This is a genomic window from Shewanella marina JCM 15074 (genome assembly GCF_000614975.1).
Classification (GTDB): Bacteria; Pseudomonadota; Gammaproteobacteria; order Enterobacterales; family Shewanellaceae; genus Shewanella; species Shewanella marina.
The window spans coordinates 1-57,671 of sequence record NZ_BALM01000009.1; the positions used below are offsets into that span (position 1 = coordinate 1).

Consider the following 57,671-nt stretch of genomic DNA (forward strand, 5'->3'; position numbering starts at 1 on the left):
CTAATATCCTCTTGTCCAAATAATTCCAACTTATACCTTCATAAATTAGTCTGCTTTACTATCGCTATCTGATTAGTCACTAAACGATAAATTACGGCTTGTTGCTGTTGTTTATGTATTACAACTGTATTCGATTTCACCATAACCTCTTATACCAATCTGTAAAATAAACTGATCATTCTAAAAATTTATAATGACGAGGTCCTTAAATGATATGCCTAGAGTCATCTAATCTAGACGTATAGATCTATATCGACATTCTGATCATATATTTAGATTGGTATTATTATCAAAGATAGCGGCTAGTACTAAAGTTGACTATTGGTTTTTTGCCGTTTTTTTATGCAAATATTTGATGTGTGACAAATAATGATAATGGGTTTATTAGCATACTTAATATCAGCATGGATCAAGGATGGAGTTTTTATGCGGATACAACAGCTAAGAGAATTATTGCAATATGTCATTGAATGCAGATATGCAATGTCAACGTTATACGCACGGCTAGATAGTTATGCTGAGTCACCACGCGTAAAACTATTATTAGAGTATTATCAGTTCCATGAAAAAGAGGTAGCTACACAGCTTGCTGATTATATTGATAGTGCCCCGCCTAAATTACTCGATACTTGGTATAAAGATATTATTTTTGAAGATTTTATCAAACGGTGTGAGACTTTTAATTTAGCCTCTGACATGACTTGTGATCAGGTACTTGATTTACACATGAGTCTTGAAAATAGTTTGATTGAGTTAATTGAAACTACGGCTTCAAGTTCTCATTGTGAGAACACACGTAATATGTTGCTTAATCTTGCTCAAGTTGAAAGAAATCATTTACACCGTTTGGTACATAGTAGCTTGCGAATGGATGACCTTTAAGATTCTTAATTTGTAACAAAAAAGGGAATGAACATTCCCTTTTTTGTTGTTAAATTTTTGAGATTGTATTTGATTGTCATTTCAGATAGGAAGCAGCTGATTTAATTGTAGTAAGGCTTAAGCGATAATGATAAATTGTCGAACTACTATGGCATATCAAAATATGAGAGCAAAAATGACAAGTGTTACCGTTATGCTTGAAGACGAGCTGCAAACTATTGCTATGGGACAGAAAATCGCAGCAATTATTCATGCGCCATTTACTTTGTATTTAACTGGTGATCTAGGTGCAGGAAAAACGACATTTAGCCGGGGCCTAATTCAAAGTTTAGGTCATACTGGTGCTGTTAAAAGTCCTACATATACCATTGTTGAGCCATATGAATTAAATGGTATGGATGTTTTTCATTTCGATTTGTATCGTCTTGCTGATCCTGAAGAGCTTGAGTTTATGGGGATCCGTGATTATTTCACCCAGCAAAGCTTATGTATTGTAGAATGGCCAGATCAGGGTTTTGGTTTATTGCCAGAAGCTGACGTGCATATCCATTTGAAATATGTTGATCAAGGAAGAGAGATGACGCTTGTCGCCAACTCATTACAGGGTGAACAGTTAATAAAGCAACTATAACAATAATGATAAAAACTATATCTTTAATTCGATTTTTTTTCTTAATATGCTGTTTAACAACCAGCGTACAAGCATTTGCTGCCAATAAGTTAAACAGTGTTAGGGTTTGGGCTGCACCTGATTCTACCCGTGTAGTATTAGATTTAGGTCAGTCACCCAAATATAGTCACTTCTTTTTGACCAAACCAGATCGGTTAGTGGTTGATTTACAGCACACTCAACTTAAATATAATCTATCGCATTTAAAAAATAACAGTAAATTAATTAAGAAGATACGGCAAAGTAAGCCAGTGAAGAAGGGGTCGTTAAGAATTGTTATTGATCTCGCTAAACCAGTATCTGCTAAATTGTTTTCGTTATCACCAACTGCGCCATATGGTGACCGTTTAGTTGTCGATATTGAACCTAAATCTAAAACCGGTTCCGCTAATTCAAGCAAACAAACATCAACGAGTAAGCCTACTGTAAAACCTAAACAGGGCTTACGAGATATTGTGGTTGCAATTGATGCGGGGCATGGCGGTGATGATCCTGGTTCTATAGGTCCAACAGGGACTTATGAGAAGCGAGTTGTACTTGAAATTGCCAAGCGAGTCGCTAAAAAGATTAATAATACACCCGGTATGAGAGCCGTTATGACTCGAAAAGGGGATTATTTTGTTAATTTAAATAAGCGTTCAGAACTTGCCAGACAGAGTAAAGCTGACCTTTTAGTCTCTATTCATGCTGATGCATTTACTTCACCAGGGCCTCGCGGAGCATCTGTATGGGTGTTATCTATGCGTCGTGCTAATAGTGAGATTGGTCGTTGGTTAGAAAAGAAAGAGAAGCATTCGGATCTCCTAGGTGGTGCAGGTGAAATTATCCAAAGTGCTGATAATGAACAGTATTTGGCTATGACATTATTAGATATGTCAATGGACCGTTCGATGGCAATTAGCCATACTGTCGCTGGCGATATTCTAAGTGATTTAGGTCATGTAACACGTTTACATAAACGTAAACCTGAATCGGCTAGTTTTGCAGTACTAAAATCACCAGATATTCCATCGTTATTGGTTGAAACAGGCTTTATTTCTAATCCTCAAGAAGAGCGACTATTACGCAGTAGCCGTCATCAAGAGCAATTAGCCAATGCGATTCATAATGGTATTGTTAAATACTTTAAGACGCATGCTCCAGTTGATACCTATATGGCCCAACAAAAGGCAAAGTTAAAACATAAAGTTAAATCTGGTGAGTCGCTTTCTGTGATTGCTGCACGTTACAAGGTATCAATCGCGAGTCTTAAAAAGTCGAACCAATTAAAGTCAAACGTACTGCATATTGGGCAAACATTAGTGATACCGAGTGCCTAATCGAGGTTGAGTATGGCGATTAAAATTCTACCCGCACAATTAGCCAATCAGATTGCTGCGGGTGAGGTGGTAGAAAGACCCGCTTCAGTAGTTAAAGAACTCGTTGAAAACAGTTTAGATGCTGGCGCAACACGAGTTGATATTGAGATTGATAAGGGCGGTAGTAAACTTATCAAAATCAGAGACAATGGTGTTGGCATTGAAAAACAAGATTTAGCATTAGCATTATCTCGTCATGCAACGTCTAAAGTCGCTTGTTTGGATGATCTCGATGCGATTATGAGTTTTGGTTTTCGCGGTGAAGCACTTGCCAGTATCAGTTCAGTTGCTCGACTCACATTAACATCTAAGACTGCTCAACAAGATGAAGCATGGCAGGCATATGCTGAAGGCAATGATATGGCTGTTAAAGTTGTACCTGCAGCGCATCCTGTTGGCAGTACAATTGAAGTTGTCGATCTATTTTTTAATACGCCCGCTCGCCGACGCTTTCTGAAAAGTGATAAAACCGAATTTACTCATATTGACGAGTGGTTAAAGCGCATTGCGTTAGTACGCAGTGATATCCATTTTACGCTGACACATAATGGTAAATTAGTTCGTAATCTTCGGCCTACAACTACTGAAGCTCAGTATATGCAGCGGTTAGCACAAATTGGTGGTAAAGCTTTTGCAGAATCAGCTTTAAAAGTGGATTGTCAGCATGATGAATTGGCATTATCTGGTTATTTACAATCTCCCACCGCCGCAGTAGTTGGGCAAGATACGCACTACTTTTATGTGAATGGCCGCTTGATTCGTGACCGACTGGTTAACCATGCTGTTAAACAAGCTTTTGCCGATGTAGGTATGACGGAACAACCTGCATTTGTGTTGATGCTGACGATTGAGCCGCATCAAGTTGATGTCAACGTACACCCTGCAAAACATGAGGTGCGTTTTCATCAAAGCCGTTACGTCCATGACTTTATCTTACAGGCACTGCAGTCAGCATTAAGTCAGTTACTTGAGAATGAACCGATTGAGCTAAATCAGCAACATAGTGTTGCGGTATCACCGCAGGTATCTGAATCAACTAGTTCATATTCAAGTGTGATGCCTAAGTCATACGCGAGTACTGATGAGTATCAAGTGAGTTCCAGATATAGTGATCAACCATTTGGGGGCCACAAAGTTTACTGGTAATAGTTATCCACGCGAGCCAAAGCAGCATCAAAATGTACCCGTAGCGGCGCAAAATTATGGCGAATTGTTACAAACACCTTTTAATCAAAGCTTACCCTCGAAAAACAGCTCAAGTGAAGTCACTACGCCACCGATATTGGATGGTGATTATTTTGTTTTTATTGAAGATAGTCATTTAAAATTATTATCGATAAAAACTGCTGCATTTTATGTGCGAAAACATGAAATCTGTACTAAATTGGGTCAAGGTTTAATCAGTCAACCATTGTTAATGCCTGTATCAGTTTCAGCAGAACAAGATTGGCAAGAAACCATTGACCAACAACAGCGATTATTGACACGCCTTGGTATAGAGTTACAGATACGTGCAAAGCAGTTGATAATTAAAAAAGTGCCCCCATATCTAAGGGACACACCGTTAGCACTTGTGATTCCAGAGTTATTGCAGTGGCTTAGATTTGAAACACCAGCAGAAGAAGCGCTATCTACATGGATAGCTAAGCAGAGTTTGCAAGGATTCACATCTGCCAAAATAGTTTGGCAGGGCTATATGGGGCTGAGCGAAGAAATACAGCAAGAAGTACTTAAATTAGCTAAGGCGTTACCTTGGCAAAGTTGGATAAAAGAACAACCAAATGAGTAATCAACAATTGCCTAATATTATCTGTCTTATGGGGCCAACCGCATCAGGAAAGACAGCATTAGCGCTTGATTTAGCAGAAAAGCATAATTGTGAAATTATTTCTGTTGATTCTGCATTAATTTATCGTGGTATGGATATTGGAACAGCCAAGCCTACTGCAGCTGAGCTTGCAAGAGGGCCGCATCGATTAATCAATATTCTAGACCCGCGAGAAAGTTACTCTGCGGCTGATTTTAGACGTGATGCTATCACGCATATTGATGATATTATTGCGAACGGAAAAACCCCACTATTAGTGGGTGGTACTATGATGTATTTTAAAGCACTATTAGAGGGCTTATCGCCACTTCCTAGTGCGGATGAAGCGATTAGACTGCAAATACTTGCTGAAGCGAACGAACATGGTTGGGAATATATCCATCAACTACTCGCTGAAGTTGATAGTGTTGCAGCAGCAAGAATACACCCTAATGATCCGCAACGATTATCGCGGGCATTAGAAGTATATAGAATAAGCGGAAAATCGATGACTGAGTTAAGTCAAACGAAAAGTGCCGCTTTACCTTATCGAGTCAGTCAGTTTGCAATTGCACCTACTGAGCGTAAGATGTTACATCAATTAATCGAGAAGCGTTTTAACATTATGTTAGAACAAGGATTTATTGATGAAGTTGCCCAGTTAAAAGCTCGGGGTGACTTGCATTTAGATTTGCCATCAATGCGCTGTGTTGGCTATCGCCAAGCATGGCAGCACTTAGATGGTGAATTTGATTATTCGACCTTAGTCGAAAAAGGGGTAGCTGCAACTAGGCAATTGGCTAAGCGTCAATTAACATGGTTACGTAGTTGGCCTGAGCTAACATGGCTTGAAACTGGAGCCGAGAATAATTTAGTTACACTATGCGATAATGCAACTATTGATTAGTTGCGCTATCATACTAATACTAAAAAGAAAGTTTCACTTTTTTGATTTATTTATTTTTATAATTAAAAGGAAATAAGATATGGCTAAGGGGCAATCACTACAAGACCCGTTTTTGAATGCGCTACGTCGCGAGCGTGTTCCAGTATCTATTTATTTGGTAAATGGCATTAAGCTGCAGGGCCAAGTAGAGTCATTTGACCAATTTGTTATTTTATTAAAGAACACTGTCAGCCAAATGGTGTATAAGCACGCGATTTCTACTGTTGTTCCTGCACGTCCATTTAACGTGGGTGGTCACCAAGCTGGTCAAGGTTACCAAGCTAATCCGGATGACAACGCTGGCAACGAATAATTATTGGAGAGTGACTTTTTGTTTGAACGCTATGAAGCTGGTGAATCCGCAGTACTAGTTCATATTGACTTTGCTGATGAAGATAGTCGTGAAGATCTAGTTGAATTACAGCTGTTAGTTGAGTCCGCAGGGGCTCGTTCTGTAGGTGTTATAACGGGAAGTCGCAAATCCCCTGACCGCAAATTTTTTGTAGGTTCAGGCAAGGCTGAAGAGTTAGCAGCCTTAGTGGCTGCCACTGATGCTAATGTAGTTATTTTTAATCATGCATTAACACCTGCACAAGAACGTAATCTTGAGCAAGTTTGTCAATGCCGAGTGTTAGATCGAACTACGCTGATTTTAGATATTTTTGCTCAGCGAGCTAGAACACACGAAGGTAAACTTCAAGTTGAGTTAGCACAATTAAGGCATATGTCTACCCGCCTTATTCGTGGTTGGACTCACCTTGAAAGACAAAAAGGTGGTATTGGATTACGTGGTCCAGGTGAAACCCAGCTGGAAACAGATCGTCGTTTACTACGTGGGCGTATTAAAAATATTAATCGCCGTCTTGAAAAAGTAGATAAGCAACGAGAACAGAGCCGTCGCGCACGTAAGCGCAGTGATTTAGCGACGGTTTCATTAGTGGGTTATACCAATGCAGGAAAGTCTACTTTATTTAATGCATTAACCACTTCTGATGTGTATGCCGCCGATCAACTGTTTGCCACACTTGATCCTACGCTACGGAAATTAGATTTAGAAGATGGTGCTGTAATTCTAGCGGATACTGTTGGTTTTATTCGTCACTTACCTCATGACCTTGTTGCGGCTTTTAAAGCAACGTTACAAGAGACTCGTCAAGCTGATTTACTACTGCATGTGGTTGATTGTGCTGATGAGAATATGGGAGATAACTTTGATCAAGTTCAATCTGTATTGAAAGAGATTGAAGCAGACGAAATAACTCAGCTAGTAATTTGTAATAAAATTGATTTATTAGAAGAGCTTGAGCCTAAAATAGATTATGATGCAGAGAATAAACCTATACGGGTTTGGGTATCTGCTCAGCAAGGCTTAGGCTTAGAGTTAGTTTCAAAAGCGATTACTGAGTTGATCGGTGAGAGCGTTACTGAACTCACTTTGAGTATTCCAGCAGCCGCTGGGCATTATCTTGGCCAGTTTTATCGATTGGATGCAATACAGCAGAAATCGTATGACGATTTGGGGAACTGTATAATATCTGTTCGGTTGTCTGACGCCAACTGGCGTCGATTAACAAAACAGAGTCAAGGTGAACTTGAAACCTTTGTTGTTGAAACTTCAGATGAAACAGCTTAGGTTATTGGTTAAATCTCGTTTATTTCATCCTATTATGGAGTACTAAATGGCTTGGAACGAGCCCGGTAACAAGGGTCAAGATCCTTGGGGGAATAAAGGTGGTAACGATAAAGGACCACCGGATCTAGATGATGTATTTCGCAATATTTCAAAGCGTTTTGGCGGCAAGGGCAAAGGCCCTTCTGGTAAAGGCTTCGGAACTATATTAATCATTGTTGCTGTGATTGCCGCGATAGTTTGGTTCTTATCTGGTTTTTACACCGTGAAAGAAGCACAACGTGGTGTCGAATTGCGTTTCGGTCAATATATTGGTGAAGTTTCACCAGGCTTACAATGGAAGGCAACTTTCATTGATAAAGTTTATCCAGTTGATATTGAAACCGTACGTTCAATTCCTGCATCTGGTAGCATGCTTACAGCCGACGAAAACCTTGTTCAAGTTGAGCTTGATGTGCAATACCGCGTAAGTAATCCAAAAGATTATTTATTTAACGTGGTTGATGCTAACTCAAGTTTAAGTGAAGCGACTGATAGTGCTCTTCGTTATGTTATTGGCCATAATAAAATGGACGATATCTTAACTACGGGTCGTGAAAAAATTCGTCGTGATACATGGGATGAACTAGAGCGAATCATTAAACCTTACCATTTAGGTCTAACAATTGTTGACGTTAACTTCTTGCCAGCGCGTCCGCCTGAAGAAGTGAAAGCAGCATTTGATGACGCTATTTCAGCACAAGAAGATGAACAGCGTTTCATTCGTGAAGCTGAAGCTTATGCTCGTGAAGTTGAACCAAAAGCACGTGGTACAGTGCAACGTATGGAACAGCAAGCGAATGCATACAAGCAGCGTGAAATATTAGAAGCTGAAGGTAAAGTTGCACGATTTGAAAAGATGTTGCCAGAGTACAAGATGGCTCCTCAAGTCACTCGTCAACGTATGTATATCGATACGATGCAGAAAGTAATGAGTGATACTAACAAGGTGTTAATTGACTCTAAGACTAGTGGTAATGTGATGTACTTACCGTTAGACAAGCTTATGCAACAGCAGCAGCAACCTGCTCATTTAAAGCAAGCTCCTGCACAACAGATCCATATTAATTCACCGAGTGCGGATGTTCATAATATGCCTGCTAATAGTCGCCCATTGCGTAGCGATGTTCGCCAAGGGAGACAGTAATTATGAGTAGATTAGTTGCAATTATTGTCGCTATATTAATCGCATTGACGTTATCGTCTGTACTTGTGGTTAATGAAGGTGAACGCGCGATTGTTTCACGCTTTGGTAAAGTTTTAAAAGAAGACGGTCAGACAATTGTTTATGCTCCAGGTCTTCATTTTAAAATACCTGTTATCGATAAAATTAAATTTATGGATGCGCGTATTCAAACTTTAGATGGCGCAGCGGATCGTTTTGTTACTTCAGAGAAGAAAGACTTAATTGTTGATTCTTATGTGAAGTGGAAGATTGATAATTTTGAAAAATATTACTTATCAACAAATGGTGGTAATACCGCAATAGCTGAAAGCTTATTGCAACGCAAAATCAGTAACGATTTACGTACTGAGTTCGGTCACCGTACCATTAAAGAAATTGTTTCTGGTAGCCGTGATGAACTGCAAATTTCAGCCCTTAAAAATGCTGAAGAAAGTGCAGTTGACTTAGGTATTAAAGTTGTTGATGTGCGTATCAAACAGATCAATCTACCTGCAAACGTGAGTAACAGTATTTACCAACGTATGCGTGCCGAGCGTTTAGCGGTAGCTAAAGAACATCGCGCACAAGGCCGTGAGCAAGCTGAAATTATTCGTGCGAAAATTGATGCTGATGTCACAATTAAAGTGGCAGACGCAGAACGTAAAGCCTTAATTGTTCGTGGTGAAGGTGATGCGATCGCAGCTAAGATATACGCAGATGCTTATAAGAAAGATCCTGAATTCTTTGCATTTATGCGTAGCTTAGAAGCTTACAAAGCAAGCTTTAAGTCTAGCCAGTCTAATGTGATGGTGCTAGAGCCTGATAGCGAGTTCTTTAAGTATATGAATAGTTCTGCTATAAAATAGTGTGACACTTTGTATAAAAACCCAGCCAATGGCTGGGTTTTTTTTGCTCTAAAACTTTTGAATGATTTTAAAGTGAAGCAAGAGTGCGGCATAAGTCAATGCTGGTTGTTTTAATATGCCCCAAGTTATACAAATTTATAAAAGTTAGATAATTATCTAATTTAGAAAGAATTTATTTATGTAGAATGGTTAGTTTGACTGTGTTCTTGATGGTATGAGAATAATTAACATTCCTGCCGAGAATGATAAAAATAAAATGATATTAAAGCTGGTAATGTTAATTATAAGTGTGTTTTTTGATGAGTATTTAAAAATATGTAAATTAAAGTGTCTTAAGTGTGTCATTTCACTATGATCTGTATCTAGTTTTTCGTTATAATGAGTCGCGATTCAAACTTGCTACAGCTAACTAGTGGAAAGTGCTGAAGTTTGAGTAACTAACAATAAAAATTCCAAACCTTTTGGGAGAATAAGTGGATGAGCAATGCGCCAGTCGATACCGGACGTCGCAGATTCCTGACCGCAGCTACTGCCGTTATTGGTGGTGCGGGTGCCGTTGCAGTTGCGGTACCTTTTGTAAAGTCATGGAATCCGAGCGCCAAAGCCAAAGCTGCAGGTGCCCCGGTGGAAGTAAATATTAGTAAATTAGAGCCAGGTCAATTAATTCGTGTTGAGTGGCGTGGTAAACCTGTTTGGATTGTGCGTCGAACAGATGCTGTATTAGCAGAGTTACCCAAAATCGATGCTGATTTAAGGGACCCTAATTCATTAGAGCCACAACAACCAAGTTATGCCCAAAACCCTGAGCGTTCAATTAAGCCTGAATACTTCATTGCTGTGGGTATATGTACTCATTTAGGCTGCTCACCAACCTATTTGCCCGATTCATTTGGCGAGCAGGTAGAAGGTGTTAATTCAGGTTTCTTCTGTCCATGTCATGGTTCAAAATTTGATATGGCCGGTCGAGTATTCCAGGGCGTACCCGCACCGTTAAACCTCGTTATTCCTCCGCATCATTACGTTGATGATAACAATGTCATGATTGGTCTTGAACAAGGAGAGGCATAATGAAAAGTTTAATTGATTGGATTGATGCTCGGATCCCTATGACGGCGACCTACAACCGTCATGTGGGTCAATATGCCACCCCTAAAAACTTTAATTTTTGGTACTTTTTTGGTTCATTAGCATTACTGGTTCTGGTTAATCAATTATTAACCGGAATTTGGTTAACTATGAATTATGTACCCACCGCTGAAGGTGCTTTTGCTTCAATCGAATACATCATGCGTGATGTAGAATATGGTTGGTTGCTCAGATATATGCATTCTACGGGGGCCTCCGCTTTCTTTGTGGTTATCTATTTGCATATGTTCCGCGGCGTGATCTATGGCTCCTACCAAAAACCACGAGAGCTATTGTGGTTATTTGGTATGTTAATTTTCTTAGTGCTAATGGCTGAAGCCTTTATGGGTTATCTATTACCTTGGGGGCAGATGTCATATTGGGGAGCACAGGTAATTATCTCATTATTTGGTGCTATTCCTGTTATTGGTGATGATTTAACACTATGGATCCGTGGTGACTATGTTGTTTCAGGCGCAACCTTAAATCGTTTCTTCGCCTTACATGTTATAGCGTTACCATTGGTGCTTGTTGTGTTGGTCTTCTTGCACCTTATCGCATTGCATGAAGTGGGTTCTAATAACCCAGATGGTGTAGAAATTAAGCAGAATAAAGATGAGAATGGTTGGCCTGTTGATGGTATTCCTTTCCACCCTTATTACACGGTTAAAGATATCGTTGGTGTAGCAGGCTTCTTAATCGTGTTTTGTTATGTTCTGTTCTTTATGCCTGAAGGTGGTGGTTATTTCTTAGAAAAACCAAACTTTGAAGCGGCTAATCCAATGAAGACTCCAGAGCATATTGCACCGGTCTGGTATTTTACTCCGTTTTATGCCATTTTGCGTGCGATTCCTGACAAGCTTGGTGGCGTGATTATGATGGGGTTAGCGATCATCGTACTATTCGTTCTGCCTTGGCTTGACCGTTGTAATGTTAAGTCTGTTCGTTACCGCAGTTTAACGCACAAGCTGAATATTGCTCAGTTTGCTGTGTCGTTCATTGTGCTTGGTTACTTAGGTGCTGTACCAGCTACGCCAGAGTTAACTATCGCTGCGCGTATCTTTACTGTGACCTATTTTGGCTTCTTCCTGTTCTTATGGATATACAGTAAGAATGAGAAGACTAAACCAGTACCAGAGAGGGTGACGAACTAATGAAAAAATTATTGATTGCATTAGTGACCTTGATACCAACGTTGGTCTTTGCTGCTGGCGGCAGTAATGTCGTGCTTGAGCAAGCCAATATTGATTTCAATGATAAAGAGTCATTACAACGTGGTTTTCTGTTATTTCAGCAAAATTGTTCAGGTTGTCATAGTACCCAATACCAGCGCTATGATCGTGTCGCTACCGATTTAGGTATTCCGATTGATGAACTGAAAGCCAACTATATTCTGACGGATGCTAAAGTGGGTGAGCTGATGGAAAATGCCATTCCTGATGCCGATGCAGCACGTTGGTTTGGTGCTGCGCCACCTGATTTAACATTAGTTTCACGGGTACGAGGCGAAGATTGGGTATATTCATATCTGAAAGGCTTTTATGCCGATCCTAGCCGCCCATTTGGAGTTAATAATCGTGTTTTCCCATTAGTAGGTATGCCACATGTACTGCAAGAGATGCAGGGCTATGTTGAGCCTATTTATGAGGAGCAAGATGTGAATGGTCAAATTGTACCGCATTTAGTCGGATTTAAAGAGGCTATTGGTGGCAGCATGACTCCTGAAGAGTATGATCAGGCAATGCGTGATTTAACCGGATTTTTAGCCTATTCAGCTGATCCTGTCAAACTTGAACGTGAAAGTTTGGGTTATTGGGTGCTTGGCTTCTTATTTATCTTCTTTATTGTGGCCTACCTCTTAAAGAAAGAGTATTGGAGGGATGTACACTAGGCTATAATAAAGGGTAAACTATAGTATCCGCATAATGTAAGCGAGGGGTTTTACCCCTCGCTTCTGTTTGTTTTTTAGAATTTCTGGAGGGTATCAATGGCTGTTGCTGCCAATAAACGCTCTATCATGACCCTGTTCTCAGGTGCTGATGATCTGTATAGCCATCAAGTGCGCATCGTTCTTGCTGAAAAAGGGGTAACTGTTGATGTGTTACAGGTAGATCCCAATGATATGCCTGAAGATTTACTTGAAGTAAATCCATACAACACAGTGCCAACATTAGTTGACCGTGAGTTAGTGTTATATGAATCTCGCATTATTATGGAATACTTAGATGAGCGTTTTCCTCATCCACCATTAATGCCTGTATATCCTGTTGCACGTGGTCAAAGCCGCTTAATGATGCATCGTATTGACTCTGATTGGTATTCATTAGTTGATCGTATTAAGAAAGGTGATCGTGCTGATGAAGCTCGTCGTGAGCTACAAGAAAGCCTAGCTGCTATTGCACCTGTTTTCGCTGAAATGCCTTATTTCATGAGTGAAGAGTTTGGTTTAGCTGATTGTTATCTTGGCCCATTACTATGGCGTTTGCCTGTGTTAGGTGTGCAATTAGATAGCCGTACTAGCAAAGATATTAAAGCTTATATGACTCGCGTATTTGAGCGTGAATCATTTAAAGCATCACTAACTGAGGCCGAGCGCGAAATGCGCATGGGTATCTAATGAGTGATTTAACCCCAAGCCGTCCTTATTTGTTGCGCGCTTACTATGAGTGGCTAATGGACAATCAGCTAACACCACATGTGGTAGTTGATGCGTTTGTTAAAAACACGCAAGTGCCAATGCAGTACGTTAAAGATGGCCAAATTGTATTAAATATCAGTTCTTCAGCAGTGGGCGAATTAACCATTGATAATGAAGCTGTGCAATTTAATGCACGTTTTGGTGGTGTACCTCAATTAGTTTATCTGCCTATGGCTGCCATTATTGCTATCTATGCAAGAGAAAATGGCGCTGGTACGGTATTTGAGTTAGAACCTGCATATGAAGTATTAGAAGAAGAGTTTGAAGAGTCTGTATTAGAATCTTTAGAGTCTAAAGCTGAGGCTCAACAGGTAGAACAACCCAAAAAACGTGCACATTTAACGTTAGTTAAGTAGACCGTTAGTGTCTTAATAAAACCAGCTCTCGAGCTGGTTTTTTTATATCTATCAATGTTTGTTTTATGGCTTCAAGGTGAATCTTTAAAGTAGCTGTGTTAGCATCGCCGCCAAGACAGTTTGTGGATGCTATATATGTTGTTGATGATTGATAATTATGATTCTTTTACTTTTAACCTAGTGCAATATTTTCAGCAACTTGGTGTTGAAGTTGTGGTTAAACGTAATGATGAAATCAGTCTGACGGAGGTTGCCTCTTTAGCACCGACTCATATTGTTATCTCACCCGGTCCCTGTACCCCAAATGAAGCGGGTATCTCTCTTAAGCTTATCGAACATTTTTCGGGAAAATTGCCTATATTGGGAGTTTGTTTAGGGCATCAAGCTATTGCTCAAGTTTTTGGCGCTAAGGTGATTCGTGCTAAACGAGTTATGCATGGCAAGGTCAGTCATATAGAGCATGGTGGTCAGGGGCTGTTTATGCAGTTGAATAACCCTTTACAGGTGACCCGTTATCATTCCTTGTTGGTTGAATCTATTCCAGAAAACTTTCAATTAGATGCATGGTATGACGATGCTGAATATGGTCGTGAAATTATGGCGATGAGCTGTCCTGAAATGGCGCTTTTTGGGGTGCAATTTCATCCAGAGTCAATTTTGACTGAGCAAGGGCACGAGTTGCTAGCTAACTTCTTAAATTGCTCACAACCATTGTAAGTTACAACTTTTATCATCCTTGTTGGTTATTTGAGTCCTTTTTGTGTTGCAAATTGTGATATAAACGTTTGCAAATAAAGCTTTAAGAATGGTTTCTTCTTGAAGCTACACAATAATGAAGGAAGGATGATGAAACCAATGTACCGTAATTTTAGCTTAAGCATGATTGCTTTAGCCCTATTATCAGGTTGTGCGACAACCACATCGATTAAACCGTCTATTGAAACTAAACCTACTCATATGACTTTGGCTGCGCCACCTCAAGCAGAGCAGCCTTTGACTTTAAAACAGATTATGGCTGACCCTGATTGGATGGGCGTGTTAGCGCAAAGGGCTTATTGGGCCGATGATGGCCAATCAATTTATTATTATCGGCAAGCGAGCGCTTCACCTATAAAACAATTCTATCAGCAACAGCTTGCAAGTGGTGAAGCACAGCAGTTGTCATTACAACAACTACATCTTGCAGATCAGCGTCATGGCGTATTGAATCAACAACGCAATTTAAAGGCATATATCTATCAGGGCAATTTGTTTGTTAAGTCGTTAACTAATCATAAAATTACCCAATTGACTCAGTCTGATAATAAAGTGTCTGATGTGAGCTTTATTGGTAATGATAAGGTGAGTTATTGGCAAGGTGATACCTTATATGCGATTAATTTAAAGACTAATTTAAGTAAACAACTTGCCAGTTTAAAAACAGAAACTCCACCTAAATCGATTGCAGAACCAGACAGTTATTTAGCTAAACAGCAACATAGACTCATTAACTATGTTGCTAATGAACACGATAAAGCATTACAAAAACAGGCTTATCAACAACATTTGCATACTGTAGATCCCACATTAGTGAGCAAGCCATTTTATTTGGGCAGTGATGAACGTATTGTCGCAAAAAGTCTTTCACCAGATGGCCGTTACATTATTGTGGCGCTAGCTAGCAAAAATGATAAATGGCGAAGTGAACATGACATTATGCCTAACTACCTTGCTAAAGAGGGATATGTCGATCCCGTTCCAGCTAGAGCCAGAGTTGCTGAAGCCTCGAGCGAAGGGCAACGTTTAATTATACTTGATATCAAGCTGCATAAGCAGATACCCGTCACCATAGAGGGGTTAACGGATTACGATCAAGATGTATTGGCTCAGGTCAAATTGGAAAACGCTAAAGCACAAGGGGTGACATACCAATCGCAAAAACAGCCGCGTAAACTGCAATTAATGCAAGATTGGGGCTGGTCTCAATCTGCTATTGTCTGGGGTGACAATTCATCAACAGTGGCAATCATGCTAGAAGCGCAGGATAACAAAGACCGCTGGATAGCGTCAGTTAATTTAAGTAATGGTAAGTTAACCACTGAACATCGATTACATGATCAAGCTTGGATTAACTACACCCATAACCAATTCGGTTTGTTACCTAATAGCGATACGCTTTATTATCTTTCAGAAGAGTCTGGATACTCTCAGCTATACCTTAAAACGCAAGATAACAACGCGAAGGCCTTAACCCAAGGCGAGTATGTTGTCAGTGATGTCACGCTCTCGCCTGATGGTCAATATATATACTATAAAGCTAATAAATCACATCCTGGGATTTATAATGTTTATCGTGTGAACCTGAGTACGACTCAAACTGAGCAGTTAACAGATTGGCAAGGTGTGTTGGATTATCAATTAAGTCCAAATGGCCAAGCATTATTATTAACGGCATCAACGCGGATTGAGCCAGAAGAACTGTATTGGCAACCCATTGGTGGCAAGTTACAAAAGCTGACAGATTATACTAGTCCTGCATTTAAGGCATATCCTTGGCAATCGCCGGAGGTTGTGGCAGTGCCATCAACTCATGGCAGTGATGATATATATGCTCGTGTTTATCTGCCACAAGGCTACGATGCTAATAATGTAAAACAATATCCAGCGGTGATTTTCAATCATGGTGCAGGTTATTTGCAAAATGCCCATTATGGATTTTCTGGTTACTTCCGGGAGTTTATGTTCCATAACTTATTAGCCCAGCAAGGTTATGTGGTGATGGATATGGATTATCGAGGTTCTAAAGGGTATGGCCGTGATTGGCGTACTGCGATTTATCGGCAGATGGGGCATCCAGAAGTTGAAGATTTAGCTGATGGTGTTAATTGGATGGCGGCTCATACGAATGTAGATGCGAAGCGAGTCGGTACTTATGGCGGTTCATATGGTGGCTTTTTAACTTTTATGGCGCTGTTTACAGAGCCTGAGTTATTTCAAGCAGGAGCTGCCTTACGGCCTGTGACAGACTGGCTCATTATAATGCGCCATATACTAGTAATATTCTAAATACGCCTGATATTGATGCTATCGCTTATGAGCGTAGTTCTCCAATAGAGTTTGCTGAAGGACTGCAGCAACCCTTACTAATAATGACGGGTGTGTTGGATGATAATGTGTTTTTTCAGGATAGTGTACGGTTAGTGCAACGCTTAATTGAGCTTGAGAAACCTATGTTTGACATAGCAATTTACCCTGTTGAACCGCATGGGTTTAAACAGCCCTCAAGTTGGTTAGACGAATATCGACGTATCTATAAATTATTCGAACAAGAGTTAAAACCTGCTCAGTAACCATTGTTAAGACCTACTTTTGTAGGTCTTTTTATTGGAACATTGCTCATGTATTATCAAATTTGACCGATAAAATAGTAAATGTCATTACTTAGGGATAGCCAATGACCGATATACCAGTGATTACCGAGAAACCGTTTGAAGTTATTGATTTTGAAGAACGTTTCTTTAAACAAGTACTTGTTGGCCGTAAACAGCTTGATATGGAAGAAGAGGAGGATATAGATGAAGAGTCCTTCAAACTTGATATTGAGCGTGAAGCCGTAATGGCTAGAATGGCAAAACAGCGTAAGGCAAAAGAAGTATTTGAAGCCATTACTGGTAGTTTTTATAAAACATTCAACCATGAAGTTGGTATCCAGTTTTCACGACCTAGTTTAGTGTTTGAGCACATTGATGTGAAACAAATCCAATTAGAGTTGTTATTTTTAGTGAGCAAAGAGAATCTTGAATTTAAAAAGATTAGGCCTTTAGTTGAGCAAGTTGATTGGTTGGTTGAAGATTTTACTAAATTGGTCAATAGCCCTTCTTATCGTAGCCGTCGTGATGATGCTAATGATGTTAAAATAACTGGTACTCAACTAGTGTTAAGCTTTATTGGTATTGAAAGCTTGGCATCGATTTTACCCTTCTATGTGTTTCAACATTGGTTTCCCCACAATCAAAATAGTTTAGCCAGAAGTAGTCGTAAATTATGGCGTTATTGCTTAGTTGCCGCTATTGCTGCTGGTGCCTTGGCTAAATTGCATAATTTAAATGAACGTTATTTTTATATTTGCGGTTTAGTTAATCAGCTGGGGATGCTCGCAGTATTGCGTAACTGTGCATCAGTTTATGATCATTTATGGGGAAACTGGTTAAGAGAATCAATCGGTTATAAAGATAAAGAAATTTATGATTCAGTACTTGCGACTAGTTTTCCTACCGCCGATATTTATCATAATGTGGATGAAAAAGCGGGTGATCTCACTTGGAAACTATTGGAACAAGTTGGTTTTGGCACCAATCCAATAACGCAAACATTAAAAGAATTTAGTAGCGCTAATTGTGTTGAAGAATATTCTGATGAAGGCAAGATTATTGCTAAAGCCTTGTGTTATGCCAAAGTCTATATTTTAGAAGAAACGAAACAGATTGATTTGAAAGAAAAACGCATGTTATTTGAATATTACGGTATTTCTGAGCAGGAAGATTTACGTCTACAAGGCCAAAATTTTCATCAATTCGATTTACTTTAGTGGGCGACTCAATAACAAGCTGATTAGCTTCTTCTTACAGTGATTTAATTCTGTATATTTTACATTCTTCCTCGTCAAAGATATTTTACAAACTATTGTAAAATATCTTTTTTGACTGCTTATGTGTGATCATCATTATATTCCGATTGTTTATTCTGGTTAGTCGATTTATTATGCAAAATTAAGATGTTAATTGATAGCGTTAAAATGTGAATAGCTGGATATTTGGTTGCATTTTTGTTAATAATAGTGCGAATTAAGGAAGTTAAGCGAGCAAAGCAAATAAGCACAAGACGACTCAATTAAGTCGCCAACAAAATAAGGAATTAGAAAAGCATGAGTATTGATAACAAGTTAACTCGAGCGCAATTCGATCACGTGATGGTTCCTAATTATGCCCCATCAGCAGTGATTCCAGTTCGAGGTGAAGGGAGTCGAGTTTGGGATCAATCGGGTAAAGAGTATATTGATTTTGCCGGTGGTATTGCTGTTAGTTGTTTAGGTCATTGTCATCCGGCATTAGTTAATGCATTAACGGAACAAGGTAATAAGTTATGGCACCTTTCAAATGTGATGACCAATGAGCAAGCATTAGGGTTAGCAACACGTCTTGTTGAACATACTTTTGCTGATAAAGTTTATTTTGCTAATTCTGGCGCTGAAGCAAACGAGGCCGCATTAAAGTTGGCTCGTCGTTATGCTCGTGATAAATATGGCGAGCAAAAAGATCAAATTATTGCATTTGATAAAGCATTTCATGGCCGTACTTTCTTTACGGTTAGCGTTGGTGGTCAAGCAGCATATTCTGATGGTTTTGGGCCTAAGCCACAAAGTATTACCCATATTCCATACAATGATATTGCTGCACTCGAGGCGACTATTTCAGATAAAACCTGTGCCATTATGCTTGAGCCTTTACAAGGTGAGGGCGGTATTATTGATGCAGAACCGGAGTTTCTAAAAGCCGTTCGAGCTCTCGCAGATAAACATAATGCTTTAGTTGTATTTGACGAAGTACAAACTGGAATGGGGCGTACCGGGCACCTTTATGCTTATATGGATTGTCCAATTGTACCGGATATTTTAACGACGGCTAAAGCATTAGGTGGTGGTTTCCCTATTGCAGCCATGATTACCACAACTGAAATTGCAAGTTATTTAAAAATAGGGACCCATGGTTCAACTTATGGCGGTAATCCTTTGGCTTGTGCCGTTGCCAATGCGGTATTTGATCAAGTTAATCAAGCGGAAGTCTTAGCGGGTGTTAAATATCGCGAACAGCTACTACGCGATGGACTTGCAAAAATTAATGACAAATACCATGTGTTCAGTGAGGTACGTGGTAAGGGATTATTGATTGGAGCAGTTGTTAATGAAGCATACCAAGGCCGAGCGAAAGAGTTTTTAGTAGCTGCCACTGAATTTGGGTTGATGTCGTTAGTTGCAGGTGCAAATGTCGTACGGTTTACTCCATCATTAGTGATTCCGGAGCAAGATATCATTGAGGGCTTAGCAAGATTTGAGCAAGCCGTCGCTAAAGTCGCGCAAGCTTAATGGCCTTCTATCTAAGGGAGGTTAATCCTTCCTTGATATATCTTATGGTCAATAATCCCGTTCTGGAGATCGAAATATGCTAATCATTCGCCCAATTAGGGACTCAGACTTTGATTCATTATTACTTATTGCTAAGGAATCTGGGCATGGTTTTACGTCATTACCTGTAAATGACGCTTTGCTACGAGCCAAGATTAAGCGTGCTCAAGAATCGATAAATAAACAAGTAGAAAAACCTTTTGATGAAGGTTATTTGATGGTGCTAGAAGATACCGATACTGGAGAAGTTGTGGGTACTTGCGGCATTGAGGCCGCTGTCGGAATGGTCGATGCTTTTTATCATTATCGCATTGGTACCGAGGTTTATCATTCTGAGCAGATTGATGTGCGTAATGAGGTAGAAACACTCACCTTATGCCATGACTATACGGGGGCGGCTGAACTATGTACGCTGTTTCTAAGAGATACTTATCGTAAGAATAATAATGGCCGTATGCTATCTCGTAGCCGTTTTCTTTTTTTAGCGCAACATGCAGCACGCTTTGGTAAAACCGTAATTGCCGAGATGCGGGGGATGAGTGACGAAGATGGCCATTCACCATTCTATGACTGGTTAAAAGAGCATTTTGTCGGTATTGATTTTATTGAAGCGGATTATCTATCAGGGTTAGGTCAAAAATCATTTATGGCTGAAATGATGCCGAGAAACCCAATATATATTAGTTTACTACCTGAGATTGCACAGCATGCGGTGGGGGAAGTTCATCCTAATACTCGACCTGCATTAAAATTGCTGGAAGGTGAAGGTTTTAGGTGGCGCAACTATGTGGATATCTTCGATGGTGGTCCAACCGTTGAATGCCATTTAGAAGATATTCGTTCAGTTAAAGAGAGTTGTTTACTGACCGTCGTGATTGCACCTCATAATCCGACACAAACCTATATATTGGCAAATACCAAATTAGCTGATTATCGTGCTACTGCAGCCGAAGTCGCAGTTGATGAACAACAACAATTAATTTATATGACACCAGAGTTAGCTGATGGGCTATTAGTAGGCGAAGGTGAGCAAGTTCGTGCGCTTTTGATGTAGGGAGATATCATGACTCAATTGATTAATGGACAATGGCAAGCTGGTTTGGGTGAGCAAATGCAATCGCTGAATCCTGCCAACCAAGAGATTATTTGGCAAGGTAAATCTGCCACTATCGAGCAAGTTGAACAAGCGGTAATGGCTGCTAGAACTGCTCAGTTTGATTGGTTTATGTTAGGTTTTGATGCGCGTTTAGCCATTATTGAGCGTTATCGCGAGCAGCTTGATCTACATAAGTCAGAGATGGCTGCTGTGATTGCTGAAGAAACGGGTAAGCCGTTATGGGAAACCGCGACTGAAGTTGCGGCAATGATAGGCAAAATAGGCTTATCTGCAGCTGCTTAACAAAAACGCACCGGTGAAAGCGAAAATGATATTCCTGCCGGCCGGGCTGTATTGCGTCATAAACCACATGGCGTGGTAGCGGTATTTGGTCCTTATAACTTCCCCGGTCATCTGCCAAATGGCCATATTGTGCCAGCATTACTTGCGGGTAATACCGTGATATTTAAACCTTCAGAACAAACACCAAAAGTAGCAGAAGAGATGCTGAAGTTATGGCAACTTGCTGGATTGCCTGATGGTGTGATCAATCTTGTTCAAGGCGAGCTAGAAACAGGTAAAGCCTTAGCTGCTCATCCGCAGCTTGATGGTCTATTTTTTACGGGCAGTTCGCAGACAGGGCACGTACTGCATCAACAGTATGCGGGCCATCCAGATAAGATCCTTGCGCTTGAGATGGGGGGAAATAACCCGCTTATTGTAAAAGGGGTGACAGACACTAAAGCGGCTGTCCATGAAATCATTCAATCTGCTTTTATCTCTAGTGGACAACGTTGTACCTGCGCCCGCAGACTTTATGTTGAGCAAGGTCGTGCTGGTGATGAATTAGTTGCCGCGCTAGTTGCAAGTGTGAAACAGATTAGAGTCGGCCCTTGGAATAGCGAACCACAGCCATTTATGGGCTCAATGATCTCTGCTCAAGCTGCGCAAGGAATGTTAGCAGCTCAAGCTAAATTGCAGTTATTAGGTGGTGAAAGTTTATTAGAGCTAAGTCAATTGGTTACAAATACCGGCCTTGTGTCCCCAGGTGTGATTGACGTTACTGCAATCGCCGAACTACCAGATGAAGAGTATTTTGGTCCATTATTACAAATTGTTCGCTATAGCGATTTTAATCAGGCAATTAACTTAGCTAATCGAACCCGTTATGGATTATCTGCAGGTTTGTTAGCTGATGACCGTAAAGATTTCGATTATTTCCTAGCACGTATTCGGGCTGGGATTGTGAATTGGAATAAACAGATTACTGGTGCGTCAGGAGCTGCGCCTTTTGGTGGTGTAGGTGCTTCTGGCAATCATCGTGCAAGTGCTTATTATGCTGCTGATTATTGTGCTTACCCCGTAGCATCTGTTGAAGCGGATAAGGTTGAGTTACCCGCCAACCTCAGCCCTGGGCTAACATTATAATGATCAATAGAAGCGCATGAAGCGCTTCTTTTTTTGGACATTTTCAAGGAGAAGTCATGCATACACAGGTTAATGAATTATTTAATCAACTTTGGCTCGATTATATTCAAATGACGCCATCAGCTGATAAGGTTCATGAGCTATTATCGCAAGGTCAGCCAATCATTAATGATCATATTGCCCTGCGTACTTTTAATCTTGCTAAGGTTAATCTTAGTGTGCTTGCAAAGCATTTTGAAGCATTGGGCTATGTCGCTTGTGGTGATTATCAGTTTGAAGCTAAAAAGCTAGTCGCTAAACACTTTGAGCATCCTGATGCTAGCCTACCAAAGGTCTTTATATCTGAGTTGTTAGTTGAAGAATTTAGTGAGCAGTTACAAAAAACAGTGCAGCAATTAATTGAGCAGATTGATCCGCTGGCGGCTATTGCAGATAACTTTATCTACTCTGGACGGCACTGGCCATTAGATTATACAACATATCAACAATTATTAGCCGAAAGTGAGTATGCGGCTTGGGTCGCTGCGTTTGGTTATCGAGCGAATCACTTCACTGTTTCGGTGAATGAGTTAGCCAATTTTAATACCCTTGAAGCTGTCAATGAAACGCTAAAGCAAGCTGGCTTTGTATTGAATACCGTGGGAGGCGAGATTAAAGGATCTGCAGATGTATTGTTAGAACAATCATCTACCATGGCCGATCAAGTTGTCGTTGAATTTAATGATAAAACGGTTGCTATTCCGAGCTGTTTTTATGAGTTTGCATTGCGCTACCCTAAGGCTGATGGTCAACTCTATACAGGCTTTGTGGCGGCATCTGCAGATAAAATATTTGAAAGCACCAATGTTAATTGAGAGCAATAACATTGGTGCTTTATCAATATCTTATACCAATTCCACTAAATAAGTGTTCAATTCAGAGCCTCTCAGACTTTTCAATTCAAGGCGCATTGATGAAGAAATGGTTATTCCCTTTTAAGTCAATGCAAAGCAGAAGTGGAAAGTCTGAGAGACTCACGTAGTGCGGGCTTCAAAGCCCTTTATGCTACGTTAGAGGCTCTCGGTATAGAATAACTATTAACTTCAAGCCTCCGCAAGGCACATAGATGTGCCGAATGTCTGTATTGCAGGAGCAAATACTGACCTTGCCTACAGGGCTTTGAATTCCCGCTGAAAGATCACATGATTAATGGAGTTGGTATTAAATACTAGAGTGGCTAAAGGTTAATTGGATCTTTAGCCCACCTAAACTGACGCTTTGGCTAAACTGAATATCAATATGGTATTGCTCGGCAATATCTTTAACAATCGATAAGCCTAAACCATGTCCCATTACCGCTTCATCTAAACGCTTGCCTCGTTGGGTGAGCTTAGCTAAATCTTGCTTAGCGACACCGGTGCCATCATCTTCTATGGTTAACTCGATACGTTTATCAGTGGTTAGCTTAATGCTCACTAGTACCATTGAATTTGCCCATTTATAAGCGTTATCAAGTAAGTTACCGAGCATTTCCATGCCATCTTCTCGGTGAATAGGTAGACGTTGTAGCTGATTATAAACCATCAATTTACAATCAATTTGTTTATGGCGGTGTACTTTGGCTAAGGTTTGGGTTAAGTCATCGATATCCCGTTCAATGACTAGTTGAGCTGCGGGTAACATATCGCCAGTAATTCGCGCTGCCGCCAATTTACGCTCTACCATTTGCTGAATACTATCAAGCTGCTTTTGCAGTGCCAATGCGGCATCAGGATCGCTTAGACCTAGCGCTTCAACTTGTTGCTGCATAACAGCAAGTGGTGTTTTTAGACCATGACTTAGGTTGCCAAGATTATTACGACTGCGCTCAATTTGCTTACTGGTATAGTCCAATAACTCGTTATAAGTTTCCGCGAGAGGTTTGATTTCAGTTGGAATATTGTCGGTATTTAGTGCTGATATTTCGCCATCTCGGAGTTTCTTTAATGACGATTTTATTTGTGCTACAGGCTTAAATGAGCGTCGTAAAACAATAAAAATACCAATAATAATCGCAATGAGCATGGCTAAATTGATGCCAACTTTAATGCTATAAACCTGCGCCAGTACTTTGCGGCCAATACTTAGATCTTGGGCGACAGTTAAGGTTGCATTGACATTGTCTACGCCACTATTTAAACCAAAAGATAGCAGTTGGATATCATGCTTTTTAGGCCCTTTTGCCTGCCAAGCACGGGTTTCTCCCGGCGCTAATGGTGTGATCTTAAGTTCTTTATCCCATAACGATCGTGAGCGGATCTCCTGCTCACCAAAGTTAAGTTGATAGTAGCGACCTGAATAGGCGGGTTTGTAAAAGCTCGAAAGCTCGGTGCGATTGATACTGACTTCACCATTGTGAAGGTGGGTTGCCAGTATCACTTGCTCCATATCTTCTTGTAAGCGAGCAATAATGGAGTCATGGAATGCTTGTCTAAGCATCGACTCCATCAATAACATACCGAGTAGCGTACTAATAATAACTAATGCACTGAGCCACAAGGTTAATTTAGTGCGGATTGATCTCATTGTTGTAGGCCGTGGAATATATATCCTTGACCTCTGCGTGTTTCAATCGCAGTTTTACCTAATTTTTTGCGTAAATGAGTCACATAAACTTCAACAACATTACTCTCTTTTTCATCATCAAATTGATATAGCTTGTCGGCTAATTGTGCTTTTGATAATAGCTTTTTAGGAGACGTTAGAAATACCCGTAATAGCTTGTATTCCATCGCGGTAAGTTCATATGTTTGTTGATTCACCGTCACCTTTTGCTCAGCTTCGTCAAGCACTACGCCACCATAGCTTAGCTGTTTAGTGAGATTATTGGTGCGGCCACTTGCGCGGGTGATTAATGCGGCAATACGGCTAATAACTCTTCGGTGTGAAATGGTTTACCTAGGTAGTCATCGGCGCCAGCATTAAAGCCTTCTACTTTTTCATGCCATTGTGAGCGAGCGGTTAGCATAATAACTGGCACATTACGCTCTTGTTTACGCCATTTGCTTAGTAACTCTAAGCCGTTACCATCAGGTAATCCTATGTCTAAAATGACGCAGTCATACTGACTTTCATTGATCATATAATCAGCTTCTTGAGCTGAGCCTGTGGTATCTGTGATGTATCCAGCTTGTTTTAGCTGTTTTGCAAGTTCGGTAACAAGTAGTGGATTATCTTCAACGAGTAACAATTTCATCTTGTTGGCATTCACTTGGTATGGGTGACTGAACGACTGGCTGTCCATTTACGGCATTCAGAGACAGATTAATGATTTGTCCATTGGGCTGCTTTAATTGTAAATCATAGCGCCAACTATTGTTGACTTGATAGAGGTGGGCGTCAATCAGTTTTCCACTGCAATACTGATGAATTATCGTTAAGGTGTCATCAAGTGACAATATGGTGCCATTTTTCACCAGCTGTTTGACTTGATTATGTTCAAGTTCAACTGTGTTAGCTTGGCTCGATAGGCTGGCAAAGTAACTCAACAGACCAAGGCTGCAAATTAGTACTTGCTTGAACATATAGGCCTCAACATAAACTCAATGATAGACAGAATAATCACTATAGCCAATGAGTATTAAATCAAGCTGAACTTATGCTAGAGGAGGGGAGGTCTATAAACGAAAAAAGGTTCGCAATGCGAACCTTTTTAATGTCACGCTGAATTAACGCGTGCCGTATACCACGATAGTTTTACCGTGCGCTTGAATAAGATTTTGCTCTTCAAGCATTTTTAAAATACGACCAACAGTTTCACGTGAACAGCCTACAATTTGGCCGATCTCTTGACGAGTGATCTTAATTTGCATGCCATCTGGATGAGTCATCGCATCTGGTTGCTTAGCAAGATGAAGTAGAGTTTGGGCAATACGACCTGCTACGTCTAAGAATGCTAGGTTACCTACTTTTTGGCTAGTGCTTTGCAGGCGGTAAGCATCTGTGCTGCTAGCTTCATTAGGATTTCAGGGTTAACCTGAATTAATTGCTTAAACTTCTTGTAAGAAATTTCAGCAATTTCACAAGCTTGCTTAGCACGAACCCAAGCAGTACGCTCAGCTTGCTCTTCAAACAGACCTAATTCACCAATAAAGTCGCCTTGGTTAAGATAAGAAAGGATCATCTCTTTGCCTTCTTCATCTTTAATCAATACAGCGACAGAACCTTTTACGATGTAGTAAAGAGTGTCTGAATCTTCACCAGCATGAATCAACGTGCTTTTTGCTGGGTATTTATGGATGTGACAGTGTGATAAAAACCATTCCAAAGTTGGATCTGGTTTTGGCTTACCAATCAGAGCCATGATGATGTTCCTCGATTGATCGAAAAATACCAAGATAATTGTTTTTATTCATATTTTAGTGATATGAAATATAAAACAACGTAGTTATCTCAGTGTAGATTAATTAACTTAACGCTAAAGGATTTACCTATTGTTAGATGGCATTTTGATACTTCAGTGATATAAGTCAACTAATACCTAATAAAATAATAGGGAATCGTGCAACATTGTAGCCTAAATCACATCTTGGGCTGACTAATTTAGTCATTGTTAATACTAATTGGGAATTATTATCAGTCGGAATTAAAAAAATTCGACAAAATAGGGTAATTTTGTCTATCTTAGAAGGTCAATAGCAATAAGGGAGCCAGTATGCTGTTCAAATTAACGATTTCAGCCGTGTTAATTGGATTGTCATTGCTAACGAGTTCGTTTAGTTATGCATTTTCTTTACCGCAACCAGAGCAAGATCAAGTCGCCAGTAAGGTCAATTTGATTGAATTTCAAGCTCAAAATGGCGAACCAAATGCACAATATATTTTAGGTTTAATGCGTTTAACCGGACGTTTTGTATCGGCAGATTCCAAACTGGGATTGCACTGGCTAACTTTGTCAGCGAAACAAGGCAATGAAAAAGCATCTAAAATACTTGGCGATGTTTATTTTGATGGTGAGTTGGTTGAACGTAATTTAAGTCAAGCTGAGCATTGGTATCAGTCACTTGCTGCAATAGACGACCCTTCTGTGCAAACTCGATTAGGTTATATATATGCTTCGGGGGGAAGTGGCGTTTCTCGAGATTGTGGTAAAGCCATTTCTGCTTTTGCGACCGTGGGTAATAATCAAGCTAAAAGCAATATGGCTTGGATTATGGCAACGTGTCCTGAGTCGAAGTTTAGAAATGGTCAGCAAGCGTTAAAGATCAATCAGGAGTTATTAAAAGAGGACCGCAATAATCCATCTTATTTAGATAACTTAGCGGCTGCTTATGCTGAGGTAGGAGATTTTGATGCTGCTGTCGATACCCAAAAAAATGCGCTTAAAGCATTAGCTCAATCAGCACTTAATAGTACTGAACGAGTTGGATTTGAGCAGCGTTTAGAGATGTATCAACGTGGTAAACCATACCGAGAAGTCGTGGTGTTGATTTCATCAAAGACAGAATCGAAAAAGCAGTAAGGTTGTTTAATCAGCATGATGGCGTTAATTAATACAATATGGTTACCATTTTGCTGATTTTTTAATTTGTGATGCTCGGTAGTCAATTATGGGCTAAATAAGCTTTTGATAGAACGAAAGAGACTGGCTGAAGGTTTAATGACATACTCAAGGAAATGAACAGAAAGATGGGGGAATCCATCACCAAGAGTATGTCAACCTACCAACAACTCGTTAGCGTTGTTGATAGATTCACTATAATCATTGTTGCTTAAATATAGCTTAATCTTGGTGGTCATTAGTCGTTAATGCGTGTTGGCGTTTGATAAATAATGCTTTGATTAATGGCGTTAAAATAAGCTCCATTGCCAGCGACATTTTTCCACCTGGCACCACTAAGGTGTTCATCCTCGACATAAATGAACCTTCCAACATCTGTAAATAGTAAGGGAAGTCTACATTCTCCATGCCTCTAAAGCGGATCACCACAAAACTTTCATCAAAGCTTGGGATACTTTTCGCGCTAAAAGGGTTGGAAGTATCAACGGTGGGTACCCGTTGGAAATTAATGTGAGTACGTGAGAATTGCGGCGTAATGTGATTCACATAATCATCCATACTGCGCACAATTGAGCCCATGACTTTTTCTCGGGTATGACCGCGGTCTGAGGTATCGCGAATGATTTTCTGGATCCACTCAAGGTTGACGATAGGGACCATACCAATGAGCAGGTCGACATGTTGGGCTACATCATGTTCATCAGTCACCACACCACCGTGTAAACCTTCATAATAAAGCATATCGGTATTGTCAGGTAATGGTTGCCATTGGGTAAAAGTGCCCGGCATTTGATTAAATGGCACCGCTTCATCAAAGGTATGTAAATAGCTGCGGGTTTCCCCTTGTCCTGTATGGCTATAGGTTTCAAAGCATTGAGCTAGTTTGCCAAAATCATTTGCCTCTGGGCCAAAATAACTAATACTTTTATGTTCCTCTTGGCCTTTACGGATCATCATTTCCATTTCTGCTCGGGTATAGCGGTGAAAGCTATCTCCTTCGACAATGGCTGGCTTAATCCCTAACTGTCTAAAGATATGATTAAAGGCAGTTGTCGTCGTGGTAGTTCCTGCACCTGACGACCCTGTTACTGCGATAATTGGATGTTTTGCAGACATAGTTGCAACCCGAAATGTTAAATTGCTCCATCAATTGATAACATTTATACGGTGCTAATGAGATTGGGTCAATTTATATCTAGGTTTCTCACTACCTGATCGGCACGTCTAATCGCAATACTTTGATCATCTTCACTATATTCAACTAACAATTCTTTACGTTGCAATGCTTGTTTACATTGGGCGATAGCTTGTGTGAGGCGATCACCATTAAGCGCGTCAAAACCGCCATCTTCAACTTGTGAAAATAGGTACTCTTTAATCATATTTTCGAGGGTTTCATTCGGCAGTTGAGTGAGAGCCTCATAAGGAATTTGCATGGTTACTCCAATAAAAAATCGATAACGCGTTGTTCTAAATAGTACTGTGGCCGCCAAGGCGTGCCGCCATTAATAAAGCCAACGTGGCCACCATGTGAATGCAACTCATAGTGGATAAAGTCAGGCAAGCTATCTTGGTTAGGGATAACACTTTCATCCATAAAGGGGTCATCTTCGGCATGTAAAATTAGGCTGGGGATCGGCAACTGATCTAATTGCTGAACAGTACTTGATTGTTGGTAATAGTCTTGGGCGTTTTTAAAGCCGTGTAAGGGCGCCGTAATATGCTCATCAAAATCATAGAAACGATTAAATTTTTCAAGATCTTGGGCAAGTTTAACTAAATCTGGGGCAATCGTTTCTTGGGTTAATTTTACCCGAATTTTTTGTTTGAGCTGCTTCAGTAAATATTTTTGATAAACTTTTGAAAACCCCTGTTCTAAACGTTTGGCGCTGCAACTGAGTTGGAAAGGCGCAGAAATCATCGCGGCACGTTTAATTGGAGTTTGTGGTGTATGCACTAAGTATTTACTGAGCATATTGCCGCCCAAGCTATAACCTACAGCCAATAAAGGTAAATCAGGATATTGCTGACGAATAAAATTGACGCTATTGGTTAGATCTTCAATTTCACCACTATGATAAGCACGCGCTAACCGATTGCTTTCACCTGAGCAACCCCGGTGGTGATGTACAATTGCTAGTACATTATGCTGTATACATTGGTGGATCATTCGGCGTGCATAATGGGATTGAGCACTGCCTTCCAAGCCATGAACTATGAGCACAATTGCCTTAGCTTGGGCCTGATTTTGGCTAATATCAAGGTCAATAAAATCGCCATCAGCAAGCCCTAATCTCTGCCGAATTAACTGCGCAGATTTAGGTTTAGTCAGCACAGGTAAGATTGTTTGCAGATGCTTATTTTTAGCCCACCAAGGTGGCGTAAATTGGCGACTGGAATTTGGAATAAATTTGCTCATAATTCAAACGTATGTTTTATTAGTATTATCATTTTACAGCAATAATATACTTAAATGGATTAGGGATACAGTGAGCAATGTTTCTTATTATTTGAGTGGCTGTACAAGTAGAATATTGGTCATTATCAAGGATGGATTTTAATGGAGCGGCGACGTTTTCTAGTCTCAGTATTAGCAGTGAGCAGTGCATTGGCTGTAGGCAGTTATCATTATTTACAGATTGATGATCTGGATGATGTTGATGGTCGAGATTTATTGTTAGCCTGCTTAATACCTGTATTGTTAGCCGGAGCGTTACCCGAGGTTCCTTCGCATCGTCAGCAGAGTATTAATCGAACCATCATCGCCATTAAAGATGCGATAGCCGTGCTCGTGCCAGCAGAGCAACAACAAATTGAACAACTACTGACGCTGTTAGAACAACGGTTAGGTTTATTGATATTAACAGGCAGTGCCACGCCATTGTTACTGCGTCAACCGCAACAGTTGAACCAGATGCTTAATGAGTGGCGGGACAGCTATTTAGATTTATATCAGCAAGCTTATTTAGGATTAAAAGAGCTGTTTATGGCCAGTTTTTATGCCTGCCCTGAGCATTGGGCTGCATTGGATTATCAATTGCCTCATATTGCCAGTGTGACTCAATACAAGGATGGTAAATAATGATGATAGTAGATCCTATCAAACAAGGTCTCGCACAAGGCTGGCAACATATAGATGTTGGATTACAAACTGAAAATAGTACGTTAGAAGCCGATGTTGTTATTGTCGGTACGGGGGCTGGTGGCGGCGTAGCGGCTGAGATGCTTACCGCAGCAGGCTTTAACGTGCTTATGGTCGAGGCTGGATCGTTACAATCCTCTACTGATTTTACGATGCAAGAGCGCAATGCCTATCCTGAAATGTATCAACAAGCTGCAGCAATGCGGACCAAAGATAAAGCGATTGGTATCTTTCAAGGCCGCACTGTTGGTGGCTCAACCACAATAAACTGGACCACTTCTATTCGTACGCCTGAGCCGACTTTAGATTATTGGGCTAGTGCAAAATCAGTGCAGGGACTTTCGCCGGCGCAGCTGCAGCCTTGGTTTGAGCAAATGGAACAACGTTTATCTATTGCACCATGGCCAGTGCCGCCGAACCCTAATAATCGTATTTTGAAAGAAGGCTGCCAAAAATTGGGTTGGCAGCATACGGTAATTAGCCGTAATGTGGCAGGTTGCTGGAACTTAGGCTATTGCGGCATGGGATGCCCTGTTAATGCTAAACAGTCAATGCTAGTGACCACCATTCCTGAAGCGTTATCGAAAGGAGCCAGATTACTGACCCGTGCGCAGGCTTATCAGTTAGAACATCATGCTGATAAAGCCACTGCGCTGCTTGTCCGAGGTTTACATCGTCAAGGCCAGCCCACAGGCGTTACTGTTACCATCAAAGCTAAACATTATGTGTTGGCAGCTGGGGCTATTCATACTCCGAGTTTGTTGATGCGTTCACATGTTGATGACCCTCATAAAGTCTTAGGTAATGGTATTTTTCTGCATCCAACCTTGTTAAGTGGTGCCATATTTGATGAGCAAGTTAAAGCCAGTAATGGTGCACCGCAATCGATTTACTCAGATGAGTTTGTGTGGCAAGGCGGTGTTACTGAGACCATTGGTTATAAACTTGAGGTGCCGCCAGTTCATCCTGTGTTATTGGCCTCAAAACTGATTGGTTACGGTCAGAGTCATGCGCAAATCATGGACAAGTTTAACCAGCTTCAAGTTACTATCGCATTGATCCGAGATGGTTTTAATCGTCATCTACCTGGCGGTAAAGTACATCTCGATGGTGAGCAGGTTAGCCTTGATTATCCTTTGGATTATCAATTTTGGGCTGTCACAAGACGAGCATTGCTGAGTATGGCTGAACTGCAGTTTGCGGCTGGAGCAAAGCAGGTGTTGCCATTAACCGATGGCATGCAATTATTAAACTCATGGCATGAGGCCAAGCAAGCCATTGCAACAGTGACGCTAGCCCCATTAAAAACAATTGTGGCCTCAGCTCATGTCATGGGCGGCTGTGCATTTGGTGAAGATACCCAACAAGCTTGGGTTAATAGTGAAGGTAGAAGTCACTACTTAGAAAATGTGTCAGTGCTGGATGGATCTATTTTTCCGACCAGTTTAGGGGCGAACCCACAGCTGTCTATTTACGCGATTACAGCAAAAAATGTGGCAAGTTTAATTAAACAGCTAGGGCGTTAAAATGCGCTAAATAAGTTGATTTAGGCTGGAAATTGCTGACGATTCAAACCAAATATGGCTAAGTAATGATCCATGTTTTGGGTTGATGAGGTTGTTTGTTGTTGCTCAAGCCATGTTGAGATGAGCGTCTGTAATTTGCGCTCAAATACCAGTTCGAGTTTGAGCATTTGCTGATATTCAATGGTGCTTAGTACAGCTTTGTTCTGACGTCTTAATTGTCTAAAAGGCGTCAATAATTGGCTTTCAAATTGCGTTGTTTGCTGTTGCAATGATTGCCAACAAGTCAAAGGTAAGCCGAGTTGTTGCTTATCTAAATAGTAGGCCAATAATAAAAGGTTAATATTGACCTGATACTGATCTTGTAGCTCAATACAGCGTTGTTGTAAGTGAGGATAATAGCGTTCAACTTGTTGCCAATCTGCTTGAGTTAATTGCATATATCCTCCCTTTTCAGCATTACGATGCTTGCATTGTTTCTTGCTCTATCTGTTCAATTTGTTCTTGTAGCTCAAGCCAGTCCATTTCACTTTCTTCAAGCTGTTGGGTTAGGCTGGTTCGTTCTGTAAGTACTTGAGTTAGTTTCGCTTTATTATCAGCGTCATACAATGAAGTATCTGCTAACATTTGCTCAAGTTCTGCAAGTCGGTCACTGGCTTTTTCTTGTTCAGTTTCAAGTTTAGTTTGCTTTTTCTTCAGTGGTGATAGCTTTTGGCGTAATTCAGCTTCTAACCGCTTTTGCAGTTTTTTATCGACAATCGGTGCGCCATCAGCTTTAGCCTGTGAGACCACTTGGTTAGCTGCTTTCGCAGCATCTAATAACCATTGGTGGTAATCATCTAAATCGCCATTAAAGGTGTTTACCTCTCCCTTGTCGACTAAATAGTAATCACTACAGGTGAGTCGCAGTAAGTGTCTATCGTGCGATACAATCACCATTGCACCTTCAAAGGTTTGCAAGGCCATGGTCAATGCATGACGCATCTCTAAATCTAAGTGGTTGGTTGGCTCATCGAGTAGCAATAGGTTAGGGCGCTGCCATACGAGCAAGGCCAATACTAAACGGGCTTTTTCACCACCGGAGAAAGGTCTGACTTTCGACAGCGCCATATCACCGTTAAAACCAAATCCACCCAGGAAATCACGTAACTCTTGTTCACGACTATTTGGTGCTAATCGTGACAAATGCTCAAGCGGCGTATCGTCAAGACGTAAGAATTCAATTTGATGCTGAGCGAAGTAACCAATATTTAAGCCTGGATTGGGTTGATATAAGCCGCTCATCGGCGTCAACTCTTCAGCCAGCAACTTAATTAATGTTGATTTACCCGCACCGTTACGACCCAATAGACCAATGCGTGCGCCGGGCACTAAGTTAAGGTGCACTTTGCTTAGGATTTGTTTGTCATCATAACCCACAGCAACATGCTCCATAGTCACCAATGGATTCGGCAGAGCTTCAGGCGCTTTAAATTCCATGTAGAATTGGCTATCAGCTTTTGATGGCAACAATTCTGTCATACGTTCTAATGCTTTTAAGCGGCTTTGTGCTTGCTTAGCTTTACTGGCTTTACTGCGGAAGCGATCAATAAATGATTGCATATGCGCACGATCTTTTTGTTGTTTATCATAAGCCACTTGTTGCTGTGCCATTCGTTCTGCACGGATGCGCTCAAAGGCACTGTAGTTACCTTTGTAGTAATTCAGTTTATGGTTTTCAACGTGCACAATTTCATCCACTACACCATCAATAAAGTCACGGTCGTGGCTGATTAGGATCAGTGTACCTTGATACGATTTTATCCAACCTTCTAACCAGTACATAGTATCTAAGTCTAAGTGGTTAGTGGGTTCGTCGAGTAAGAGTAATTCAGAACGACACAACAGTGCTTGAGCAAGGTTTAAGCGCATACGCCAACCACCTGAGAAGCTCTTTACTGGACGGTGTTGTTCATCTTCATTAAAACCAAGACCCGCAAGTAAAATACCTGCGCGTGAGCGAATTTGATAACCGCCGATAGCATCTATTTTACCGTGCAGTGTCGCGATAGCATTACCATCATTTTTTTGTTCGGCAAGAGCCAGTTCCGCTTCTAATTGACGGTATTCAACATCACCATCAATCACATATTCAATGGCAGGGGTCTCTAATGCTGGTGCATGCTGCGCAACGCTGGCAATACGCCAACTTGCTGGCAGATTGATTTCACCTTTATCTAAGCTTAGTTGGCCTAAGATTAAACTTAATAGTGATGACTTACCTGAACCATTGGCACCCACTAAGCCGACACGGTGGCCAGGGTAAATAGTTAAGGCGGCATCTTCTAGTAGCGTTTTAGTACCGCGGATTAATTCTGCTTCAGTAATGGTGATCATTCAGAGATAACTGCTTATGTCTATCGGAAGTAAAGAGGGGGCTGATTTTAGCGCAAATTACCTTGCTTAGGCTATATTTTAACTGCCAATAGTCAGTGAACTTATGTCAAAATGAGATAAAGTGGATGCTCTCAAAGTCGTTTGAGTATTAACAAGGATGAAGAACAATGACCCTTAAAAAAGTAAAGAAACGTTTTGTTGCTGGTGCTAAATGCCCACAATGTGGGGAATTAGATTCCATTTTACTGTTTTTAGAACATGGTATTGAAACTATAGAGTGTACCGATTGCGATTACCGCGAGCAGCAAACAGACAATAATATTAAAAAATCTACTCAAGCTGAAATGATCGGTTTATTCAAGCCTGAATAGTGCTAGTAAGATATAGCTGATATAATTCGGCCGCTTGCTGTTTTGGTAAGCATATTTGAAATAGGAAATAACCTTGAGCAATCAGCAAAAAACAGCCTCTATGGCTTTTTCATCAGTCGGTCTTTCAAAGCCATTAGTCGATAACCTAGCAAGTTTAGGTTATGAGCAAATGACACCAATTCAAGCACAAAGCTTACCTGCTATCATTGCTGGTAATGATGTGATTGCTCAAGCAAAAACAGGTAGTGGCAAAACTGCTGCTTTTGGTTTGGGTTTATTGAATAAACTGGATGTTAAGCGTTTCCGTATTCAAACCATGGTGTTATGTCCAACTCGCGAACTTGCGGATCAGGTGGCAAAAGAGCTACGTAAATTAGCGCGTGGTATTCATAACATTAAAATTCTTACCTTATGTGGTGGCGTACCAATGGGACCTCAAATTGGCTCATTAGAACATGGCGCGCATATCATTGTGGGTACACCGGGTCGTATCGTTGATCATTTAGAGCGTGGCCGTTTGCATTTAGATGACTTAACGACATTAGTACTTGATGAAGCTGATCGTATGTTAGAGATGGGCTTTAGTGCTGCATTAGATACCATTCTTGATTACACGCCATTGCAGCGTCAAACATTACTGTTTAGTGCGACTTTCCCTAAACAAATTGAGCAGATGGCGAAAGACATCATGGTCACGCCTGTGACCGTAAAAGTGGCTTCAACCCATGATACTCATAGTATTGAACAGCATTTCTACCAAGTTGCAGATAACCATGCGCGTTTAGCTGCATTAAAGTTATTGTTACTTAAGCATCGCCCAGAAAGTGCCGTCGTATTTTGTAATATGCGCCGTGAAACGCAAGAAGTTGCAGATACTTTAGCGGCTGCAGGATTTAGCGTATTGGAACTTAACGGTGATTTAGAGCAGCGTGACCGTGACCAAACTTTAATTCAGTTTGCCAATAAGAGCGCATCAATTCTGGTTGCGACCGATGTTGCTGCACGAGGCTTAGATATTGACGCACTAGATTTAGTGGTGAACTATCAATTAGCTTACGATAGTGAAGTGCATATCCACCGTATTGGCCGTACAGGCCGTGCAGGCGCCAAAGGACAAGCATTAAGCTTATACACTGAATCAGAAGCACATAAGTTAGTGGCTTTAGAAGATACCCTAGGTATCACCATTGACAGTGAAGCACTACCGACACCTGCTGATGTTTCTATGACACCGCCAGAGCCTGTAATGATCACCATTCACGTTGATGCGGGCAAGAAGCAAAAAATTCGTCCGGGTGACATCTTAGGCGCGTTAACGGGTGAGAATGGTATTGCGGGTAGCGATGTAGGTAAGATCCAAGTAACCGATTACCGCTCTTATGTGGCTGTGCGTCGTAGTGTCGCTAAAGTGGCTGTCAATAAGATCAGCAAAGGTAAGCTTAAAGGTCGTACTTGCCGTGCTTGGTTAATGAATAACTAAACTCGGTAAATTGATATTAAAAAGGCGTGCTCAGCACGCCTTTTTTGATCTCACTAAATTATTCAGAGTTTAAGAATTTGCTTCACTCTTTGGTTTAGCGTTTTGCCATACATTGGTATTGCTACCGGTATTGGCTGTGTTATTACTTAAGCGACGTTTGCTTGGCTGCTGTGGCTTATAGTTTGTTTTTGGCTTAGCAGGCTTATTTTCTGACGTTGCTGCACCATTACCACGACGAGGTGATTGTGGGCGGCTTTCGCCATTAGCACTGCGGCCTGAATTGTTGTTACGGCGTTGACCTTGACCGGCAGAGTTACGCGCTGAACGTTGGCCATTAGCAGGTTTGCTCGCTGAGCTGTTTTGATGGAATACCTGTAGTGGCATTTCAGGTTCAAAACCTTCAGTTTCACGGCGTTCAATCTGCTTACCAATCAGCTTCTCAATATCACGCAGTAATTTTGATTCATCATTACTAACGAGTGATACTGCTTGTCCAGATGCACCCGCACGGCCTGTACGGCCAATACGATGAACGTAATCTTCAGGTACGTTTGGTAAGTCGAAGTTAACCACTTGTGGTAGTTGATCAATATCTAAACCACGTGCCGCAATATCCGTTGCAACTAAAACTTGCACCTTACCAGACTTAAAGTTAGCTAATGCTTGAGTACGGGCATTTTGGCTCTTGTTGCCATGAATAGCTGCGGCATTAATGCCTTTGCCTTCAAGGGTTTTAGCCAAACGGTTAGCACCATGTTTAGTGCGGCTAAATACCAATACCTGATGCCAGTTTTCCTGTTTAATTAATTTGACCAATAAAGCACTCTTACGCGCTTTATCAACAGGACAAATTAACTGCTTAACAGTATTGGCCGTGGTATTGCGAGGTGTTACTGAGACTTCAACAGGGTTGTTGACTAGACCTTTTGCTAATGCTCGGATTTCATCTGAGAAAGTGGCCGAAAACATTAAGTTTTGGCGCTTAGCAGGTAGGATCGCTAAAATTCTACGGATATCGTGAATAAAGCCCATATCTAACATACGGTCAGCTTCATCCAGAACTAAAATTTCTAGACGATCAAATTTTACTGCGCCCTGCTGGTATAGATCCATCAAACGACCAGGCGTGGCCACTAAAATATCAACGCCACGGCTTAACTTACTAATTTGTGGGCCAATGCTGACGCCACCAAAAACAACCGTTGAGCGTAATGGTAACTGAGCGCCATATTGAGTAACGCTCTCGCCAATTTGCGCCGCAAGCTCACGGGTTGGCGTTAAAATAAGTGTACGAACCTGCTTAGCTGGTGCTTTGATGCCTTTAGCTAATAAAGTGAGCACAGGTAGCGTAAAACCTGCCGTTTTGCCTGTTCCCGTTTGGGCGGCAGCCATAACATCGCGGCCTTGTAGTACGGCTGGGATTGCTTCTGCTTGGATTGGTGATGGAGTGGTGTAACCTTGTTTGGCTACGGCTTTTAAAATTGACTCGGGTAAACCGAGGGAGGCAAAGCTCATAGAATCTTCTCTTGTCGCCGAAAACGGCATAAAAATGGTGTGCTCACCTGCGTGACAGGCCGCGCAGTGTAGCGCATCTGTGGCAAAAGTGCGAATTATCTCCAATTAGCGCTTATTTAGTGGACGATGAAGTTAATTTACTAGGCTTTTATTGGCTTAATGCTTACAATTTGTTGATCTGGATCAAATACCTTAGGGCTTCAGTTTATTCTTTAGTTGAGGCTTGAGATACTTGTGTCACATTAATACTCTGCTGGCGTTCATTCGTGGGTAGAGCCAGCAGTTAAATGTTTGAGATATCATGGATAAAACCCTAGAGAAAATCCTTACAAAGTGGCTTAAGCAACAAAAACAAGCCTGCGGTATCTATTTAAAATTAGCCATATCATTCGGCGTCTTGTCGGGCATGGCATTAGTCGCTCAGGCTTACTGTATTGCCACTGTACTGCATGGTGTCATTATTGCTAAGCAGCCTGTTGCACAATTCACCTTACCGTTAGTGTCATTATTGGTGTTGATCGGTGTTAGAGCGCTGCTCGCTTATGGCCGTGAACGGGTAAGTTTTGAAGCAGGTAGACGCTTAAGACAACAAATGCGAGCCAATGTGCTTGATAAACTGACACGTATGGGGCCGGGATTTATTCAAGGTAAACCCGCTGGTAGCTGGGCAAGTATCGTGTTAGAGCAGGTTGAAGATCTGCAAGATTTCTATGCCAGATATTTGCCGCAAATTGCGTTAGCAGGTTTTATTCCATTGATTATTTTAGTCGCCGTGTTCCCGATTAACTGGGCTGGTGGCATTATTTTATTGGCCACAGCACCGCTTATCCCATTGTTTATGATTTTAGTGGGCATGGGAGCCGCTGATGCTAACCGCAAAAATTTTAGTGCATTAGCCAAATTGAGCGGTCATTTTATGGATCGTTTACAAGGCTTAGCGACATTAAAACGATTTTATCGTGCTGAATCTGAAATTAAACAGATCAGTAAAGCGTCAGAAGAGTTTAGAGAGCGCACCATGTCAGTATTACGGCTGGCATTTTTAAGCTCTGCAGTATTAGAGTTCTTTGCCGCGGTATCTATTGCGGTGTTGGCGGTTTATTTTGGTTTTAGTTACCTCGGTCATTTAGATTTTGGTCATTATGGTGCGCCTATTAGCCTGTTTACTGGCTTATTTGTGTTGATTCTGGCGCCAGAGTTTTACCAGCCATTGCGAGATATGGGGACTCATTATCATGCTAAAGCGCAAGCGATTGGCGCAGCTGAAGAGTTAATGAAACTGTTGGATGCACCAGAGCCTAACATGCAAGGTCAGCAACCACTAACTGCTGATATTAGTATTGAAGCCCATGAGTTAACGGTTTTTAGTCATGATGGTTGTCAATTATTAGGACCGATTAGTTTTCGTGTTTGTGCCGGTCAACATCTTGCTATCGTGGGGCCAAGTGGCGCAGGTAAAACGAGTTTACTGCAGGCTTTGCTTGGTTTTTTACCTTATCAAGGTTCGCTCAAAATTAGCGGGATTGAATTACAGCAACTAGATCTTGTGAGTTGGCGCCAAAAACTCGCTTGGTTAGGTCAAGAGCCACAGCTATTTCATGGTTCGATTCGCGATAATATTTGCTTAAATGGTAATGATCTAACCGATGAACAAGTGTTGCAATTACTTAAGCAAGCGCATATTGCAGACTGGGTAGAAAGCCTGACTCAAGGGTTAAATTATCAATTAACTGAGCAAACCCAAGGCTTATCCGTGGGCCAAGCACAACGAATTGCACTGGCGCGAGCATTTGCTCAACAAGCCAGTTGTTATGTGTTAGATGAGCCGACAGCAAGTTTAGACAGTATTAGTGAACAACTTGTATTGCAAAGTTTAGCCGCGGCAACAGCCGATAAAACCTGTGTAATGGTGACCCATAGACTTGATCAATTGCAGCAAATTGAACAGATTATCGTATTAGATAAAGGCATTATTGTGGAGCAGGGTAGCTTTTTGCAGTTAGCTAATGGCAATGGCGTTTTTGCCCAGATGCAGTATGAGTCTAGCCAGTCAGTGACTGACCTCAATTTAGGGGCTGAATAATGAAAGCATTAATACCCTTTATTAAATTATTTAAGCAGCAATGGTTATTTATGAGCTTAGGTCTATTGCTCACTATGACCACGATTATTGCTGGCATAGGCCTATTGTCATTGTCCGGTTGGTTTCTATCCGCAGCCGCCGTTGCAGGCCTAACTGCGGCAACAGCGCTTGCATTCAACTTCTTTACTCCAGCGGGCGGCGTGCGCTTTTTATCCATTGCGCGTACAGCTAGCCGTTATGGTGAACGTTTAGTTACTCATGAGGCGACCTTTAGATTATTAACTAATTTACGGGTTTGGGTCTGGCAAAAGTTATTGCCTTTGTCTGCTAAAAACCTACAAGGTGTGCGCCGTGGTGATCTGCTTAATCGATTAGTGGCTGATATTGATACCTTAGATCATCTTTATCTGCGTTTATTAGTGCCAATGACAGGCTCATTATTAGTGTTAGGGCTGTTATACCTCTTTTTAGCCATGTTTGATGCCAGCCTAGCTAAAGTGCTATGTGGTATTTTACTGGCGATGTGGTTACTTATTCCTGCGCTATTTTATCTGTTAGGCAGAGAACCCGGTGTGGCGCAGGTACAAACCAAAGCCAATTATAGAGTGACTTTGCTTGAGTATTTGCAGGGCCAATCAGAGTTAACCTTATTTGGTGCTAATCAGCGTTATCGTCAGCAATTGGATGATAGCGAAATGGCGTTACATCGGGCACAAATCGCTATGGCAAATGTGAGTGCATTAAGCCAAGCTTGTTTAGTGTTAATGAGCGGTATTGCTGTGATAGTGATGCTCTATCTATCCGCTCAAGGTGTTGGCAGTCATGTGCCGCCGGGGCCTTTAATGGCATTGATGGTGTTTGCGACAATGGCGTGTATTGAGATGATGATGCCGCTAGCGGGGGCATTTCAACATTTATCAGCATGTGTTATGGCGGCTAATCGCTTAACCCAAGTGACTGAACAGCAAAGTGATATTGTGTTTAATCCGCAAGCAACGGCATCATTAACAGATGTCAGTATCAGCTTTAAGCAAGTGAGCTTTGGTTATGATGCGCAAGTCCCTGTTTTACAAAATTTAGATTTGCACATTGTGGCGGGCAGCAAAGTCGCTATTTTAGGTAAAACAGGCTCTGGTAAATCCAGTTTATTGAGTTTATTAACCCGTGAGTGGCAGCCACAACAAGGCAAATTTGTTTAACTGAACGTGCCATTGGCGATTACAGTGAGTTTGCCCTGCGCCAAGGGATGAGCCTTGTGAGTCAGCGTATCTATTTGTTTAGTGCAACTTTACGGGATAACTTAACGATTGCGTTAATGCCTGACCAAAAAGTCGATGATTTACGTTTGCTCGAGGTGCTTAATCAAGTGGGTTTAGCCAATTTAACTGAAATTGAGCGACCACTTGATTTATGGCTTGGTGCGGGAGGAAGACAGCTTTCTGGCGGTGAGCAGCGCCGTATTGGTGTGGCACGAGTATTATTGCGTGATGCTCCTTTGTTGTTATTAGATGAACCCACCGAAGGTTTAGATAAAGCGACTGAGCGCGATATTTTAAAACTGCTGTTTGAGTTTGCCCAAGGAAAAACCATGGTGATGATCAGTCACCGACTTACCGCAATGGCATTGATGGATAATATTCATTTGTTGGAAGCGGGAAAAATTCGAATTAGTGGCAATCATCAACAGCTATTAGCCACGGATGATTATTATCGTAGTTTGTATCAACAACTATAGCGGTAATAGTTAAGTGATTGATGATGTAAAAACCCTGCCATGAGCAGGGTTTTTAATATGGTTTAACTCACAGTAAGCAAGTGAGCTTAACGGTAATATGACAATATTTGCACGTAACAACAGGTAAATATAATGATTATTGCAGTACCACTGAGCAGAGATAGATTAGCAGGCCATTTTACTAAAGCAAAAGAGATTGCTTTTTATAATGAACAGCAACAGTTGGTTGCACGTTTTGCTAACCCAGCGTTAGCGGGTGGCTGTAGTGCTAAAAAAGCCATGTTAAACCTGATTAAAGCGCAAGGTGCGACAGTTGTGTTGGTAGAAGAGATTGGCCAACGTATTTTGGGTAAATTACTGGCTGCTGGAATTAGTGTGAGTCAGTGTAGTCGTAAAATGACTTTAGTCGATTTACTGGCTGCTGCAACCGATCTATCGCGCCGTTTAGTTGATGCAAGTCAAGGCCGTGAATGTTTAAACCATGAGAAGAAAGGTGGTTGTGGCGGCGGATGTGGTGGTTCAACGGGCGGTTGTGGTTGTAGCGGCGACAGTGAGCCGAGTGTGCTATCGCAAACTGCACCAGAGTTTAATGATAAGCCGGTGACTTTTGCTGGTTTTAGACCTTGTTAGTTTAGTTAATGAATAGCATTAAGGGCTGCAATTGCAGCCCTTATTATCTGCGATTAACTCAGTAAATTCACTTTAACCAATGAGACTTTAAATTCATCAGCTTCAATGACTTCAAATCTTAATTGACCTTGTTCAATCACATCTTGCTGCTTTGGAATCGTACCATTAACACCTAATAGCAAGCCTGCAACCGTATCGTAATCTTGTTGTTTACTTATTACTGCAGGAATATCTAAGCGTGATTCAAGGTCGTGAATAGAGACTACGCCTCTTACTAACCAGCCATCAGTTGTGCGTTCGATATCAAGAGTTTCGCCAATATCAGGGAACTCACCTACTATTGACTCTAATAAGTCATGTAGGGTGACGATACCTTGGATATTACCAAATTCATCTGCAACGATAGCCATACCAGCTCGTGACGCTCTAAAGCCATCAAGTAATCTAATTACGTTAATGCTATCTGGTACGATATAAGCTGAATTTTTAGCTGCAACCTGTGCTAAATCTTCACCAGACTCTATTGCTAACAGTAGATCTTTACTACGCATTAAACCAATCAGATTATCCAATGAACCATCACAAATTGGGAATATTTGATGACGACTGTCTTTAATCGTTTGTTTAATTGCTACTGTATCACTCTTAGTATTTAACCAGACAATCTCTTTACGCTGGGTCATCACGCTACGAACGCTACGCTCTGACAGTGATAGCACTCCTGTTACCATTTCGCGCTCAGCATCGTCAAAACTCACCGGTGCTGCGGGATTATTATCATCGTCATCATCTTTGACAATATAATGTTTGTTACCCATCAACTTGAAAATAGCTTCTGTTGTACGTTGCCTTAATGGCGTACGCTCTGCTTGTTTTGTATGACTAGAGTGGATCATTTGGTTAAACATTTCAATTAGGATTGAGAAACCAATTGCGGCGTATAAATAACCTTTTGGAATATGGAAGCCAAAGCCTTCCGCGACCAGTATAAAGCCGATCATAAGGAGGAAGCTTAAGCACAATACAATCACTGTAGGATGCGCATTAACAAAGTTAGTAATCGATTTAGAAGCAAGTAACATGACTATCATCGAAATAATCACTGCAATCATCATTACGGTTAAGCTATCAACCATCCGACGGCAGTAATAATTGAATCAAGTGAGAATACGGCATCTAATGCTAGAATTTGCGCAATAATGACACCAAAACTGGCGTAGACATTAGTGCTTTGCTGCTGGTTCTGGTCGCCTTCTAATCGCTCATGTAGCTCATGTGTCGCTTTATAAAGTAAGAACAAACCACCCACAATTAAAATAAGGTCGCGGGTTGAGAAACTTAAGCTAGCGATGCTAAATAGTGGCTCTGTGAGGGTGACTAACCATGACACAATGCTCAGTAAACCTAAGCGCATGATGAGTGCTAGAGATAAACCAATGGTTCTGGCTTTATCGCGCTGCTCTGGTGGAAGTTTTTTTACTAAAATTGCAATAAATACGAGGTTATCGATACCGAGTACAATCTCGATGATAATTAGTGTTATTAAACCTATCCATATTTGGGGTTCAAGTAAAAATTCCATAGTGATTTATATTTTCCGTAAGATGGGATTAGCATCTTTAAGGTTAATAAACTCCTTTAGTGATGATTAACAATATGTACACCTCCTATATGAGCTGGTTTTCTTAAGCTAAAGTTAATTTGTTGTAAATGAGATGGGGAGTGTGATTTAGGTCACTAAATTAGGCGGGTTTTATATCTATGTTTATCGAAGACTGTGAAGTTTAACGATTTTCAGTGGTTATTATTAAATTGAAGATGGCAACAAAAAGGCTGCCGATGGCAGCCTTCAAAAGCGTTGTTATGTATTAGTCATTATCAACGACACAAGTATGGATTTGCTTGTCGTGTGGTACAAATTGACATTCAACTTCAACATTTTTACCAACATATTGGTTTAAGCTGTCATCAGCAACAGCATAGCCCCAAAGTGTGATATCAGAGTCTTCAGCTTGAGTCACTTGGCCCTCTAGCTCGATTTCATGCATAGCTTGAGTTTCTGGCTCGATTTCTGTGACTAAAAATTGGTTATTTTGCTGGTAACCTTCAACTTGTACCCAATGACCATCTACAGACGACATATGAATACCGTCTTCCCATTGTGTTGATGGCATGACGGTTAGCTCGATGCCATTAATCGATAGCACTTCATTGTTAACGGTAGCGCGACCTTCAACTTGGAACTCTTTGTTAGTTTGAATTGGTGGTTGTGGCTGATCGTCATCATGATCAAACTCAACTTCACTCGCTATTAAGGTTTGATTGTTATTGGCAGTACTCCAAGCACCTTCAACTTCAATCATTTTGCCTACTACAAGCTTATCTTTCGTGATGCCATCGAATTCAGTTTGAGCTGTGATGGTTACTGGCCACTTTTGGTTTAGTGTCAGTTGTTCTTTAGTGCTGCTGATCCAGCTAATAACACCTTGGAATTCAAGTGAGTTTTTGTCATTTAGATCTTCAAAATCTTGAAAATCTTCAACATCAATATGTAATGCTTTTAGTTGAAGATCGGTTGTTAGTTCGCCTTCAACTTCAATCCAGTCACCGTTATTTAAACTGCCTTGAGCGGCATATTCTTTTACAGAGTTATAATCCACATGGATTTTACCAAGGGTAAATGTACGGTTTTGACTATCTAAATTAGTGACTTGGCCTTCAATTTCAGCATTTTTGTCTAGTACATTGATTGGCTTAGTGACATAAGTTGCCATTACTTGTTCGCCACTAACAAAGTAACCACTCACTTCAACCATATCGCCAGACTTGAATTGATTAAAGTTACCACCTAGCACTTGATATCCCGCAACAGTAACCGCTGCGTTTTTAGTTGCTGATTTCACGACTGGTGCGATTAAGATTGAGTCATAAATGATGGTATTTGCTTTTTTACCATCGGTAGTGACTGTGACCATCATGCCCGGTTGTAGTTGATCAAACAGACTTTGCTCTTCACCATCAATCACAATATTGGCAGTGCTTGATGGAATCGTAATACCATTAACTTTGATATCAGTTTTAGAAACAGCTTGTAATTCACCTTGAATATGAGCAGCCACACTTTGGGTTGGTTGCGTTGTGTTATCTGATGAGTCAGAACCACCGCCACAAGCGGTAAGCGAGGCGATCAGAGGCAATAAAATCAGACTACGTTGCATATGGGTATTCTCTATACATAAGGGTATGTGGGATATTTCGCGAAGTATAGGAACTATAACATGATGGTTATATGAGCAGCTGATTAATACAATTTCATAAAGTGATCTTGATCAACTTATAGTTGGTTAATCTGCAACAAATACATACTTTGGATACAATTTGTTGCAGTCTTGAGGCGTAGTTAGTGCCTACTCAGCATCACCGAGTGAGAGTAATGTGGCATTACCACCAATTGCGGTAATGTTATTGCTGACCGTTTTTTCGGTGATAAAGCGGGTTAGGTAATGTGGTCCGCCTGCTTTATGACCCGTGCCAGATAACCCTTGTCCACCAAATGGCTGCACGCCAACGACAGCACCGATTTGATTACGGTTTATATAAATATTACCTGCATTGACTCGATTCATAATGTAGTTAGCATGGCTTTCATTACGGCTGTGGATGCCGAGCGTTAAGCCAAATCCAGTGGCGTTGATATCATCTAATACCTGCTCTAGTTGCATGCTTGAGTAACGAACAATATGCAAAATAGGCCCAAAATGCTCTTTGTTTAATATATTAATTGATTCAATCTCAAAGGCGGCAGGGGCGACAAAGTGGCCATGCTCACAAGCATCATTTAATGGTAACTGATTAATGGGTTTAGCGACTTGGCTAAGGTGATCAATATGCGCATTAAGGTTAGCTTTAGCTGTAGCGTCAATGACGGGGCCAACATCAGTTTGATAAGATGCAGGATCGCCTAGGATTAACTCATTCATAGCGCCTTTAATGCGTTCAATCACTTCATCTGCTATATCTTGTTGCAGATAAAGCACTCGAAGTGCTGAGCAACGCTGGCCAGCACTAGTAAAGGCAGAGTCAATGACATCTGTTACTACTTGTTCTGGCTGCGCACTGGAATCTACAATCATTGCATTTTGACCACCAGTTTCAGCAATGAGCGGAATAATTGCGCCATCTCGCTGTGCCAGCGTGAGGTTTATTCGCTTGGCTGTGACGGTTGAACCAGTAAAGCAAACCCCTGCAATACGGCGGTCAGCGGTTAACTTAGCACCTACGCTGGCGCCCGTGCCCGGTAAGAATTGCAGTACATCGGTTGGAATACCAGCTTGATGGGCAAGTTGCACCGCGCGGTAGCCGATTAGACAAGTTTGTTCTGCGGGTTTGGCAATGACAGTATTACCCGTTGCCAGTGCCGCAGTAATTTGACCTAGAAAAATTGCTAATGGGAAATTCCATGGACTAATACAAACAAATACGCCTCTACCCGCAAGCGCTAATTGATTCAGCTCACCTGTTGGGCCAGGCAATGTGGTCTGCTGCATTAAATGTTGAGCTTGAACAGCATAATATCTACAAAAATCGACGGCCTCACGTACTTCATCAATGCCATCTTGTAGGCTTTTCCCTGCTTCTTTAGTGCATAAAGCGATTAACTCAACTTGATGCTGTTCAAGTAGATCAGCAAGCTTATTTAATGCTTTAGAGCGTTGTTCAACTGGCGTGTTGCTCCAGCGAGGGAATGCTTGATAAGCACTGCTTAATGCCAATTCAACGGCTTCATTGCTAGCGAATGCAATTTCGCCTACACAAGTATTGTGGTTTTGTGGACTGAATACTTTATGGGTTTCACCAGCAATGTCGGCGCCATTCACTAATGCCGCACCTTGCCATTGCTTGTTTTGGAATGGCTCAAATTGTGCGAAAAAAGGTGCTGCTTGAATGCCAATATTGAGGTTTAGTCCTGCAGAATTTTGGCGCTCATCACCAAAAATATCCGTTGGCATCACGATATGTGGATTCGCCAATTCTGAGTATGTTAATAGGGTTGTAAGTGGGTGAGTGACGAGCGATTCAATCGGGGTTTTAGGATCAACCAGCTTATGCACAAATGAGGTATTGGCGCCATTTTCCAGTAAGCGTCTAACTAAGTAAGGCAGTAATTCTTTATGGGCACCAACAGGGGCATATATTCGCACATTAGGAGCATCTGCTTGAGCTAAAATGGTGTCGTAAACCTCTTGTCCCATGCCGTGTAAACGTTGGAATTCATATTCACGACCATTAGCCATATCACGAATGGCTGCAATGGTTTGTGCATTATGGCTGGCAAATTGTGGATAAATAGCGCCTTTAGTGGCATCGTCTAAGAGATAGCGTGCACAAGCAAGATAAGAGACATCTGTGCCTGCTTTGCGGGTAAAGAGTGGATAGGCTTGCTCACCTTTTTGTTGCGCCCACTTGAGTTCACTATCCCAATAAGCGCCTTTGACTAAACGCACCGGAATAATATCGCCTTGGCTCTGGCTTAATTTGGTTAACCAGCATAAAACGGGCAGGGCACGTTTAGAGTAAGCTTGCACAACAATCCCTAAATTGCCCCAACCTTGGCAGCATTCACTTTGGTAGAGTTGTTGAAATAGTTGCAATGACAGCTCAAGTCTATCTGCCTCTTCTGCATCAATGGTGACGCCGATATCAACCCCGCGGGCTTGTTTAATTAATAGTATGACTGACTCAAATAGTTCGGTCATAACACGGGACTTATTGGCAACCTCATAGCGAGGGTGTAGTGCCGAGAGCTTGATTGATATCGTCGGCCTTGGTGCGTTATTGTGATAACGCTGCTCAGCTAAACGGGTAATCGCTTGGCTGTATTCATCAAAAAATTTTTGTGCATCTGTAGCGGTTTGCGCTGCCTCACCGAGCATATCATAGCTATGGGTATAACCTTGTTTTCGGCCATCTTGACTATTTTTAAGTGCTTCAGAAATCGTCCGTCCTAATACAAACTGTTTGGCCATAATTTTCATGGCGGAATACATGGCTTGACGAATAACAGGCTCACCAACTCGGTTAATCATGCGATTGAGCATTGAACTCGGATTACCGTTAGCAGGTTTATCCAATTTGACCACTTTGCCCGTGAGCATTAATCCCCACGTTGAAGCATTAACTAAGAGTGAGTCACTTTGTTTTAGGTGTTTATCCCAATCAGCGCCAGCAAGTTTGTCTTCAATTAATGCATCAGCTGTTGCAGCATCAGGAATGCGCAGCAGGGCTTCTGCTAGACACATGAGGATAATGCCTTCTTGAGTTTCTAAACTGTATTGCTGTAAAAAAGCATCAATGCCGACCATCATGCCTTTTTTGTCATACTGTCTGACTTGTTCAACTAGCTGATGTGCTTGCTGGGTGACATTGGCAATGGTGTCATCGTGTTGGGGAATGAGCGTAATAAGCTGCTGTAGATAGAGAGATTCATCTACATAATAATTAGCTTGGATGGCATCAAATAACGTTTCAAGTGAAGCATCTTTATATGCACCAGATAAGAGTTCGCTCGCGTTGAACATTATTACGCTCCTTTTTTGGTTGACTCAAAATTGGATTATGTATTTTGTATACAATTTGTAGCAAGATGGTAACTAAAGTTTTACTTGGTTACAAATAAAAATTACAGCCAATAAAAAAGCCAGCACGAGGCTGGCTTTCATATCAATTTATTACACGTAACTATCGAGCTGAGTGTTGCTCTTATTACGACATCCAACGGTCTTTTTTACGACGTTGTGGGCGTGGTAAGTATACTAAGATAATACCAATCACTAAGCCTAAGAAGGCAATAAAGCTGCCTTGTTGCCACATTTCAAAACGCTCATTTTTAGCAATGCTAGCAAGTTTTGCTGTTGCTTCATCGCGTTCATGAGTGGTGGTTGCAAGTTGCTGCTTCAACTGGGTGAGTTGTTGACGAGCATCAGATAGTGCTTGCTTAGTTTCGGTATCAGAGCCTTGTACATCAGCTAACTGGGTTTTAACCTTAGTTAATTGAGCTTGTACTTCAGGTAGTAATAATCTAAAACTTTTTTGGCTGCTAAGCATTTTAGAGTCAACCCAACCTTCGCGGCCTTTAATATCAACCACCTTGCTATATGTTCCTTGGGTTTCACCTAAGAATGTTACCGGTTGGCCTGCTTCTACACTACCTAAAATACGGTATTGTGTTCCTGGCCCACCATGTAAAAAGAGGTAAACGTCATCAGAAATATAACGAGTTTGACCTGCAGCATAGCTCGCAGGTGCAATTAATAATGCAGCAAAAAGTATTAAATATCTTAACACGGAAAAAGTCTCATTTTTGGATATAGGCACATGCTATGGATTTAACTGCATGAATGCAAGAGGGAAGTCATCGTTAGCCGAGACTTCCCTCTATTTTATGCAATTCAACTCTTTATATTATTGGAAAATAGCTTTAATAATATAGAAGAAGATGATTGAAAGTAGTGCGCCTGCAGGTAGTGTTACAACCCAAGAAACTACGATGTTACGTACAACACCTAAGTTAATTGCTGCAATACCACGTGCCATACCAACACCTAATACCGCACCTACTAATGTTTGAGTAGTAGAAATTGGTAGACCAGTACCTGATGCAATTACCACCGTTGATGCTGCTGCTAATTCAGCGGCAAAACCACGGCTTGGTGTTAGGTGAGTAATATTCTTACCAATGGTTTGCATTACACGCTTACCAAAGATTGCAAGACCTAACACGATGCCTACAGCGCCTAGAGGTAAAATCCACCATACAAGTGGTGCTTTAGAACTGATCTCACCGCCACTATGTACTACAGATACAACCGCTGCTAATGGGCCAATTGCGTTAGCAACGTCGTTTGAACCGTGAGCAAATGCCATACAACATGCAGTTAATACCATCAGAATAGCGAATACTTTTTCAACATTGTCGAATTGAGTCTGTTGATCTGTATTTTCTGACATATGTAAACGTGCAATAGCAATCTTGCCACCAATACCAATTAACACTGCAATAGCAACTGCTAATGCGTAAGCTTCAGCGTTGCTAACATCTAGTCCAACGTGCTTTAAACCTTTGGTAATGGTTACTAGTGACATAATAAAGCCAGCAAAAGCCATGTAGAACGGCACGTAGCGTTTTGCATTTGCTAAAGGGTTACTAGTATTAAAAATCAGTTTTTGTACGCTTTGGAAGATAAGGTAAGCAATAAAACCAGAAATTGCAGGGGTCACAATCCAAGAACCTACAATACCCGCTACTTTATCCCATGAAACTGCTTGCGTACCTACACCTACTGCCGCGAAACCAATAATGGCACCAACAATAGAATGAGTTGTTGATACTGGCCAGCCTAATGCTGAAGCAACAACTAACCAAATACCGGCAGCTAATAGCGCAGAGATCATGCCGTATACCAATAATTCTGGTACGGCGACGAAATAGCTTGAGTCAATAATACCATTACGAATGGTACTAGTAACTTCGCCACCCGCAAGGTATGCACCTGCGAATTCGAAGATCATTGCAATAATAATTGCTTGTTTAATGGTAATAGCGTTTGAACCCACGGATGTGCCCATGGCGTTCGCTACGTCGTTGGCACCAATACCCCATGCCATAATAAATCCGAAAACAGCCGCAGTAGCAATTAGCACTGGGCCATAGGTGACTAATACATCAACCATGTTGTTACCTTGATAACTTTTTATTAATTAAACGCGTGCCAGCATTAGCTCTAGACGTGAACCTACACGTTCAGCTAAATCAGCGAGATCACCAACCCATTCGATAATTTTATATAAAAACATAACATCGACAGGGTTAAGTTCACTTTCTAACGCGAATAATTGACGACGAACTTGAACTTGCAAATCATCAGTGTCTTCCTCGATTTTATCAAGTTTAACAATCATTTTTGCAACCAAGTCCACTTCGCGGCCTCTGAAACCAGTTTCTAACAAACTGTCTAGTTCATTGATCGCTTCTTTTGCTAATGTTACTGCGTCAAGACAACGCACTAAATAAGCTTGGAAGGGAGTTTGAAGGCTTGAAGGAACAAGCAATTGACGGCCGATGACACGACCAGAGATATCTTTTGCTTTATTAGCAATTTTGTCTTGTTGAGTCAGTAACTCAAGCAAGTCAGTACGTTCAACTGGCATAAATAAACCGCCAGGCAGATTTAAACGGATTTCACGCTTTAGCGTGTCCGCTTGTCTCTCTGCTTCGCTGATTTGAGTGCGCAGCTTGACTGCCGAATCCCAGTCGCCTGAGATTGTAGCATCGAAAAATGGGACAAGTAATGACGCGCAGTCGTATACTTTGTCAATGTGCTCTTGAAGCGGTTTTATTGGCGATTTTGCAAACACGCCCAAAATAGAGTTTACTGGCATAGCCGTGTACCTATTTAGGTGATTCCATTATTGGAAAAAGCGCGCGCATGTTAACTCATGCGTCCGCATTTTGAAACTGTGTTTTTACATAAAAAGTGACAGTTTGTGATTTTAACAGGTATTCTGCCTGCTAAGTAGCCGAACGATAGCTCGGTTTTGTTACAGCAATATGACAATATGACACTATTGCTTATTTTATATGAATTTTTGATTACAAAGCGAGCAAAGTATTAATGAACGCAGAAATCGAACTAAAATTATTTTGTTTAGCTGAAAATGTACAAAAAATTATCGATTTTTTTGAACAGTATCCAACTTCTGAAACACAAAGCCCCAAACAACTTTACAACGCATATTTTGATACCGCCAATTTACAGTTAAGAAAATGGGATATGGGTTTACGAGTTCGCCGTAATGGTGATCATACCGAGCAAACCATTAAAACAGCGGGACAAGTGGTTGGCGGTTTACATTCCAGACCTGAATATAATATTGATATTACCGGTAAGCAACCACAACTGAATTTATTCCCATCGCATATTTGGCCTGCAAGTACCGATGTCGAGGCGTTACAAAGCGAGCTTGTTTGCTTGTTTGATACCGATTTTAATCGACGTTGCTGGCATGTTCATATTAATGAATGTTTGATTGAGGTTGCACTGGATATTGGGCAAATTAAATCGAATGGCTTAAGCGATGAGATCTGTGAAATTGAATTTGAACTGTTTGCTGGCTCTGCTGCAGGGTTAATGCAATTGGCACAAACGTTAGCTAAAGTGGTCCCTGTTCGATTGGGTAAAGCCAGTAAAGCGCAACGTGGTTATCAATTAGCTGGGCAGTCAGAACCAATAAAGTTACCTATTTTAGATTGCATTGAATTACATGCAAATCAATCTTTATCAAGTGCACTTATTACACTGCTTGAAACTGGGTTAACCCGTTGGCAGATGCTTGAACAAATGTTGCAGCAGCCCGAGATTGATGAACTTGAAAAAGTACAATATTGGTTACGTTTACGTACTTGGTTTAGATTATTAAAAGCAACATTAGCGCAGTTTGATCTTATCGATAAAGTGATTCAGCAACAATTTGCAGAACTACTAGAGCAGTGTGATTTTATTGCGAGTGCTGAAGCATTAATGCAAGCCTTAAATACATCGGATCAAGTGCTACAGAAATTGCCTCACAGTGAAGAGATCATTGCCTTGGCTCAGCATCAACTTTACTGTTTAGACTTAGATGATAAGTTACAGCAATTGTGGCGACATCCTTGCTATGGCCAGTTGCAGGTTAGTCTAATGAATCTTTGGTGGCAATTGCAGCAAGGTGGTGTAGCGTTAGATAATCACACTAAATTGATTGATTTTAGTCAGCGATTACTCGTGCAATCATGGCAACAACTGCAAGAACTCATGCCGAGTCAGCAAGATTTTAGTGTGACTGATTATTTGACGATCAGTGATGCGTTAGATGATGGTTTATTGGTGGGCTTTGCTTATGGGTCGCTTTATAGTGATAAAGGTAGACAGCAATTTAGAGCACCTTGGCAAGATCTTCTGGTTGGTATCCACACTTTAAGCAGTTATCAAGTGTTAGAGCAATTAGCTTCTGAACTGGAGTTAGATATTGGTGATCATTTGGTACATCGCCAACAAAGTCTGTTATTTGCGATGGAACACTCGAGAAAAAGCGCATTGCAGAATAAACCTTATTGGTCTTGATGTTTATTGTGGTTGACCTGTTCTCTTAATTGAGCCAGTTCAGCTAGAATATGGGCTTGGTTTTGTTCCATGCGATGCAAGGCTTGTTCTAATTCATTTTTTATTTCTTGGTTATGTTCTTTAAGTTGCTCTTTTTCATCAGGAGCAACAAAGATGGATGCCATATAACCTGAAATCACACCAAAGAAACTCACCCCACAAATAATCACTAATGTGCCAATCACATGACCAGAAGTGGTGACCGGGTAGTAATCTCCATAGCCCACGGTTGAGATTGTGACTATTGCCCACCATATGGCTTGCTGCGCCGTTTGAATGTTCGATCCTTCATGGCCACTTTCAACCACTAAAATGGAAACAGAAGCGAGAGTGATAATGATGACCATAGCCACCAATAAGCTGGCCAGTGTGGTTTGTCCGCGTTGCTGTAATAACGGCACTAAAATGGATCGACTCATGCGGATCAGGCGTATCACCCGCAAAATCTGAAATAAACGTGCCATTCTCAGTGCTTCAATGGCAGGAATGCTGGCAACAAAGTCAATCCAATGCTCTTTTATAAAGCGCAGTTTGCGTTTGGCTCGAAAGAAACCAATAAAGAAATTACTGAGGAATATAGCGCAAATAAAGGTATCGATAAAAAACAGTAAGTGATAAGTCTGCGGCTTGAGTTTGCCAAAAGTCATAGTTAACACAATAATGACTGAGAACAGTGACAATAACATCATTGCCATCTCTATTGGTGTTGGGGCTTGGCCGTGGCTTAATCGTTGATGTTGTAATTGTGGCATAACTAGAAAGATCCCTACTAATATCAGAATGCAGCCTAATCGATAGCGTAACCAATTAAGCTGCAATAAATGAGATTAATCTTTATTTTCTACGTTAACAAAACTGACTAAATCATCAAGGACTCGTTTTTTAATTTCAAGTTGTGCACTGGCATCTAATTGGTATTTAGCTGCTAATAATAGGTAGTCCTCTGCACTTAGTGAAACGGTTAAACGTGGTCTTTTAGGGCGAGTTGCAACGTTTAAACCCAAAATAGTCCGAATTTGATCGGATGGGCTCACACCTGCATCGAGTGCGGCTTTACGAATGGTATATTGAAATTGCTCATCAAGATCGAAAGCCACTTGCGTTGCGCGAGCGGCTTGTTGATTTTGCTGCCAAGTGGCTGGAAGTTCGTGTTTTTTTTTGGTCATGAAGCCCAATCTCTAACTAAAAGAGCCTATCAACGCTGATGGGTATCAGGAGCAGGCCAATATTCTCTAATATCTGTTAGCGGTCTACGCCGCCCTAAACAGACTTCTGTCGTGCCATCTTCATATACTTCTATATTAATGACAAATTGATTCTGTTGATCGGTGAGTTGGTATAACTCAACGGCTTCACCCGTTAAATTGGGTTGTATTTTCAACTCATAATGACTGCGTTGACGATGAAAATAACCATATTCAGCAAAGCTTGTTTGATGGTAATCGCTTGCGAGCCAATCGCCAAGCGCGGTACGGGTAGCTGAGGTTAAATTAAACAATTGCGTGAAGTTTTGATGTGGTTGGGCAAATATTTGGCTGAATTGGTCAAGATCAAACAGATCGTCAATTTGGGCTTTAGTGAGTTTGAGGTTAAAGAGTAATGTCAGCTCGTCATCTTGCTCCAATGTCATATAGATAGTATGACCTTGGCTTGAGCTTAATACCCACTCGGGTTCAATTTCATGCTGATATTGATAGCAATTTATATTATCAACTTGGAATTGCTGACCTTTTAACTGCATAGGCAATGCAAAGCTATCATCAAGGGTAATGATATCACCCTTGATGAGTTGACTTGGGTGTTTTAGTTCCCGAGTCGGTGTTGGCTTTTTGCCAAACAGTTTAGAGAGAAAACTCATTAGCTTTTACGCGCTTTAATGCGGTCAAGCACAGCATTGGCATTTGATTTTTGCTCGCCAATGCCTGCTTGCGACAACTTGGATTGTAATGATTGCTCTGAATTCTCACCTTCTAAGGTTTCAGCCGCTTTAAGCCTATCATCAAATTGCTGTTGCTTAGCTTTGATACGCTCCAGTGAATCTTTTGCATTTAACAGCTTAGAGTTGCTGGTTGAAAATGAATCTGTGATGGTTGCCGTCGCCTTTTGCACGCTCGCGGTGGTTTTGACCATGCTAAGTTGACGCTTATAGTCTGCAAGTTGGCGTTCAGTCTTTTTAACTAACTCTTTTAAGCGAGCAGAGTTATGACTAAAACTTTGATTAATGGCTTGCTGCTCTGTTAGCTCTTCGTCTAGCTGGGCAATCTTTTCTGCAACTTCTAATGCTAGCGTTTCATTGTTTTGTGCTAGAGCTTGTTCTGCATAGGTTTCGTGTTCAGTAATGCTTGCTGTTAAGCGTTCCATTTCACGGCTTGCTTGCATCTCTTTGGCCATGACATCGGTTAGTTCACGCTTTGCTTGCATTAAGTGTTTTTCAGCGTCACGGATCTCTTGTTCAAAAATACGTGTAGAGTTGGCATCAATAATTGACTCTCCAACTTCTGTCGCACCGCCGCGAAATGCGGTTAAAATTTTATTAAAAATACCCATAACTTGCTCCTTAAACTAGATAGTCGCTCATTTCATCGATAATTTCGAGACAGTTGTCAGACAAAACGGCTAACTCTTGTTCTACTTCTTGCATGCTTGATGCAAGCGATAACGCACCGTAAAGGGCATATTTATCATCAATTTTGGCGAATGCAGACAATGGCATGGGAATATTCAACTCTAACATGGTCTCAAACATTGCTGCGCGTGATGTTGGTTTAACCTCATCTTCACCCCAAAGATAACTAATACATAAAATCTGGTTATCTGTGATTGAGACAAAAATTGGGATCTCTTCACGGTTGACAATATTGACTTGCAACACTTCAACTTCACCACTGATTGGGTAACAATCAAATTTAAAACCAGTATGACCATCATCATTAAGATTATTAAGGTGGTTTGCTAACGTTTGAATATTCATCATTGTCCTTATGACATATTATGTCTGGTTTTAACCATAGCATGTAGACATATTATGTCAACAGCTGATGGCAAAAGTTAATCTAAGGCGTCATTGCTTGCTCGGCTGACCAATCTTGTTGGTGATAGCGGTAGAGCTGCAAAGAGCCTATGGTGTTTGCTTTAATGGTATTGCGATTAAGATAAAATTGTTTTGGGAATTCAAAACTGCTTTGAATCAAGCCTAAGGTTAACCAAGATTCATCTACGCTTAAATTAGTCAATCTTTGTAGTCGTTGACGTCCAGATAGGCCTGCTTTAGTCCCCATACTCCAACCCCATTGACCAAAACTCGGCACATTATGGTGGTATTGATCAACCTTAAAGCCTGCTAATGACAAGGTGTTACCTATGCTGATAAATGCATTGGGGGCATGGTAAGGAGAGGTTGATTGCACACTCACTACGCCATCAGCATTGAGCAGTTCATTGACTTTACGGTAGAACAGATCGGAATAGAGTTTATTTAAATCGGGATGACTTGGATCGGGCAAATCGACAATGATGGCGTCATACTTATGGTTAGCTGCAATCAATTTATCTAAGCCATTAAAGGCATCGTCATAAATCAGCGTCAGCCGAGGATCATTAAGGGCATTACCATTGAGTTGCTGCAAGGCTTGGGTTGTGCGGGTCGGCAATGGTGTCTGTTGAAACCGAAATAACTCGACGAGGGCTTGATCTAAATCCATCAAGGTCACGGCTTGAGGTTGCCACTTTAATACTTGTTTTAACGCTAAACCATCGCCACCGCCAATAATCAAAATATTATCGTGTCGCGCTGCGGCAGCTAAAGTGGGGTGGACTAAGAAAGCATGGTAAATATGTTCATCGTCACTGGCAAACTGTAACCGACCATTAATAT

Annotated in this window: 45 protein-coding genes and 8 pseudogenes (1 of these 53 running past the window's edge); 30 read left to right on the plus strand and 23 right to left on the minus strand. The window is 41.1% G+C overall.

The annotated features are described in order from the left end of the window. The first annotated feature begins 426 nt into the window (after positions 1-426). The 21 genes and pseudogenes from JCM15074_RS08510 (at position 427) to JCM15074_RS08610 (ending at position 23,080) form a co-directional block, all read left to right on the plus strand. On the plus strand, positions 427-882 hold the full coding sequence (locus tag JCM15074_RS08510; RefSeq protein ID WP_025820815.1) for a ferritin family protein: 456 nt from the start codon (positions 427-429) through the stop codon (positions 880-882). 175 nt (positions 883-1,057) lie between these two features. Then, the gene (gene tsaE / locus JCM15074_RS08515; protein WP_025820816.1) at positions 1,058-1,513 is read left to right on the plus strand and encodes a tRNA (adenosine(37)-N6)-threonylcarbamoyltransferase complex ATPase subunit type 1 TsaE; all 456 of its coding nucleotides are present in this window, start codon (positions 1,058-1,060) and stop codon (positions 1,511-1,513) included. A 5-nt stretch (positions 1,514-1,518) separates the two neighbouring features. Further along, on the plus strand, positions 1,519-2,871 hold the full coding sequence (locus JCM15074_RS08520; RefSeq protein ID WP_025820817.1) for an N-acetylmuramoyl-L-alanine amidase: 1,353 nt from the start codon (positions 1,519-1,521) through the stop codon (positions 2,869-2,871). 12 nt (positions 2,872-2,883) lie between these two features. Continuing rightward, a pseudogene (gene mutL, locus JCM15074_RS25605) lies at positions 2,884-4,699 on the plus strand (DNA mismatch repair endonuclease MutL). After that, the gene (gene miaA / locus JCM15074_RS08530) at positions 4,692-5,624 is read left to right on the plus strand and encodes a tRNA (adenosine(37)-N6)-dimethylallyltransferase MiaA (RefSeq protein ID WP_025820818.1); all 933 of its coding nucleotides are present in this window, start codon (positions 4,692-4,694) and stop codon (positions 5,622-5,624) included. Before mutL ends, miaA begins: the two are co-directional and overlap by 8 nt. A 79-nt stretch (positions 5,625-5,703) precedes the next feature. Next, the gene (gene hfq, locus JCM15074_RS08535; protein ID WP_025820819.1) at positions 5,704-5,976 is read left to right on the plus strand and encodes an RNA chaperone Hfq; all 273 of its coding nucleotides are present in this window, start codon (positions 5,704-5,706) and stop codon (positions 5,974-5,976) included. An 18-nt stretch (positions 5,977-5,994) separates the two neighbouring features. Next, entirely contained in the window at positions 5,995-7,296 is a 1,302-nt protein-coding gene (gene hflX, locus JCM15074_RS08540; protein WP_025820820.1) for a ribosome rescue GTPase HflX, read from the plus strand. A gap of 46 nt (positions 7,297-7,342) precedes the next feature. Further along, positions 7,343-8,479: an FtsH protease activity modulator HflK gene (hflK, locus tag JCM15074_RS08545; protein ID WP_025820821.1), complete on the plus strand. Its 1,137-nt coding sequence runs from the start codon at positions 7,343-7,345 to the stop codon at positions 8,477-8,479. A 2-nt stretch (positions 8,480-8,481) separates the two neighbouring features. After that, a complete protein-coding gene (gene hflC / locus JCM15074_RS08550) occupies positions 8,482-9,363 on the plus strand; it encodes a protease modulator HflC (protein ID WP_025820822.1) in 882 nt (293 codons plus the stop codon). A 477-nt stretch (positions 9,364-9,840) separates the two neighbouring features. Continuing rightward, positions 9,841-10,431: a ubiquinol-cytochrome c reductase iron-sulfur subunit gene (gene petA, locus JCM15074_RS08555; RefSeq protein ID WP_025820823.1), complete on the plus strand. Its 591-nt coding sequence runs from the start codon at positions 9,841-9,843 to the stop codon at positions 10,429-10,431. Further along, on the plus strand, positions 10,428-11,642 hold the full coding sequence (locus JCM15074_RS08560) for a cytochrome b (protein WP_025820824.1): 1,215 nt from the start codon (positions 10,428-10,430) through the stop codon (positions 11,640-11,642). Before petA ends, JCM15074_RS08560 begins: the two co-directional genes overlap by 4 nt. Then, positions 11,642-12,379 carry a cytochrome c1 gene (locus tag JCM15074_RS08565; RefSeq protein WP_025820825.1) on the plus strand — a complete coding sequence of 246 codons (738 nt, stop codon included), beginning with the start codon at positions 11,642-11,644 and terminating at the stop codon, positions 12,377-12,379. The genes JCM15074_RS08560 and JCM15074_RS08565 overlap by 1 nt, the downstream gene beginning before the upstream one ends. 96 nt (positions 12,380-12,475) lie before the next feature. After that, complete coding sequence (gene sspA, locus JCM15074_RS08570) at positions 12,476-13,105, plus strand: stringent starvation protein SspA (RefSeq protein ID WP_025820826.1); 630 nt, start codon at positions 12,476-12,478, stop codon at positions 13,103-13,105. Further along, positions 13,105-13,542, plus strand: a complete 438-nt coding sequence (locus tag JCM15074_RS08575; RefSeq protein WP_025820827.1) for a ClpXP protease specificity-enhancing factor — start codon at positions 13,105-13,107, stop codon at positions 13,540-13,542. Before sspA ends, JCM15074_RS08575 begins: the two co-directional genes overlap by 1 nt. A gap of 135 nt (positions 13,543-13,677) precedes the next feature. Further along, positions 13,678-14,259: an aminodeoxychorismate/anthranilate synthase component II gene (locus JCM15074_RS08580; protein WP_025820828.1), complete on the plus strand. Its 582-nt coding sequence runs from the start codon at positions 13,678-13,680 to the stop codon at positions 14,257-14,259. A gap of 129 nt (positions 14,260-14,388) precedes the next feature. Next, positions 14,389-16,871 (plus strand): annotated as a pseudogene (locus JCM15074_RS21585) (S9 family peptidase). Between the two features lie 104 nt (positions 16,872-16,975). Continuing rightward, a complete protein-coding gene (locus JCM15074_RS08590; RefSeq protein ID WP_025820829.1) occupies positions 16,976-18,109 on the plus strand; it encodes an HDOD domain-containing protein in 1,134 nt (377 codons plus the stop codon). 336 nt (positions 18,110-18,445) lie between these two features. Beyond that, on the plus strand, positions 18,446-19,663 hold the full coding sequence (locus tag JCM15074_RS08595) for an aspartate aminotransferase family protein (protein WP_025820830.1): 1,218 nt from the start codon (positions 18,446-18,448) through the stop codon (positions 19,661-19,663). Positions 19,664-19,739: 76 nt separating this feature from the next. Further along, complete coding sequence (gene astA, locus JCM15074_RS08600; RefSeq protein WP_025820831.1) at positions 19,740-20,756, plus strand: arginine N-succinyltransferase; 1,017 nt, start codon at positions 19,740-19,742, stop codon at positions 20,754-20,756. Between the two features lie 9 nt (positions 20,757-20,765). After that, positions 20,766-22,226: pseudogene (gene astD, locus JCM15074_RS21590) on the plus strand (succinylglutamate-semialdehyde dehydrogenase). Positions 22,227-22,282: 56 nt separating this feature from the next. Further along, positions 22,283-23,080, plus strand: a complete 798-nt coding sequence (locus tag JCM15074_RS08610; protein WP_025820832.1) for a DUF1338 domain-containing protein — start codon at positions 22,283-22,285, stop codon at positions 23,078-23,080. A 346-nt stretch (positions 23,081-23,426) separates the two neighbouring features. Here JCM15074_RS08610 and JCM15074_RS08615 read toward each other — a convergent pair whose 3' ends face one another. The 4 genes and pseudogenes from JCM15074_RS08615 to crp all read right to left on the minus strand — a co-directional run bounded on the left by JCM15074_RS08615 (position 23,427) and on the right by crp (position 26,547). Further along, the gene (locus JCM15074_RS08615; RefSeq protein WP_025820833.1) at positions 23,427-24,770 is read right to left on the minus strand and encodes a sensor histidine kinase; all 1,344 of its coding nucleotides are present in this window, start codon (positions 24,768-24,770) and stop codon (positions 23,427-23,429) included. Beyond that, positions 24,767-25,440, minus strand: a pseudogene (locus JCM15074_RS21595) (response regulator transcription factor). Before JCM15074_RS21595 ends, JCM15074_RS08615 begins: the two are co-directional and overlap by 4 nt. After that, positions 25,421-25,768 (minus strand): PepSY domain-containing protein, encoded by a 348-nt coding sequence (locus JCM15074_RS08625; protein WP_025820834.1) that lies wholly within the window; start codon positions 25,766-25,768, stop codon positions 25,421-25,423. Before JCM15074_RS08625 ends, JCM15074_RS21595 begins: the two are co-directional and overlap by 20 nt. A gap of 144 nt (positions 25,769-25,912) precedes the next feature. After that, positions 25,913-26,547 (minus strand): annotated as a pseudogene (crp, locus tag JCM15074_RS21600) (cAMP-activated global transcriptional regulator CRP). 351 nt (positions 26,548-26,898) lie between these two features. On the opposite strand from crp, the gene JCM15074_RS08635 reads away from it, so the two are divergent. Beyond that, a complete protein-coding gene (locus JCM15074_RS08635; RefSeq protein WP_025820835.1) occupies positions 26,899-27,705 on the plus strand; it encodes an SEL1-like repeat protein in 807 nt (268 codons plus the stop codon). Between the two features lie 261 nt (positions 27,706-27,966). Here the strand turns inward: JCM15074_RS08635 and JCM15074_RS08640 are convergent, their stop codons facing one another. The 3 genes from JCM15074_RS08640 to JCM15074_RS21605 all read right to left on the minus strand — a co-directional run bounded on the left by JCM15074_RS08640 (position 27,967) and on the right by JCM15074_RS21605 (position 30,163). Next, positions 27,967-28,860 (minus strand): phosphoribulokinase, encoded by an 894-nt coding sequence (locus JCM15074_RS08640; RefSeq protein WP_025820836.1) that lies wholly within the window; start codon positions 28,858-28,860, stop codon positions 27,967-27,969. A gap of 68 nt (positions 28,861-28,928) precedes the next feature. Continuing rightward, positions 28,929-29,180 (minus strand): YheU family protein, encoded by a 252-nt coding sequence (locus JCM15074_RS08645; RefSeq protein ID WP_025820837.1) that lies wholly within the window; start codon positions 29,178-29,180, stop codon positions 28,929-28,931. Between the two features lie 2 nt (positions 29,181-29,182). Then, entirely contained in the window at positions 29,183-30,163 is a 981-nt protein-coding gene (locus tag JCM15074_RS21605) for a hydrolase (RefSeq protein WP_148300766.1), read from the minus strand. Between the two features lie 141 nt (positions 30,164-30,304). On the opposite strand from JCM15074_RS21605, the gene JCM15074_RS08655 reads away from it, so the two are divergent. Beyond that, positions 30,305-30,826: a hypothetical protein gene (locus tag JCM15074_RS08655; protein ID WP_025820838.1), complete on the plus strand. Its 522-nt coding sequence runs from the start codon at positions 30,305-30,307 to the stop codon at positions 30,824-30,826. Beyond that, positions 30,826-32,412: a GMC family oxidoreductase gene (locus tag JCM15074_RS08660; RefSeq protein ID WP_025820839.1), complete on the plus strand. Its 1,587-nt coding sequence runs from the start codon at positions 30,826-30,828 to the stop codon at positions 32,410-32,412. Before JCM15074_RS08655 ends, JCM15074_RS08660 begins: the two co-directional genes overlap by 1 nt. A 20-nt stretch (positions 32,413-32,432) precedes the next feature. On the opposite strand, the gene JCM15074_RS08665 is transcribed toward JCM15074_RS08660, so the two are convergent. Together JCM15074_RS08665 and JCM15074_RS08670 are read right to left on the minus strand one after the other, a co-directional pair. After that, positions 32,433-32,849 (minus strand): TIGR02444 family protein, encoded by a 417-nt coding sequence (locus JCM15074_RS08665; RefSeq protein WP_025820840.1) that lies wholly within the window; start codon positions 32,847-32,849, stop codon positions 32,433-32,435. 19 nt (positions 32,850-32,868) lie between these two features. Beyond that, a complete protein-coding gene (locus tag JCM15074_RS08670) occupies positions 32,869-34,785 on the minus strand; it encodes an ABC transporter ATP-binding protein (protein WP_025820841.1) in 1,917 nt (638 codons plus the stop codon). A 167-nt stretch (positions 34,786-34,952) separates the two neighbouring features. Here JCM15074_RS08670 and JCM15074_RS08675 point away from each other — a divergent pair, with 167 nt between their 5' ends. Both JCM15074_RS08675 and dbpA read left to right on the plus strand, forming a co-directional pair. After that, positions 34,953-35,156, plus strand: a complete 204-nt coding sequence (locus JCM15074_RS08675) for a YheV family putative zinc ribbon protein (protein WP_025820842.1) — start codon at positions 34,953-34,955, stop codon at positions 35,154-35,156. A 100-nt stretch (positions 35,157-35,256) separates the two neighbouring features. Continuing rightward, positions 35,257-36,636, plus strand: coding sequence for an ATP-dependent RNA helicase DbpA (gene dbpA / locus JCM15074_RS08680; protein ID WP_037469458.1), 1,380 nt, complete (start codon positions 35,257-35,259; stop codon positions 36,634-36,636). Between the two features lie 69 nt (positions 36,637-36,705). Here the strand turns inward: dbpA and JCM15074_RS08685 are convergent, their stop codons facing one another. Then, on the minus strand, positions 36,706-38,151 hold the full coding sequence (locus tag JCM15074_RS08685; RefSeq protein WP_025820844.1) for a DEAD/DEAH box helicase: 1,446 nt from the start codon (positions 38,149-38,151) through the stop codon (positions 36,706-36,708). A 301-nt stretch (positions 38,152-38,452) separates the two neighbouring features. Between JCM15074_RS08685 and cydD the strand changes: the two genes are divergently transcribed. From cydD to JCM15074_RS08700, 3 genes and pseudogenes are all read left to right on the plus strand, one after another. Further along, a complete protein-coding gene (gene cydD / locus JCM15074_RS08690) occupies positions 38,453-40,234 on the plus strand; it encodes a heme ABC transporter permease/ATP-binding protein CydD (protein WP_025820845.1) in 1,782 nt (593 codons plus the stop codon). Next, positions 40,234-41,969, plus strand: a pseudogene (cydC, locus tag JCM15074_RS21610) (heme ABC transporter ATP-binding protein/permease CydC). The gene cydD and the pseudogene cydC overlap by 1 nt, the downstream one beginning before the upstream one ends. A 132-nt stretch (positions 41,970-42,101) precedes the next feature. Next, positions 42,102-42,599: a NifB/NifX family molybdenum-iron cluster-binding protein gene (locus JCM15074_RS08700; protein WP_025820846.1), complete on the plus strand. Its 498-nt coding sequence runs from the start codon at positions 42,102-42,104 to the stop codon at positions 42,597-42,599. 53 nt (positions 42,600-42,652) lie between these two features. Here JCM15074_RS08700 and JCM15074_RS21615 read toward each other — a convergent pair whose 3' ends face one another. The 7 genes and pseudogenes from JCM15074_RS21615 to JCM15074_RS08730 form a co-directional block, all read right to left on the minus strand. Further along, a complete protein-coding gene (locus JCM15074_RS21615) occupies positions 42,653-43,507 on the minus strand; it encodes a transporter associated domain-containing protein (RefSeq protein ID WP_506344838.1) in 855 nt (284 codons plus the stop codon). A gap of 24 nt (positions 43,508-43,531) precedes the next feature. Next, positions 43,532-44,181, minus strand: a pseudogene (locus JCM15074_RS24880) (TerC family protein); the annotation flags it as partial. 286 nt (positions 44,182-44,467) lie between these two features. Continuing rightward, the gene (locus JCM15074_RS08710; protein WP_025820847.1) at positions 44,468-45,817 is read right to left on the minus strand and encodes a DUF5666 domain-containing protein; all 1,350 of its coding nucleotides are present in this window, start codon (positions 45,815-45,817) and stop codon (positions 44,468-44,470) included. Between the two features lie 189 nt (positions 45,818-46,006). Continuing rightward, positions 46,007-49,177: a bifunctional proline dehydrogenase/L-glutamate gamma-semialdehyde dehydrogenase PutA gene (putA, locus tag JCM15074_RS08715; RefSeq protein WP_025820848.1), complete on the minus strand. Its 3,171-nt coding sequence runs from the start codon at positions 49,175-49,177 to the stop codon at positions 46,007-46,009. 184 nt (positions 49,178-49,361) lie between these two features. Continuing rightward, positions 49,362-49,943 carry a TIGR04211 family SH3 domain-containing protein gene (locus tag JCM15074_RS08720; protein ID WP_025820849.1) on the minus strand — a complete coding sequence of 194 codons (582 nt, stop codon included), beginning with the start codon at positions 49,941-49,943 and terminating at the stop codon, positions 49,362-49,364. A gap of 117 nt (positions 49,944-50,060) precedes the next feature. After that, entirely contained in the window at positions 50,061-51,329 is a 1,269-nt protein-coding gene (locus JCM15074_RS08725) for an inorganic phosphate transporter (RefSeq protein WP_025820850.1), read from the minus strand. A 27-nt stretch (positions 51,330-51,356) separates the two neighbouring features. Further along, the gene (locus JCM15074_RS08730; protein WP_025820851.1) at positions 51,357-52,037 is read right to left on the minus strand and encodes a TIGR00153 family protein; all 681 of its coding nucleotides are present in this window, start codon (positions 52,035-52,037) and stop codon (positions 51,357-51,359) included. A gap of 233 nt (positions 52,038-52,270) precedes the next feature. On the opposite strand from JCM15074_RS08730, the gene JCM15074_RS08735 reads away from it, so the two are divergent. Then, positions 52,271-53,758, plus strand: coding sequence for a CYTH domain-containing protein (locus JCM15074_RS08735; protein ID WP_025820852.1), 1,488 nt, complete (start codon positions 52,271-52,273; stop codon positions 53,756-53,758). Here JCM15074_RS08735 and JCM15074_RS08740 read toward each other — a convergent pair. The 6 genes and pseudogenes from JCM15074_RS08740 to JCM15074_RS21620 form a co-directional block, all read right to left on the minus strand. Next, complete coding sequence (locus JCM15074_RS08740; RefSeq protein WP_025820853.1) at positions 53,746-54,549, minus strand: ion transporter; 804 nt, start codon at positions 54,547-54,549, stop codon at positions 53,746-53,748. The two genes, JCM15074_RS08735 and JCM15074_RS08740, sit on opposite strands and share 13 nt — an antisense overlap. A 75-nt stretch (positions 54,550-54,624) precedes the next feature. After that, positions 54,625-54,963 carry a hypothetical protein gene (locus JCM15074_RS08745; protein WP_025820854.1) on the minus strand — a complete coding sequence of 113 codons (339 nt, stop codon included), beginning with the start codon at positions 54,961-54,963 and terminating at the stop codon, positions 54,625-54,627. 29 nt (positions 54,964-54,992) lie between these two features. After that, complete coding sequence (locus JCM15074_RS08750; RefSeq protein WP_025820855.1) at positions 54,993-55,655, minus strand: DUF4178 domain-containing protein; 663 nt, start codon at positions 55,653-55,655, stop codon at positions 54,993-54,995. Continuing rightward, positions 55,655-56,344: a PspA/IM30 family protein gene (locus JCM15074_RS08755; RefSeq protein ID WP_025820856.1), complete on the minus strand. Its 690-nt coding sequence runs from the start codon at positions 56,342-56,344 to the stop codon at positions 55,655-55,657. The genes JCM15074_RS08750 and JCM15074_RS08755 overlap by 1 nt, the downstream gene beginning before the upstream one ends. Before the next feature lie 10 nt (positions 56,345-56,354). Next, positions 56,355-56,768, minus strand: coding sequence for a YjfI family protein (locus JCM15074_RS08760; RefSeq protein ID WP_025820857.1), 414 nt, complete (start codon positions 56,766-56,768; stop codon positions 56,355-56,357). Positions 56,769-56,850: 82 nt separating this feature from the next. Then, positions 56,851-57,671 (minus strand): annotated as a pseudogene (locus JCM15074_RS21620) (polyamine aminopropyltransferase) (it continues 891 nt past the right edge of the window).

Excerpts from the sequence above, each read along its gene's own strand:
- JCM15074_RS08580 (WP_025820828.1), top strand. The coding sequence starts at position 13,678 with ATGTTGTTGATGATTGATAATTATGATTCTTTTACTTTTAACCTAGTG.
- JCM15074_RS08655 (WP_025820838.1), top strand. The coding sequence starts at position 30,305 with ATGGAGCGGCGACGTTTTCTAGTCTCAGTATTAGCAGTGAGCAGTGCA.
- putA (WP_025820848.1), bottom strand. The coding sequence starts at position 49,177 with ATGTTCAACGCGAGCGAACTCTTATCTGGTGCATATAAAGATGCTTCA.
- JCM15074_RS08565 (WP_025820825.1), top strand. The coding sequence starts at position 11,642 with ATGAAAAAATTATTGATTGCATTAGTGACCTTGATACCAACGTTGGTC.
- cydD (WP_025820845.1), top strand. The coding sequence starts at position 38,453 with ATGGATAAAACCCTAGAGAAAATCCTTACAAAGTGGCTTAAGCAACAA.
- JCM15074_RS08730 (WP_025820851.1), bottom strand. The coding sequence starts at position 52,037 with ATGCCAGTAAACTCTATTTTGGGCGTGTTTGCAAAATCGCCAATAAAA.
- tsaE (WP_025820816.1), top strand. The coding sequence starts at position 1,058 with ATGACAAGTGTTACCGTTATGCTTGAAGACGAGCTGCAAACTATTGCT.
- JCM15074_RS08590 (WP_025820829.1), top strand. The coding sequence starts at position 16,976 with ATGACCGATATACCAGTGATTACCGAGAAACCGTTTGAAGTTATTGAT.
- astA (WP_025820831.1), top strand. The coding sequence starts at position 19,740 with ATGCTAATCATTCGCCCAATTAGGGACTCAGACTTTGATTCATTATTA.
- JCM15074_RS08750 (WP_025820855.1), bottom strand. The coding sequence starts at position 55,655 with ATGAGTTTTCTCTCTAAACTGTTTGGCAAAAAGCCAACACCGACTCGG.
- JCM15074_RS08640 (WP_025820836.1), bottom strand. The coding sequence starts at position 28,860 with ATGTCTGCAAAACATCCAATTATCGCAGTAACAGGGTCGTCAGGTGCA.
- petA (WP_025820823.1), top strand. The coding sequence starts at position 9,841 with ATGAGCAATGCGCCAGTCGATACCGGACGTCGCAGATTCCTGACCGCA.
- JCM15074_RS08725 (WP_025820850.1), bottom strand. The coding sequence starts at position 51,329 with ATGGTTGATGTATTAGTCACCTATGGCCCAGTGCTAATTGCTACTGCG.
- JCM15074_RS08595 (WP_025820830.1), top strand. The coding sequence starts at position 18,446 with ATGAGTATTGATAACAAGTTAACTCGAGCGCAATTCGATCACGTGATG.
- hfq (WP_025820819.1), top strand. The coding sequence starts at position 5,704 with ATGGCTAAGGGGCAATCACTACAAGACCCGTTTTTGAATGCGCTACGT.
- sspA (WP_025820826.1), top strand. The coding sequence starts at position 12,476 with ATGGCTGTTGCTGCCAATAAACGCTCTATCATGACCCTGTTCTCAGGT.
- JCM15074_RS08510 (WP_025820815.1), top strand. The coding sequence starts at position 427 with ATGCGGATACAACAGCTAAGAGAATTATTGCAATATGTCATTGAATGC.
- JCM15074_RS08755 (WP_025820856.1), bottom strand. The coding sequence starts at position 56,344 with ATGGGTATTTTTAATAAAATTTTAACCGCATTTCGCGGCGGTGCGACA.
- JCM15074_RS08675 (WP_025820842.1), top strand. The coding sequence starts at position 34,953 with ATGACCCTTAAAAAAGTAAAGAAACGTTTTGTTGCTGGTGCTAAATGC.
- JCM15074_RS08745 (WP_025820854.1), bottom strand. The coding sequence starts at position 54,963 with ATGACCAAAAAAAAACACGAACTTCCAGCCACTTGGCAGCAAAATCAA.
- JCM15074_RS08575 (WP_025820827.1), top strand. The coding sequence starts at position 13,105 with ATGAGTGATTTAACCCCAAGCCGTCCTTATTTGTTGCGCGCTTACTAT.
- JCM15074_RS08670 (WP_025820841.1), bottom strand. The coding sequence starts at position 34,785 with ATGATCACCATTACTGAAGCAGAATTAATCCGCGGTACTAAAACGCTA.
- dbpA (WP_037469458.1), top strand. The coding sequence starts at position 35,257 with ATGGCTTTTTCATCAGTCGGTCTTTCAAAGCCATTAGTCGATAACCTA.
- JCM15074_RS08735 (WP_025820852.1), top strand. The coding sequence starts at position 52,271 with ATGAACGCAGAAATCGAACTAAAATTATTTTGTTTAGCTGAAAATGTA.
- JCM15074_RS08685 (WP_025820844.1), bottom strand. The coding sequence starts at position 38,151 with ATGAGCTTTGCCTCCCTCGGTTTACCCGAGTCAATTTTAAAAGCCGTA.
- JCM15074_RS08710 (WP_025820847.1), bottom strand. The coding sequence starts at position 45,817 with ATGCAACGTAGTCTGATTTTATTGCCTCTGATCGCCTCGCTTACCGCT.
- miaA (WP_025820818.1), top strand. The coding sequence starts at position 4,692 with ATGAGTAATCAACAATTGCCTAATATTATCTGTCTTATGGGGCCAACC.
- hflK (WP_025820821.1), top strand. The coding sequence starts at position 7,343 with ATGGCTTGGAACGAGCCCGGTAACAAGGGTCAAGATCCTTGGGGGAAT.
- JCM15074_RS08700 (WP_025820846.1), top strand. The coding sequence starts at position 42,102 with ATGATTATTGCAGTACCACTGAGCAGAGATAGATTAGCAGGCCATTTT.
- JCM15074_RS21605 (WP_148300766.1), bottom strand. The coding sequence starts at position 30,163 with ATGAGCAAATTTATTCCAAATTCCAGTCGCCAATTTACGCCACCTTGG.
- JCM15074_RS08635 (WP_025820835.1), top strand. The coding sequence starts at position 26,899 with ATGCTGTTCAAATTAACGATTTCAGCCGTGTTAATTGGATTGTCATTG.
- JCM15074_RS08660 (WP_025820839.1), top strand. The coding sequence starts at position 30,826 with ATGATGATAGTAGATCCTATCAAACAAGGTCTCGCACAAGGCTGGCAA.
- JCM15074_RS08760 (WP_025820857.1), bottom strand. The coding sequence starts at position 56,768 with ATGAATATTCAAACGTTAGCAAACCACCTTAATAATCTTAATGATGAT.
- JCM15074_RS08645 (WP_025820837.1), bottom strand. The coding sequence starts at position 29,180 with ATGCAAATTCCTTATGAGGCTCTCACTCAACTGCCGAATGAAACCCTC.
- JCM15074_RS08665 (WP_025820840.1), bottom strand. The coding sequence starts at position 32,849 with ATGCAATTAACTCAAGCAGATTGGCAACAAGTTGAACGCTATTATCCT.
- JCM15074_RS08610 (WP_025820832.1), top strand. The coding sequence starts at position 22,283 with ATGCATACACAGGTTAATGAATTATTTAATCAACTTTGGCTCGATTAT.
- hflC (WP_025820822.1), top strand. The coding sequence starts at position 8,482 with ATGAGTAGATTAGTTGCAATTATTGTCGCTATATTAATCGCATTGACG.
- JCM15074_RS08625 (WP_025820834.1), bottom strand. The coding sequence starts at position 25,768 with ATGTTCAAGCAAGTACTAATTTGCAGCCTTGGTCTGTTGAGTTACTTT.
- JCM15074_RS08615 (WP_025820833.1), bottom strand. The coding sequence starts at position 24,770 with ATGAGATCAATCCGCACTAAATTAACCTTGTGGCTCAGTGCATTAGTT.
- JCM15074_RS21615 (WP_506344838.1), bottom strand. The coding sequence starts at position 43,507 with ATGTTTAACCAAATGATCCACTCTAGTCATACAAAACAAGCAGAGCGT.
- JCM15074_RS08520 (WP_025820817.1), top strand. The coding sequence starts at position 1,519 with ATGATAAAAACTATATCTTTAATTCGATTTTTTTTCTTAATATGCTGT.
- JCM15074_RS08740 (WP_025820853.1), bottom strand. The coding sequence starts at position 54,549 with ATGCCACAATTACAACATCAACGATTAAGCCACGGCCAAGCCCCAACA.